The following is a 43,711-nucleotide window of genomic DNA, read 5'->3' on the forward strand; positions in this document are numbered from 1 at the left end:
CCACCCCGGTGACGGCCACCCGCCGCCGCGCGGTCCGCATCCGCCCGGCGGTTACCCGCCGGGCCCCGACAGCTATCCCGGGCCCAACGTCCGTCCCGCCGGTGCGCCGCCGCCTCCGCCGGGGCCGGGGCGTCCGCCGCGTCGGTCCGGGGCCGGGCATCGAGCGGTTGCGGTGCGCACTCCGCGCAGCCACTGGCTTGTGATGGCCGTTCTGCTGCTCACGCTGGCTTCGATGCTCACACTTGGCGGCATCCTTAATCACCAGGTCGGGGCCGAGGGCAGTGGTGGTCCGCATCAGCCGCTGGGCAACGTCGGCGTTCCGGCGTCGATCACCGATGGTGGTCCGGTCGTGGACACCCGGGCCGGGGCTCAGCGTTCGCTGGCGGTGCAGCCGGGCAAGGTCGCGCTGACGTTCGACGACGGTCCTGATCCGCAGTGGACTCCGCAGGTGCTGGCCGTGCTGGCCAAGCACCACGTCCCGGGCACGTTCTTCGTCATCGGCGCGCATGTGGCCGAGGACCCTGGTCTGGTGCGCGACGAGGTCGCCGACGGCGATGAGGTCGGCATCCACACCTTCACGCACGACGACCTCGGCACCGCACCGGCCTGGCGCCGTTCGCTGGAGTTCTCCCAGACCCAGTCGGCGATCGCTGGTGCGACCGGGATCTCCACGCCGTTGTTACGTCCGCCGTACTCCTCCGAGCCCGACGCGGTCGACCGGCTGGACTGGGCGGCGATCCAGGACGCGGGCAAGCACGGCTACCTCGTGGTCCTCACCGACCGGGACAGCCAGGACTGGCAGCGGGAGGGCGTGCAGAAGATCCTTGATGCGTCGATCCCGTCGGCCCCGGCGGTCCCGGCGAAAGGGAAGGCAACCTCGGCCGCGCCGCCCCCCGGCTTCGTCCTGATGATGCACGACGGCGGCGGCGACCGGTCGGAGACCGTCGCGGCCCTGGACCAGCTGATCCCGGCCCTGCAAGCCCGCGGCTACGCCTTCGACACCGTGACCGGAGCGGTCGGCGCCCCCTCACCGCTGGCCCCGGCCGACACCGTCGCCCGGTGGAAGGGCAAAGGCCTGATCCTCGCGGTCCAGGTGTCGGATTTCGTCGTGCGCTGGCTTGGCTGGGCGGTGCTCCTGTCCGGGGTCGTCGGCGCGGTGCGCGTCGTGCTCCTCCTTGGCGCGGCTCGGCGGCACCGTCGGCGCCGCGCCGTGCCGTGGGGGCCGCCGGTGACGCGGCCGGTGTCGGTGATCGTCCCGGCGTACAACGAGGAAGCCGGCATCCGGGCCACGGTCGAGTCGCTGTCGGCGAGTACGTACCCGATCGAGATCATCGTCGTCGACGACGGTTCCACCGACGGCACCTCCGCGGTCGTCGAGGAGCTGATCCGCCGCCGTCGCCCCGGCCTGCCGCCGCTGCGCCTGATCCGCCAGCCCAACGCCGGCAAGCCCGCCGCGCTCAACACCGGCACCGCCGCGGCGCGCGGCGATCTGCTGGTGATGATGGACGGCGACACCGTCTTCGAACCTGAAACGGTCGCGCACCTGGTGCAGCCGTTCGCCGATCTCTCGGTCGGGGCGGTCTCCGGCAACGCCAAGGTCGGCAACCGCAAGGGCATCCTGGGGCGCTGGCAGCACATCGAGTACGTGGTCGGGTTCAACCTGGAACGCCGGATGTACGACCTGGCCGGCTGCATGCCGACGGTGCCGGGTGCGGTCGGCGCGTTCCGGCGCGAGGCGCTGGCCCGGGTCGGCGGGGTCAGCGACGACACGCTGGCCGAGGACACCGACCTGACGATGGCGGTGATCCGGGACGGCTGGCGTGCGGTGTACGAGGAGCGCGCGATCGCCTGGACCGAGGCACCGTCCTCACTCCGGCAGTTCTGGCGGCAGCGCTACCGGTGGTGCTACGGCACGCTGCAGGCCATGTGGAAGCACCGTCGCAGCGTCCTGCGCCGGGGCGCCGAGGGCAAGCTGGGACGCCGTGGCCTGACCTACATGCTGCTGTTCCAGGTGCTGATGCCGTTGCTGGCGCCGGTCGTGGACGTGTTCGCCGTCTACGGGCTCGTCTTCAACGACGCCGCGCGCGTCGGCGCGGTCTGGCTGGCCTTCCTTGCGGTCCAGATGGTGATGGCGCTGTACGCCTTCACGTTGGACCATGAGCGCCCGACCGCGCTGTGGACCCTTCCGCTACAGCAGGTCGTCTACCGCCAGCTGATGTACCTCGTGGTGATCCACTCTCTGGTGACGGCGGTCGTCGGCACCCGGCTGCGGTGGCAGCGGGTGCAGCGCTACGGCAGCCTCGGTGGTACCTCCTCGGCGGGGGCTTCCGTCGCAGGTCAGCAAGGGGTGTAACGCCAGAGCGGGCCTCGACGCCTCTATTAACGGCGAGAAGGTGGCATCTCGTACAGCGTTCGGCTCCGGAACCCGTCGCCCATTCCCGGCGGGACCCGGAGCCGAATGCATTTTCTCCGGACTTGGCGCAAACCCGGTTGCGATCTGCCTCCGGGCTGCGGGACCTTGGTCGCCAATATGAATGAGAAGGACATGGTCCGCTTGTCGAAGCGGATGTCGAACTGGCTGCGCCACCACCCCGAAGCGATCGGCCTGACGATGGACGGCGCCGGCTGGGTGTCGATCGATCAGCTGCTGGCCAACGCCGCAGCCCGGGGCCAGCGTTTCGGCCGTGCGCAGCTCGACGAGGTCGTGGCGCAGAACAACAAGCAGCGGTTCGAGCTCGACGACACCGGGACGCTGATCCGGGCCCGGCAGGGTCATTCGGTACCGGTCGAACTCGGTTACGCCGCCGCCGAGCCGCCCGAGGTGCTGTTCCACGGCACCGCGCAGAGCACGCTCACCCTGATCTGGCGTGACGGGCTGCTGCCGATGAAGCGCCACGCCGTGCACCTGTCGCAGGACCTGGACACGGCGGTCAGGGTCGGATCCCGGCACGGCAAGCCGGCGGTGCTGGCCGTCGCCGCCGCGCGCATGCAGGCCGAGGGCTACCCGTTCTTCGTGACGGGCAACGGCGTGTGGCTGACCGACGCCGTGCCGGCGGAGTACCTGCGCGAGGTCCCGGCCACCGGCTGAATACCAGGTTGCCCGGTCGGGGCCGGTCCGCCACGATCGTGCAATGCTCCTGACGATTACCGCGACGGCGCCGCCCGGCGCCGACTGGCCGGCCACTGACCTGGGCTTCCTGCTCCACAAGAATCCGGGGCGGGTCCAGGCCTTCTCCGTGACCTACGGCACGGCCCACGTGTTCTATCCGGTCGCCGGCGAGCAGGAGTGCACCGCCGCGTTGCTGCTGGAGGTGGACCCGATCGCGCTGGTGCGCGGCCGAGGTCGTACCAGCCAGGACTTCGCGCTGTCGCAGTACGTCAACGACCGGCCGTACGCGGCGTCCTCGCTGCTGGCCTCGGCCCTGGGGCACGTCTTCCGCACCGCGCTGCGCGGCCGCTGCGACCAGCGCCCGGAGCTGGCTGCCATGGCAATCCCGCTGCGCATCGAGGTGCCGGCGCTCATTTGTCGCGAGCCGGAACTGGCCGTGTCACTGTTCGAACCGCTGGGCTGGGCCGTGGAGGCCGAGCCGGTGGCGCTGGACCCGGCGTTCCCGGAATGGGGCGCCTCGCGCTACACGAAGCTGACCCTCACCGGGACGCTGCGCCTGTCCGAGGCGCTGTCGCACCTGTTCGTGCTGCTGGCCGCCCTCGACGGCGCCAAGCATTACTGGGTCGCCAACGACGAGGTCGACAAGCTGGTACGCGTCGGCGAGGGCTGGCTCGGTACGCACCCGATGCGCGGCATGATCGCGCGCCGGTACCTGGCACGGCGCCAGCCGCTGGTGCGGGAGGCGCTGGCGCGGCTGGCGGAGGTGGACGACGTCGAGCCGGAGGTGCTGGACAACGCGGTGGGGTTCGAGGCGGTCGAGACCGAATCCGAACCGGTAGACGGACCCCACCCGCCCAGGGGGCTCACCATCACAGACAAGGAAGGCGCGCCCGGCGAACAAGCTCAAGGATCCGCCGCCGCGCCCGCCGAGGTCAACGAATCCGACCCGAAGGTGAGCCAGGCGAGGGAACGCAAGCTGTCCCTGGCGACCGCCCGCCGCGCGGCCGTCGTCGAGACCCTCCACGAGGCCGAGGCCTCCCGCGTCCTGGACCTTGGTTGCGGCGAGGGCGCGCTGCTGCGCGACCTGCTCAAGGACAAGGCGTTCACGGAGGTCGTCGGCATCGACGTCTCGGCCCGCGCGCTCCAGATGGCCGCGCGCAAGCTGCGCGTCGATCGCCTGCCCGAACGCGTCAAGGCGCGCCTGACCCTGCGCCAGGGCGCCCTGACCTACACCGACGCCGCGCTGGCCGGATACGACGCCGCGGTCCTGATGGAGGTCATCGAGCACGTCGACCCGCACCGTCTGCCCGCGCTGGAGCACGCCGTCTTCCGCGCGGCGCACCCCCGTGCCGTTGTGGTAACCACGCCCAACATCGAGTACAACGCCCGGTACGAGACGCTGGAGGCCGGCCGGTTCCGGCACAGCGACCACCGTTTCGAGTGGACGCGTGCGGAGTTCCGTGCCTGGGCCGAACGGGTGGCCGCGTCGTACGAGTACGACGTCCGGTTCAAGCCCGTCGGCGAGATCGACCCGGAGCTCGGGCCGTCCACCCAGCTCGCGCTGTTCACCCTGACCAAGAAGGAGGCCTCGGCCGATGTCTGACCTGGCCGTCCCCGAGCTGTCGCTGGTCGTGCTGATCGGCACCAGCGGCTCCGGCAAGTCCACCTTCGCCCGCAAGCACTTCCGCTCGACCGCGATCGTCTCCTCCGACGCCTGCCGCGGCATCGTCTCCGACGACGAGAACGACCAGTCCGCGACCCCTGAGGCCTTCGCGCTCCTGCACCACATCGCCGGCGTCCGTCTGCGCCGGGGCCTGCTGACCGTCGTGGACGCCACGAACGTGCAGAGCAAGGCGCGTGAGTCGCTGGTGAAGCTGGCGCGCGAGTACGACGTGCTGCCGGTCGCGATCGTGCTCGACATCCCCGAGCGTGTCTGTGTCGACCGCAACGCCGAGCGTGCCGACCGGGCCGACCTGCCCGCGCGCGTCATCGCAAGGCAGCGCCGCGAGCTGCGCAACGGGCTGCGGAACCTGTCGCGTGAGGGCTTCCGCAAGGTGCACGTCCTGAAGAGCGTCGAGGAGGTCGACGCGGCCGTCATCGCCTATGAGAAGGCGTACAACGACAAGCGTGAGCTCACCGGCCCGTTCGACGTCATCGGCGACGTCCACGGCTGTCGCGCCGAGCTTGAGACGCTGCTCGCCACGCTTGGCTACACCCTCGCCCGGGACGAGCACGGGCGTCCCGTCGACGCTGTGCATCCCGAAGGTCGTACGGTGGTGTTCGTCGGCGACCTGGTCGACCGGGGTCCCGACACACCCGGCGTGCTGCGGCTGGCGATGGGGATGGTCGAGGCCGGGCACGCGCTGTGTGTCACGGGCAACCACGAGAACAAGCTGGTCCGCGCTCTGAATGGACGCAACGTCAAGGTCGCCCACGGCCTGGCCGAGTCGCTGACGCAGCTGGAGGCCCAGGACGAGGACTTCCGCAAGCGGGTCCGTGCCTTCTGCGACGGGTTGATCAGCCACTACGTCCTGGACGGCGGCACGCTGGTGGTGGCCCACGCCGGCCTCAAGGAGGAGTACCAGGGACGCGCCTCGGGGCGGGTCCGCTCCTTCGCGATGTACGGGGAGACCACCGGGGAGACCGACGAGTTCGGGCTGCCGGTGCGCTACCCGTGGGCCAACGACTACCGGGGCCCGGCGATGGTGCTGTACGGGCACATTCCGGTGTTGGACCTGGAGTGGGTCAACAACACGCTGTGTCTGGACACCGGTGTGGTGTTCGGCGGGCGGCTCAGCGCTCTGCGCTACCCCGAGCGTGAACCGGTATCGGTGCCGGCCGAGCGAGTCTGGTACGAGCCGGTGCGTCCGTTGCAGGCCACGACGTTTGCCTCCGGCGCTGGTGTGGTGCGGCGTGACCCTGGCGTGCTGGACCTGGACGACGTGCTCGGTCGGCGCACCGTGGAGGCGCGCCACCTGGGCCGGGTCACCGTGCAGGAGGAGAACGCCGCCGCGGCGCTGGAGGTGATGAGCCGGTTCGCGGTGGACCCGCGCTGGCTGGTGTACCTGCCGCCGACGATGGCGCCGTGTGCGACGTCCACGCTGCCGGGGTTTTTGGAGCACCCGGCCGAGGCTTTCGCGGCGTACCGGGAGGAGGACGTCAGGGAGCTGCTGTGCGAGGAGAAGCACATGGGGTCCCGGGCGGTGGTCGTCATCGCGCGCGACGCCGACGCCGCACGGGCCCGCTTCGGGGTCGAGGACGGCAGCACGGGTGCCGTCTACACGCGTACCGGCAGGCCGTTCTTCGACCGGCCCGAGCAGATCGAGGCGGTGCTGGCGCGGGTGCGCTCGGCTGTTGACGCCGCAGGCGTGTGGTCGGAGCTGGAGACGGACTGGCTGCTGCTGGACTGCGAGCTGCTGCCGTGGTCGGCGAAGGCGATGGGGCTGCTGCGGGATCAGTACGCCGCGGTGGGTGCGGCGGCGCGGGTGTCGCTGACGGCTGCCACCTCGGTGCTGGGCGCCGCTGTGGCTCGGGGGCTGGATGTCGGGGAACTTGCCGCTCGCCAGGAGCGGCGGCTCACGGACGCGCTGGCCTTCACCACCGCGTACGGGCGCTACTGCTGGCCGGTGGACGGGCTGGAGGGGCTGCGGCTGGCGCCGTTCCAGGTGCTGGCATCGCAGGGGGCCAACCACGCTGTGACCAAGGGCAACGACTGGCACATCGCGTTGGCCGACCGCCTGGTCGAGGCCGACCCGGAGTTCTTCACACGCACCGAGCGGCGCATCGTCGACCTGGAGAACGAGGCCTCGGTCGCCGAGGCGACGGCCTGGTGGCAGACGATGACCGCGGCCGGCGGCGAGGGCATGGTGGTCAAGCCTCTGCACGGCTTCACGGCGGGCCGGCGCGGGCCGGTCCAGCCGGGCGTGAAGTGCCGCGGACCGGAGTACCTGCGCATCATCTACGGCCCGGAGTACCTCGAGCCGCCGAACCTGGACCGCCTGCGCCACCGGGGCCTGGGCCGCAAGCGCTCGCTCGCGAGCCGGGAGTACGCGCTGGGCCTGGAGTCGGTGGAGCGCTTCGTCGGGGGCGAGCCGCTGTGGCGGGTGCACGAGGCGGTGTTCGCGGTGCTGGCGTTGGAGTCGGAGCCGGTGGACCCTCGGTTGTAGTCGCTCGGCGAGGGCTTTCCGCGAACCTGCGGTTGTGAGGGACACCGGTCAGGAGAAGAGTGGGGTGCATGGCGCAGGCCAAACGCTTCCCCGGCGAGTCCACCGAATACCGCACCGCACGTGACGCCCTTCTGCAGGAAGAGGTCGAGCTGCGCCGCCAGGTGGAGCGCGTCGCCGAACAGCGGCGCGCCCTCCCGGTCGGCGGCGCGGTCGACGACTACGTCTTCCACGGCGTGGACGGCGAGGTCCGGCTGGCGGACCTGTTCGCCCCCGGTCAGCAGACCCTCATCCTCTACAACTTCATGTACGGGCCCGAGATGGACGCCGCCTGCCCGATGTGCACCAGCTTCCTTGACGGCCTCAACGGCAACGCCCGGCACATCACGCAGCAGGTCGGTCTCGCGGTCGTGGCGAAGTCGCCGCTGCCCCGCATCCTGGAGTACGCCGAGGGCCGCGGCTGGGACGGCCTGACGATGGTCTCCTCGGCGGACAACATGTTCAACCGGGACTACCACGGCGAGGACGAGCACGGCGACCAGGAGTCGATCATCCATGTCTTCGCCAAGGACGTCGACGGCGAGGTCCGCCACCGCTACAGCTCCGAACTCATCTTCGTCCCCGGGGACCCCGGGCAGGACACGCGGCACATCGACGCCGGATGGCCGCTGTGGAACATCCTCGACCTCACCCCGACCGGTCGCGGCTCGGCGTGGTACCCGCGGCGCGAATACTGAGGCTGACAAGGGGCAGTACTGGAGGCCAGAACTCGGGTGCGGGGTCGCGGCGGCGTGTGCAACCGTAAGACATGACTTGGCATGTGACTTCTGACATCGACGAGTTCGAGGGCGCGGCGAGGGAGTTCCTGCTGTCCGACCCCGTGCGGAACACCGTGCTGCTGACGGTGCTGGAGTCGTTGCGGGCGTCCGGCCCCACGGCTTACGGGGATACGCCAGCGTCTTTCGGCTGGTACCGCGATTCCGATTCCGATCCCGCTTCCGAGGTGCGAGGCGCATTCCTGCGGACGCCCCCGATGCCTGCCCTGGTGTCGGAAGCGCCAGAACGCGCTGTGCGGGCGCTGGTCGATGTGCTGGCCGAGGTTCCGGGCCTCAGCGGGCCCGACAGCAGCACGCGGGCCTTCGTACAGGCCTGGCGTGCTGCGGGGCGCCACGCGACGGTGGCGTCGAACCGCCGCCTGTTCCGCCTTGCCGAGCTGACCCCGCCGGAGCCTGCGCCTCGGGGGCGAGCGCGGCTCGTCACCGATGCCGATCGCGAGCTGCTGATCGAGTGGTTCTCCGCCTTCGGCACCGATGTCGGCGAGCCGACCGCGGACCCGGCGCGCGCCGTGGATCGGCGGCTCGCGAACGGCGAACTCCTGTTCTGGGAGGTCGACGGCGTCCCCGTCGCCATGGCCGGCACCACGACGCCGGTCGCGGGCGTGGCGCGCGTCGCCCCGGTCTACACGCCTGCCCTGCTGCGGGGACGCGGTTACGCGGGCGCCATCACGGCTGCCGTCAGTCGGCGCAGTCTGGGAGCCGGCTACCAGGTCGTGCTCTACACCGACATGGCCAATCCGACGAGCAACGCGCTGTATCAGCGCCTTGGATACCGGCCCATCGGTCAGTGGTCCGAGCTGAAGCTGGCTTAGCTGGTAATAATTCAGTACGCGCAATGGCTTTCTCGGCTCTACCGTCGTCGTCGAGTCCATATCCGGACCCTGACCACCACGAGACGAGAAGCCCATGTCCACCCTGCGTGTCACCGCCGAACCCCTGACCATCCACGTCCACCCGAACGCCGACGCGTTGGAGCTGGCGCAAGTCGGCCTCTACCGGGCCGTCGTCGCCAAGGGCGCGTACCAGAGCGGTGACCACGCGATATACATCCCCGAGCAGTCGGTGCTGCCCGCCGGGCTGATCGAGGAGCTGGGGCTGACCGGGCGCCTGGCCGGGTCGGGCAAGGACCGGGTGCGGGCCATCCGCCTGCGGGGCGAGCTGTCGCAGGGCATCGTGTGCCGGCCCAAGGCGCTCGACGGGGTTGACCTGGCCGCCGCGCACGAGGCCGGCGAGGACTTCGCCGAGGTCCTCGGTGTCGTGAAGTGGGTGCCGCCGGTGCCGATCAGTATGTCCGGGGACGTCGTCTCGGCCGCCGATCTGCTGCCGTGGACCGACATCGAGAACATCGCGCGCTACCCCGGTATCTTCGAGCCCGGCGAACTGGTGTCGGCCACCGAGAAGGTGCACGGTACCTGCTGCATGCTCACCTACCTGGCTGAGACCGGGGAGAACCTGGTGTCGTCCAAGGGCTTCGGGTCCAAGTACCTGGCTCTGGTCGAGAGCGGGACGAACCTGTACTGGCGTACCGTGCGGGCCCACGGCGTGCCGGAGGCCGCCGCCAAGATCGCCGAGGCCTACGGCGCGCGCCGGGTCGGCATCTACGGCGAGGTCTACGGCAAGGGCGTCCAGGACCTGGCCTACGGGGCCAACGCCGGGGACGTTCCGGGCTTCGCCGCGTTCGACGTCTGTCTCGACGTCGAGGGCGAACTGCGCTGGCTGGGGGCTCCGGAATGGTCTCAGGCGCTGCGGGACACCGGCTTGGACATCCCGCTGGTGCCGACGTTGTACGAGGGCCCCTACGATGAGGCGCTGTTGCTGGCCCTGGCCTCCGGCAAGGAGACCGTGAGCGGCACCGGTGCCCACATCCGGGAGGGCATCGTCGTGCGCTCGCAGCAGGAGCACGGCAACGCCGTGGTGGGGAGCCGCACGATCGGGAAGATCGTGTCGGCGGAGTACGTGACGCGAAGCGGGGGGACTGAGTATGAATGAGCAGGTGACGACGGGGGAGCGCCCCCTGCTGTCCGACGTGCTGGATCCGGAGGACCTCGCGCGCGAGATCGCCGCGGAGAAGGTCACCCGGCGCCGGCACCCGACTCTGCCGCTGTCGATCTATTCCTACAGCCGCGCCTGCCAGTACGAGCAGTACTGGACCCCCGTCACCACCCGCACCCGCGGCCTGGTCGTGGACGACACGACCGGTCGCGTGGCCGCCTGGTGTCTGCCGAAGTTCTTCAACCACGGTCAGCACGGGAACTACGACTACGCGCCGGCGCTGCCCGAGGAGCCGTTCGAGGTCTACGACAAGGTCGACGGATCCCTGGGCATCGTCTTCCACTACGACGGCGCCTGGCGTGCGGCGTCCAAGGGCTCGTTCATCTCCGACCAGGCTGCCTGGGCCCAGCGGTACCTCGACGGGGTGGACACCTTCGGCCTGGATCCGTCGGTCACCTACCTCGCGGAGATCATCTACCCCGAGAACCGCATCGTGGTGAACTACGGCGACCGCCGCGATCTGGTGCTGCTCGCCGCGTTCCGGGCCGACGGGACCGAGCTGCCGCTGCGCGAGGCCGCCCCGGCCTGGGACGGGATCGGCGCCGTCGTGCGTACCTACGACTGGAGCGACACCTTCGGGGTGCTGGCCGCGCTCGCGGAGAAGAACCAGCACCTGGACGGCGCCGATGCCACCGGCACCGACGCCGAGGGCTGGGTCATCCGTTTCACCTCCGGTGTTCGGACCAAGACCAAGCTCACCGGGTACGTGTCCCTGCACTACCGGCTGACCAGCGTCGGCCCGCGCCACCTGTGGCGGGCGCTGGCTGTGCAGCTGTACCCGGAGTGCACCGATGTGCAGATCGCCCAGGCTGTCGGGGTGCAGACCAACGAGGTCGTCGGCATGCGCCGGATCCCCGGTGGGCCGCTGGCGCCGCTGCTGGAGGACGTGCCGGACGAGTACGACGCGTGGGTGCGAGGGGTGTGCCAGGAGCTGAAGGCGCGCGCCGCCGAGCTCACCGCCGCCATCGAGACCGCGCACGGCTCGCTGGTGCATCTGGCCGCGGACCGGGGCGCGTACGCCCGGGCCGCGAAGGACTTCGACGGGTTCGTACGGGCCGGGATGTTCCTGCTGCTGGACGGCCGGCCGATCGCCATGCACGTGTGGCGCGCGGTGAAGCCGGAGGCGACCGAGGCGTTCCGGGACGACGACGAGAACTGACACGCAGGCGTGTGATGGCCGGCGCGATGACCGACGCAATGAATGAGGGCTGATGGACGACGACTACTACGACGACGCATTCCCCGACGCGGGCCCGGACCCCGTGGCCACCGGGCCCGGCGTGCAGGCCGCCAAGCCGGTGGTGCACATCATGCGCGGGCTGCCGGCGTCGGGCAAGTCGACCCTGGCCCGGCAGATGATGGCCGGGTCCGGGGGCCGGATGCGCCGCGTCAGCCTGGACGAGCTGCGCCGGATGATGGACGACAACGACGGCTCCAAGCGACTGGGCCGCCGGCACGAGGAGACGGTGCTGGCGGTCCAGGACGCGGTCGTGCTGGCCGCGGTGCAGAGCGGGTTCGACATCGTGGTCGACAACACGCACCTGGTGTCGCGCATCCCCAAGCGGCTGAAGAACCTGCTCGGCGGCCGGGCGACGTTCGAGGTGCACGACCTGACCGACGTGGACGTCGAGGAGTGCGTCAAGCGGGACGCGCAGCGTCCGAACCCGGTGGGCGAGGAGCACATCCGGGCGATGGCGCTGCGGCTGGCCTCGACGAAGTCCTCGGGCTGGAAGCTGACCGCGCAGGACCTGAACGCGGTGGTGCCGGTACGGACCTACGTCGCGGACCCGTCGCTGCCGGCCGCGGTGATGTGCGACATCGACGGCACGCTGGCCGACAACACGAACCGCGGGCCGTACGACTGGCAGAAGGTGGAGACCGACGAGCTGATCGTCGCGACCGCCGACGCGCTGGTCGCGTTCGCCGCGCGCGGGGACCGGATCGTCCTGATGTCCGGACGCGGCGAGGACGTGCGCGAGGGCACGGAGCGCTGGCTGGCGGCGCACGACGTGAAGTACGACGAGCTGTGGATGCGCAAGGCCGGCGACACGCGTGCCGACGACATCGTGAAGAGCGAGCTGTTCGACGCGCACGTGCGGGACCGGTTCGCGGTGCGGGTCGTGCTGGACGACCGCTCGCGGGTCGTGGCGCTGTGGCGGCGGATGGGCCTGGCATGCTGGCAGGTCGACTACGGGGACTTCTGAGGGGACTGCTGCGATGACGGACTGGTCGGACTGGTCGGACCGGTCGGCCTCGTCGGCCTGGTCGGCGTCGTCGTACCTCGACGCGGTCCGGGAGTCCTTCGACACCGTCGCGGTCGACTACGCGCGGCTGGTCGAGCCGATGCTGGAGTCGGCGTCGCAGGTTCGTGAGGAGTTGGCGGCCTTCGCCGACCGGGTCCGGGACGACGGTCTCGGACCGGTCGCCGATCTGGGATGCGGGCCCGGGCACATCACGGCCTTCCTGGCCGGGCGCGGGGTCGAGGTGTTCGGGGTGGACCTGTCGCCCCGGACCATCGCCCTGGCCCGGTCGGCGCATCCGGAGCTGCGGTTCGAGGTCGGCTCGATGACCGAGCTGGGGGAGCTGGGCGTCGCCGACGGCTCGCTCGGCGGGGCGCTCGCCTGGTACTCCACGCACCTGATGCCGCCGGAGCTGGTGGCGGCGTCGTTCTCAGAGGTAGCACGGGCGCTGGTGCCCGGCGGGCGGTTGCTGTGGGGGTCCTACGTCGGCATCGACGACCGGGTGCGGCCGGAGCAGGCGTACGGGCATCCGGTGACGTACGAGCTGTTCATGCTCACGATCGAGCACCTGACCGGGCTCATCGAGGCGGCGGGCCTGGCGGTTCGGGACCGCAGCCTGGAGCAGCTGCCGGGCAAGGAGCGCTGGCACGCGAAGGTGTGGGCTGAGAAGCGGGTCGCCGTGGGTTGAGAAGGTTGAGAAGGTTGAGAAGCCGGTCGCCGCAGCATGATCGCGGACGGAGGTACTTACGGAGGTAGTACGGAGAGGTACTACGGGGACGAGGTCTCAACCAAGGGCAAGTAGTGCCCGTACGTCGGTGGCGACCTGTGCCACGTCCACCGGCGTCGTGGCGTCGACCTCCAGCACCTGCCCGATCCCGATCGGTGCGGCGAAGTCCCGCTCCCAGCGCTCGGGGCTCAGCTCTTTGTCGGGGTGTACCGGGTGGCGCTCGCCGGCCGCGCCGCGTTCGCGGAACCGCTGTATGACCACCTCGCGGGGCGCCGTGAGGTAGACCTCGACCAGCTTCCCGCCTTCGCTCAGGGCCCGCAGTGAGTTGTTCTGTTGCTCGTGGCCGGTCCAGAAGTTGGCCTCCAGGACGCACTCCGGCGCGTCGGCGGCCAACAGCCACAGCATCTCCATCGCCGCCGCTCCGAGCCGCTGGGACCACTCCCGCTCGACGGGGCCGGTCTCGGCGGGCCCGGTCTGAACGAGCACGTCGTGGATCCGCTCCTTGATGCTGTCCTTGGCGAACAGCGGCATGCCCAGGGCACGGGCCAGCGGTCGGGCGATCGTCGTCTTACCCACACCGGGGGCGCCGGAAATCATGACGATCCGGCGGCGGAAGGGGTCTGAGGTCACAAGAAGGTTTTGCCCTCGCCGCGGTACGTCGGGACGGAGCGGATCACCTCGTCGCCGGATATGAGGTACAGGGTGTCGAACCGCTCGCACAGCTCGCCGGCCTTGGTGTGCCGGAACCACACCCGGTCGCCGACGCGCAGGCTCGCCGCGACCTTGCCCAGCAGCGGCGTCTGGACCTCGCCGGCGGCCTCGTTCGGGTCGTAGGACAGGCCCGGGGGCAGGTAGGGCTGCGGCAGCCGGTCCTTGCCGGCCACGCCGGAGGCCGGGTAGCCGCCGCCCAGGGCCGTCGCGGTCTCCGGGCCCGGGCGGCGCACCACCGGCAGGGCGAACAGCGCTGCGGGGCGGCCGCGGAAGGAGCGGTAGGAGTCGAACAACCACGGCTGGTACAGGCCCGAGCCGGCGGCGATCTCGGTCACGGCGTCCTCGGCGGTGGTGCGCTCGATGCTGCCGGTGCCGCCGCCGTTGACGAACTCCAACGGGGCCAGCTCCCGTACCGCCTCGACGATGGCGCCTCGGCGGGCCGCCAGCTCTCGGGCCGAGCGGCTCTGCATCGCGCGGATCGCGGCGCCGCGCAGGGGGCGGCCGGGGGGTGCGTCGCCGACGCCGGCGATCTGGGACTCGTAGGCCATCAGGCCGACCAGCTTGAACTCCTCGCGCCGCAGGACTTCCCGGGCCATCGCGGCGACCTGCGCCGGGGTGTGCAGCGGAGAGCGGCGAGCGCCGATGCGGACCCGGCCGCCGGCGGCGACGAAGGCGGCGTCGATGTCGATGCAGACCCGGATCGGGGCGGGCAGGCCGCCGGGCGCGCCGGCCACCGCCTTCTCGATCAGGTCCAGGTGGTCGGTGCTGTCGATCATCACCGTGACGGCGGCCAGCGCGGCCGGGTCGGCGGCCAGGTCGGCGTAGGCGGCGCGGTCGGTGCTGGGGTAGGCCACGACGATGTCGTCGAAGCCCTGTCCGGCCAGCCACAGGGCCTCCGGCAGCGTGAAGCCCAGGATGCCCTGGTAGCCCGGCAGGCTCAGCACTTCCTCCAGCAGCGCCCGGCAGCGCACCGACTTGCTGGCCACGCGGATCGCCTTGCCCGCGGCGCGGCGGGTCAGGTCCGCGGCGTTGGCGTGGAACGCGTCCAGGTCGACGGCGGCGAACGGCGGCTCGAAGCCGGCGGTCGCGGTGTCGAGGCGGCGGCGGTCCGCTTCGGGGCCGGGCGGGGTGGGGGGCATGGGATCAGCGTCGCACAGGTGAGCGGCGGCGAGCTAGGGGAGGGCCGGTGGCGGGACCGGAGGTAGTGCCGGAGCTAGGACGGGAGCTAGGACCGGAGGTAGTGCCGGAGCTACGACGGGAGCTAGGACCGGAGGTAGTGCCGGAGCCACGACGGGAGCTAGGACCGCGGGTAGTGCCGGAGCTACGACGGGAGCTAGGACCGGAGGTAGTGCCGGAGCCACGACGGGAGCTAGGACCGCGGGTAGTGCCGGAGCTACGACCGGAGCTAGGACCGGAGGTAGTACCGGAGCTACGACCGGAGCTGCGACCGGAGCCAGGACAGGAGCCAGGACTGGAGCTAGTAGCGAAAGGCCGGGCGGCGGTGCGCGATTCGGGTTACGCCGACGGCGGCCAGACGGCTAGGGTTCTGGGGTTCGAGTGTGGATCTGGGGGTCGGGGTGGACGCGGAGCGGCATGCCTGAGCGCTACTGGTTGGGCGCGGTGCTGAGCATCGTGGGCGGAGCGGCGGTTGCCGGTGGCGCGGTGCTGGCCACGTCCGGATCGGCCAAGGCGGTCAAGCCGCCGGTGGTCTCGCCGGCGCAGCAGGCGGACGAGGCCGAGCGGGCACTGTGGCGGACCAAGCCGGTGGATCAGGTGTTCCCGGCGACCGTCACGCTGGGCAGCCAGTACGTGCGCCTCGGGATCGCGCCTGCCGCGGCGTGTGACGTGTTGCCGCAGGACTTCCGTCTCGAACTGGCCACGGATGCCCCGGGCACGACGTGTGTCAAGGTGCTGCGCGCCACCTACACCGACATCACCCAGACCGTCTTCGCCACGGTCGGCGTGGTGGTCATCGGCGGCGACGCCGCCTCGCGGGACAAGGTGTGGCGGCAGTGGACGCCCGACGCGGCCTCCAAGCAGCCGGACACCATGCCGGAGGTGTTCCCCGTTCCGCACACAGTGGCCGCCGACTTCGCCGACAGCCAGCGCGTGGCGTGGAACTCGCAGGCTTCCAACGACGGCTCGTACCTGGTCTATGTGGTGTCGGCGTTCGGCGACGGCCGCTCCGGTGTCGCGGACGTGCAGTTTGGCATCGGCAAAGACCTGGCCGCCGACTCGCCGCCGGTGCAGGCGGCTTCCGGGCTGTCCCAGCTGTTCGCCGACGAGTTCACCAATACGGAGAAGGGCTAGTGAGGACCACTCCCGTGCGGGAAACGAACAGGACGTCCGCACGCGTGCGCCGGATATCCGCCTTGGCGCTCGCCGCGGCGCTTCCGGTACTGGTGGCGGCTCCGGCCGCGCGGGCCGACGAGGTGCGCTCGGCGCAGTGGCCGATCACGTTCCTGAACCTGCCCCAGGCGTGGAAGACCACGAAGGGGGCCGGTGTCACGGTCGCGGTGCTCGACACCGGCGTCGTCGGGTCGCGCGCGGACCTCACCGGGCAGGTGACCACCGGTCCGGACCTGGTCGGCGGCAGTGAGAAGCCGGGCGACCCGGACTGGGGCGTGCACGGGACCGGGATGGCCTCGGTGATCGCCGGGCACGGCCACGGCCCCGGCGCCAGCCAGGGCGTCATGGGCGTCGCCCCGGCCGCGAAGATCCTGTCGGTGCGGGTGATCCGGGACGACGAGAGCCCGGACAACGGCCTGCAGGAGGCCTCGCACACCCCCATCTCCGAGGGCATCCGCTATGCCGTCGACCACGGTGCGCAGGTCATCAGCATGTCGCTGGGCGGCACGGTGCCCGGTGCGGACAGCGACACCACGAACGAGGCCGACGCGGTGCGGTACGCGATCGCGCACGGGGTCTCGGTGGTGGTCTCGGCGGGCAACTCCGGCGACAAGCCGGACAAGGACGTGACCGAGTACCCGGCCGGGGAGCGCGGGGTGATCGGCGTGGCCGCCGTGGACCGCAACGGCAGGCGGGCCTACTTCTCCTCGACCGGCTGGGACGTGGCGGTGGCCGCGCCCGGCGTCGACATCCCGATGGCGCTGCCGGTCAACGACCAGGCCGGGGACACCTACGCCGACTTCGGGCCGGAGATCGGCAACGACATCCTGGTCGGGGCCGGGACGAGCCCGGCGTGCGCGTACGTGGCCGGAGTGGTGGCGCTGATCCGGTCGGCGAACCCGGCGTTGAGCCCGGAGCAGGTGGCGCAGATCCTGAAGAGCACGGCCTCGCACCGGCCGGCCGAGGGGCGCAACGACCAGATCGGCAACGGGATCGTGGACCCGGTGGCCGCGCTGAAGGCGGCCGCGGGCGTGGCCGGGACGCCGCCGACCCCGAAAGCGCCGGCCTACCAGGGCTCGAAGTACTTCGGGTACGGACCGGAGGCGGTGGCCGACCAGAGCATCGGCGGGCTGAGCCGGCAGCAGCGCGGGATGGTCGACGCCGCGGTGGCGTTCACCGGCTCGCTCGCGCTCGGCGGGTGGTTGGTGGTGCGGGGGCGGCGGCGGTCGCGGGCTGCGGCGGCGCTTTTGGGGCCGGTGGCCGATCCGATGCCGATGGGGCCGCTGCCGTTCGGGTTGATGCCCATGCCAACATCCATGCCGATGTCCGTGCCGGGGGCGCCGGGACTCGTTTCGCCGGGAGCGGCGCCGGGGCCGAATCCGTTCCCGGCCCGGCCCGCCGCCGGGGCCGGGGCCGGACCGGGCGTGCCGTCGCGATCGTGGACGGCCACTAAAGTCGAGCCCATGACCGACTTCGCAGGACGCACGCTGGCTCCCTCCGCCTTCCCGAACGACGACGGGGGCGCGGACCCGGCGCTGCTGTCCGTGCTGGAGGCGCACGGCCGGGGCGAAGCGGCTATCGAGCACGCGTACGGCTACCTGCTCAACGCCCGGGTGCTGGCGCCGATCGTGGCGGTGCTCGGCGAGGCCGAGGAGGTGCCGGACGAGCAGGGGCGGAACCTGCGCCGGGACAAGAACAGCGACATGGCGCTGGTGACGCTGCTCGCGCCGGACGGCACCCGCGCGCTGCCGGTGTTCACCTCGGTGGCGGCGCTGGTCCAGTGGAACCCCGAGGCCCGGCCGATGCCGGTGGCCTTCCCCCGGGCGTGCGCGGCGGCCAAGGCCGAGGGGGCGGAGGTCGTGCTGGTGGACCTCGCGCGGCCCTCGTTCCTGGAGGTCGAGCCGGCCGCGGTGCGGGCGTTCGCGGCGGTGCTGGAGAAGGCCGAAGCGGAAGAGGCCGGCGGCGGCACCGAAAGCGCCGAGGCCACCGAAGCCGTCGAGAGTACAGAAGCCGCCGAGAACGCAGTAGCCGCTGAGACCGGCGACGGCGCCGGAAAGGCCGACGCCGTCGAGGAAGCCAGCTGAGACGAAGAAGCTGGACGAAGCTGGAAGAAGCTAGAAGACCTAAGAGCGCGCGTACACCGCCCCGGTGAACTTCTCACCGGGGCCCTGTCCTGGCTCGTCGGGGTACGGCGAAGCCTCCCGGAACGCCAGCTGCAGCGTCCGCAGCCCGTCCCGCAGCGGCGCGGCGTGCTGCGAGCCGATCTCCGGCGCGGCCGCCGTGATCAGCCCGGCCAGCGCGGTGATCAGCTTGCGCGCCTCGTCCAGGTCCAGGTCGGCCTCGCCGTTCTCCGCCAGCCCCAGCTTCACCGCCGCCGCGCTCATCAGGTGCACCGTCACCGTCCCGATCACCTCGACCGCCGGCACGTCGGCCAGGTCGCGCTGCTCCGCCGGCGATGCGGGAATGTCCTGCGGCTCGGGGCTGTTGTCGGTCACTGCGGCTCCTTGCGGTGGATCACTTGTGTATCGGTAAAGCTTCCCATGGTGGGGGCGGTGGCCCTGTGGTCACGGCCTTCCCCCGGAAGCTGCTAGTATCGGTGTCACGACCGATCGGGCATGCTCGCGCGTGCCTCGATCCGCAAGCGGAGATTCCATCTCCCACCTGGTTCGCCTCCGGGCGGACGGGTTCCGGTCAAACAGCCTCACGCCAGGGGTGTGCGGGCGGCGTTCAGCGTCGTCCTCGAACGTTCCCGGCGTCGGTCAGTTCCGGTGTGGTGGAGCCTCGCATGCATGTCGTGCGGGGCTTTTGCGTTTTTCTTCGCAGGGGCCGCGTACCGAACAGACCCGGGCATTGAGCCCAAAACGTAGGAGGCCCCATCAGCACTGAGCCCCGTATCAACGACCGGATCCGCGTTCCCGAAGTGCGGCTGGTCGGCCCCAACGGTGAGCAGGTCGGCATCGTGTCGATCCAGGACGCGCTCCGGCTGGCTCAGGAGCAGGACCTCGACCTGGTCGAGGTCGCGGCGACCGCGCGCCCGCCGGTCGTCAAGGTCATGGACTACGGCAAGTACAAGTACGAGTCCGCCCTGAAGGCCCGTGAGGCGCGCAAGAACCAGGCGCACACGGTCATCAAGGAGATGAAGCTCCGCCCGAAGATCGACCCGCACGACTACGAGACCAAGAAGGGTCACGTGGTGCGGTTCCTGAAGGCCGGGGACAAGGTCAAGATCACCATCATGTTCCGCGGCCGGGAGCAGTCCCGGCCCGAACTCGGTCGGCGCCTGCTGAGCAAGCTCGCCGAGGACGTGGCCGAGCTCGGCTTCGTGGAGTTCGCGCCGAAGCAGGACGGCCGCAACATGATCATGGTCCTGGGCCCGCACAAGAAGAAGACCGAGGCGATGGCCGAGGCCCGCCTGGCCAAGGAGCAGCGCAAGGCCGGCACGTACGGCGAGGCTGAGCACGAGGAGTCGGCCGAGGGCCAGACCACCGAGCTCGCCGAGTCGATCGAGTCGGTCGAGCAGACCGAGGCCGTCGAGCAGACCGAATCGGTCGAGCAGACCGAGGCCGTGGTCGGTGCCGCCAGCGGCGCGGACCAGGCCGGAGAAGAGCAGTCCTGACCACGGTCAGGCCGGACCGGCCCCGAGACCTGAGCCCCCCGCGCTAGCCGCGGGGCGGCCGCCCCGGGGCGAGAGCGAGAGCGGATCCGTGTGGGTTGCACCCCACGGATCCGCCCTATGTGAAGGAGAAACGGCGTCATGCCGAAGCAGAAGACCCACAGCGGTTCCAAGAAGCGTTTCAAGGTGACCGGCTCGGGCAAGATCATGCGCGGCCAGGCCGGCATGCGCCACAACTTCGAGCGCAAGTCCTCGGAGTACACCCGGCAGCACACCGGCGAGGTCGAGGTCGCCAAGCCCGACGTCAAGCGCATCAAGCGGCTGCTCGGCCGCTGAGGCCCGCGGCGCATCGCCCCCCGACCTAGTTACTGAGCAGGAGATAGAACAATGGCACGCGTCAAGCGGGCAGTGAACGCCCAGAAGAAGCGCCGGGTCGTCCTCGAGCAGGCCAGCGGTTACCGCGGCCAGCGCTCGCGTCTGTACCGCAAGGCGAAGGAGCAGGTCACCCACTCCCTCGTCTACGCCTACCGGGACCGCAAGGACCGCAAGGGCGACTTCCGCCGGCTGTGGATCCAGCGCATCAACGCCGCGGTCCGCGCCGAGGGGATGACCTACAACCGCTTCATCCAGGGCCTGCACCTGGCGAACGTCGAGGTCGACCGCAAGATGCTGGCCGAGCTGGCCGTCAACGACGCCGAGGCCTTCCGCGCCCTCGTCGAGGTCGCCAAGAAGGCGCTGCCCTCGGACGTGAACGCGCCGAAGACCGCCGCGTAGGTCTGGCGAGTTCCAGCCCCACTTCGCCAGAACAGGCACGGTGAGCGAGCATGAGCGAGGCGAGTCCTGAGCTGTCCAACCCGCGCGCACCCCGCGCGGTGGCGGCCCGGCGGCTCGCCTCGCGGTCGTTCCGGGCCAAGCAGGAGCTGTTCCTGGCCGAGGGGCCGCAGGCGGTGCGCGAGGCCGCCGAGCTCGACGGGGTGCTCGTCGAGCTGTTCGCCACCGGCGAGGCCGCGGACCGGTACGGCGAGATCCTCGCCGCCGCCCGCAAACAGGGGTCGAAGATCACCATCGGGACCCCGGACCTGGTGGAGTCCCTCAGCGAGACGGTGACGCCGCAGGGCCTGATCGGCGTGTGCCGGTTCCTCGACGTCCCGCTGGAGTCGTTCCTGGCCGAGCGCACCCCCAAGCTGGTGGCGCTGCTGGCGCATGTGCGCGACCCGGGCAACGCCGGCACCGTGATCCGCTGTGCCGACGCCGCCGGCGCGGACCTGGTGATCGTGACCTCCGAGTCGGTCGACGTCTACAACCCCAAGGCGGTGCGGGCCTCGGCCGGCAGCCTGTTCCACGTCCCGGTGGCCGTGGGGGTCAGTGCGCAGCAGGCTGTCGACGCTCTGCGCGCGTCCGGTTTGAGGATCCTGGCCGCCGACGGCACGGGAGCCGCCGACCTGGACGACGAGCTCGACGCCGGCCGGCTGGCACAGCCCACCTGCTGGATGTTCGGCAACGAGGCCTGGGGTCTGCCCGAGGCGCTGCTGGGGCTGGCCGACGAGGCGGTCCGGGTCCCGATCCACGGCCGCGCCGAGAGCCTCAACCTGGCGACGGCGGCAGCAGTGTGCTTATATTCCTCTGCCCGGGCGCAACGCTGAGCGCGTCCTGCGCGAGTCCGCTGCGAGTCCGGAGGCGGTCAGGGTGGCGAATGGTTCGCCACCGTGGCCGGTGATCCGTCGGAGCGGAACGATGGGTCTGGCGGATCAACGGAAGGTGACGCCGAAGGCGCACAGCGCGACGAGTGGGCAGGCAGGAGGACTCCTCAGGTGACCGTTTCGGTCGGGGCACGCGGGACACGGGCCGGCATGCAGCTTTTCGCCGGGGCCCTGGACGGCCTGCTGGTGCCCGACGACCTGCCCGACGGGTTCGTCGCCGCCGACGACCAGGGTGTGGTCCGGGTCTTCAACCGGGCCGCCGAGAAGCTCACCGGGATCCGGGCCGACCAGGCCCTGGGACGTGCCTTCGACGAGGTGTTACCGCTTCGCACGATCGACGGCCGCGACTGGTGGCGCCTGACCGATCCTTATGGCGGCTTGAGCATAAGGACCGGCCACCCGGAGGCCCAGCTGTTCCTGCCGGAGGACTTCGGGCCGGACGCCGAGCCGGACGCCGCCGACCCCGAAGCCGGCACCGAGCTGCTGGTCACCGCGCGCTACCAGCGCCGCGACGGCCGCTCGACCCCGGTGACCGGCCTGGTGGTCTCGCTGCGCGGCACCCAGGCCCGGCGCCGGCGCGAGCGCCGGCAGTCCGATCTGATCGCGACCGTCGCGCACGAGCTGCGTTCCCCGCTGACCAGCGTGAAGGGCTTCACCGCGACCCTGCTGGCGCGCTGGGACCGGTTCACCGACGACCAGAAGCGGATGATGCTGCAGACCGTCGACGCCGACGCCGACCGCGTGGTGCGGCTGATCGCCGAGCTGCTGGACGTCGCGCGGCTGGATTCGGGCCGGATGGAGCTGCACCGGATCCCGGTCGACCTGCGCGCGCTGATCACCGATCAGGTGCGCGCCTGCGTGGCGCAGGGCGTGCCGGAGGAGACGTTCCGGATCCGGATCCCGCGCGGGCTCCCGGCCGTGGCCGCCGACCCGGACAAATTGCGTCAAGTACTGGCTAATCTTTTGGAAAACGCCGTGCGGCACGGTGGCGGGACTGTCACTATTGAGGCGCGGGCCGAAGACGACCGGCCCCGTCCTGACAGTCTCCACAGTGAAGGTGTGTCGAGCGTGGCGGTTGCGGTGAGCGATCAGGGTCCCGGGATCCCGGAGGACCAGCTCACACGCGTCTTCACCCGGTTCTGGCGGGGTGGCCGCAGGGGCGGGACCGGCCTTGGCCTGTCCATCGTGAAGGGCCTGGTCGAGGCCCACGGCGGCGTGGTGTCCGCCGGGAACGGTGCCGAGGGCGGCGCGCGGTTCCGATTTACCTTGCCCGTCGCGTAGGGCTGCTCTGGCAAGCAGGTCCCGCCGCGCGGGCTTCCTGGCGTTCCCGCATGGGCGCAATCTCTGTTCGTCCCGTGACCCCTCTAGACTCGGCGGGTAACCTCGCCGAGCTCGCGGGGCCACCAATCCATGGAGAAAACAACAGACATGTCGGCACCGAACAAGTCGTACGACCCGGTGGAAGTCGAGGCGGTGAAGCCCGACGAGGTCGCCCGCCACCGGGCCGACGCGCTGGCCGCGATCGCCGCCGCGGGCTCGCTGGACGAACTGCACCAGGTGAAGATCGCCGTGGCCGGCGACCGCGCCCCGCTGGCGCTGGCCAACCGGGAGATCGGCGCGCTGCCGCCGGCCGCCCGCGCCGAGGTCGGCAAGCGCATCGGCGAGGCCCGCGGGGCGGTGAAGAACGCGCTGGCCGCCCGGCAGCAGGAGCTGGAGACCGAGCGCGACGCGCGCGTCCTGGTCGAGGAGGCCGTGGACGTCACCCTGCCCTGGGACCGCACTCCGCGCGGCGCCCGCCACCCGCTGACCACGATCCAGGAGCGGATCGCGGACATCTTCGTGGCCATGGGCTACCAGGTGGTGGACGGCCCCGAGGTCGAGGCCGAGTGGTACAACTTCGACGCGTTGAACTTCCCGCCGGATCACCCGGTGCGCGACTTGCAGGACACGTTCTTCGTCGCCGGCAAGGAAGAGGGCGCGACCAGCGGGCTGGTGCTGCGCACCCACACCTCGCCGGTCCAGGCCCGCACCCTGCTGGCGCAGGGCGCGCCGGTCTACGCCGTCTCGCCGGGCCGCACCTACCGCACCGACGAGCTCGACGCCACGCACACCCCCGTGTTCAGCCAGATCGAGGGTCTGGCTGTCGACGAGGGCCTGACGATGGGCGACCTGAAGGGCACGCTGGACCACTGGGCCAACGCCATGTTCGGCGACGGTGTCCTGACCCGGCTGCGTCCGCACTTCTTCCCGTTCACCGAGCCCTCGGCCGAGGTCGACCTGCAGTGCTTCGTCTGCAAGGGCGCCTCGGTGGGCGACCCGGACAACCCGTGCCGCACCTGCGGCTCGGAGGGCTGGATCGAGTGGGGTGGCTGCGGCATGGTCAACCCGCGCGTGCTGATCGCCTGCGGGGTGGACCCCGAGCGCTACAGCGGGTTCGCCTTCGGGATGGGTCTTGAGCGGAGCCTGATGTTCCTGAACAACGTCCAGGACATGCGGGACATGATCGAGGGAGACGTGCGCTTCACGCTCCCGTTCGGGATGGAGATCTGATGCACGTCCCCTACTCCTGGCTGCAGGACTACGTCGTACTGCCGGACGGGACCACCGCGTTCGCGGTCGCGGACAAGCTGACCCAGACCGGCGGCGGCAAGCTGGAGACCATCGAGCGGGTCGGCGAGGGCCTGACCGGGCCGCTGGTCGTGGGCCGGGTCGCGGCGATCGAGGAGCTGACCGGGTTCAAGAAGCCGATCCGGCACTGCCAGGTCGTGGTCACCGCCGCGGCCGAGGGCCCGGGGTCGGCCGCGGATCCGCAGCTGATCGTCTGCGGCGCCCGCAACTTCGCGGTCGGCGACCACGTGGTGGTGGCGCTGCCGGGTGCGGTGCTGCCCGGCGACTTCCGCATCGCCGCGCGCAAGACCTACAGCCGGGACTCCAACGGCATGATCTGCTCGGCGCGCGAGCTGGGCATGGGCGAGGATCACGACGGCATCATCGTGCTGCCGGCCGACTCCCCCCTCGGCGCCGACGCGATCGCCTACCTGGGGCTGGACGACGAGGTCATCGAGTTCGAGGTCACCCCGGACCGCGGCTACACGCTGTCCCTGCGCGGGATCGCGCGGGAGGCCGCGACCGGGTTCGAGGTCCCGTTCCAAGACCCGGCGGCGCTCCAGGTGCCGGAGGCCGGCGCGAACGGGCACCCGGTCGTGGTCGAGGACCCGGTCGGCTGCGACGTGTTCGTGGCGCGGACCGTGACCGGCATCGACCCGCAGGCGCCCTCGCCGCTGTGGATGCAGCGCCGGCTGCAGATGTCGGGGATGCGGCCGATCTCGCTGATCGTCGACATCGCCAACTACGTGATGCTGGAGCTGGGCCAGCCGATCCACACCTACGACCGGGCCCGGCTGTCCGGGCCGATCGTGGTGCGGCGCGCGGCCGCCGGCGAGGTGCTGGAGACCCTGGACGGGGTCAAGCGGCAGCTGGAGGCCACCGACCTGCTGATCGTCGACGACTCCGGGCCGATCGGCCTGGCCGGCGTCATGGGCGGGGCCTCCACCGAGATCCACGACGGCTCCACCGAGGTCGTCGTCGAGGCCGCGCACTTCGAGGCCACCTCGATCGCCAAGAGCGCGCGGCGGCACAAGCTGTTCTCCGAGGCCTCCAAGCGCTTCGAGCGCGGCACGGACCCGGGCACGGCCGCCGCCGCGGCGCAGCGTGTGGTGGACCTGCTGGTCGAGCTGGCCGGGGGTACGGCGCTGGAAGGCGGCGTCACCGTGGTCGGACAGGTGGTCCGGCCGGCGCCGATCACGATCGCGTGGACGTACCCGGGCCGGGTGGCCGGGGTCGACTACACCCGTGAGGAGGTCGAGCGCCGGCTGACGCAGGTCGGCTGCGACCTGGCCCCGGCCGGGGACGCCGACCTGGTGGTCACCCCGCCGAGCTGGCGCCCGGACCTGCGGGACCCGAGCGACCTGGCCGAGGAGGTGATCCGGCTGGAGGGCTTCGACCGGCTGCCCTCCACGCTGCCCAAGGCCGCCGCCGGCACCGGCTACACGCACGAGCAGCGGATCCGCCGCCGGGTCGGCACGGCGCTGGCCTCGGCCGGCTACTCCGAGGTGATCGCCTACCCGTTCATCGGGCAGGCCGACCTGGACGCGCTCGGGCTTCCGGACAGCGACCCGCGGCGCAACACCGTCCCGCTGGCCAACCCGATCTCCGAGGAGCAGCCGTCGATGCGCACGACGCTGCTGCCGGGGCTGCTGGCGTCGCTGCGGCGCAACGTCGGCCGGGGCTCGGCGGACCTGGCGCTGTTCGAGCAGGGCCTGGTGTTCCGGCCGCGCAAGGACGCCGCCGCGATGGCGCCGCGCCTGACGGTCGAGCGCCGTCCGACCGATGAGGAACTGGCGCTGCTGGACGCCGCGCTTCCGGTGCAGCCGCGCCGCGTCGCGGTGGTGCTCTCCGGCCTTCGCGAGCCCGCGGGCTGGTGGGGCGCCGGGCGTCCGGCCGGCTGGCAGGACGCGGTCCAGGCCGCGCGGATCATCGCCGACGCGTGCCGGGTCGAGCTGGAGGTCACCCAGGACCAGCACGAGCCCTGGCACCCGGGCCGCTGCGCCCGGCTGGCGGTCAACGGCCGCCTGGTCGGACACGCCGGCGAGCTGCACCCGCGGGTCGTGGCCGACCTCGGCCTGCCGCCGCGCACCGCCGCGATGGAGCTGGAGCTGGACCGGATGATCCCGGCCGAGGAGGTCCTGACGCAGGCCCCGAGCATCTCCGCGATGCCGGTCGCCACCCAGGACGTCGCGCTGGTCGTGGACGCCGCGGTCGCCGAGCACGAGGTCGAGGCGGCGCTGCGCGAGGGTGCCGGTGCGCTGCTGGAGTCGGTGCGGCTGTTCGACGTCTACACCGGCGAGCGGATCGGGCAGGGGCGCAAGTCGCTGGCCTTCGCGCTGCGCTTCCGCGCGCCGGACCGGACGCTGACCGCCGAGGAGGCCAGCGCGGCCCGGGACAGCGCGGTGGCGCTGGCCGGGACGCGGACCGGGGCGGTGCTGCGGTCGTAGGGGGCTGAGAGGGTTTGGCGAAGCCGGGTTTCCCACGGGAGTGGGGGACCCGGCTTCGTGCGTGCTCGGGGGCGTTCGGGGCTCGGCAGTGCTCGAAATTCGGCAGTGCCTGACGCCCCGGCAGCGCGCGAGACTCAGCGGCGCTTTGAGCTCAGCGGCGTCTTGAGCTCAGCGGCGCTCGAAGCTCAGCAGCGTCGCGGGCTCGGCCGGCGCCGGCGCGTCGGGATCGGCCGCGACGGCCCGCTCCAGGCGCTCGAAGCCGGTCGCGGTCTCCTCGGGGGTGAAGTGGCCGAAGATCGTGTGGGTGCGCAGCCGCAGCCGGTCGAGCATCTCGCGGTAGGTGCCCGGGGAGGGCTCGCTGAAGGGGCCGAAGGTGCGCACGCGCCAGCCGGCGGAGGTGAAGGTCTCGATGACCTCGTGCAGCGGCGGGAACAGCACCGCGTCCTTCTCGAAGCCGTTCGGGAAGTGCTCGAGCCACCAGATCCAGGGCATCTGGTCGCCGTAGCCGGAGCGGATGATCAGCCGGCCGCCGGGCCGGACGGCGCGGGCCAACTCGCGCGCGGCCTTCGGTTTGTCCTGGACGTGGTGCCAGGACAGCAGCATTACGGCGTAGTCGGCGCTGGCGTTGGGCACCGGGATGTCCTCGGCGGAGCCGGCGAGGTAGCGGACATCAGGGTGCTGGGACTGCGACAGCGCCACCTCGCGCATGCGCACCGACGGCTCGATCCCGGTCACCGGCCCGAAGGCGGCCGCCAGGGAGGGTGCGAACCTGCCCGTCCCGGAACCGACGTCCAGTCCGGCCAGCGGACGCCCCTTGGGCAGCAGGGCGCTGAAAGCCCCGATCCACGCACCCATCTGCTCCTCGGTGAGCGCACGGCCGCGGGCGTAGTCCTGGTACTGCTCCGTGTCGTAGTTCGTCCGTCGCATCGCACAGGCTCCTTTGTATCGTCTCGATGTATCGGCCCGATACATCGAGACGATAGGACGCGGCCGATGCCGAGCGCAAGATCTCCCGGAGATTCCGTCAGATCACTGACACCAGATGTCAGGGGAGGGGGGCCAAGGTGGAGCCATGACCACGACCGAGAACCTGATCGACGACGGCCGCCACGACTTCGACTTCCTGGCCGGAACCTGGAAGGTCGAGCACCGCAAACTCGCCGCCATGGCCGACCCGGAGTGCGACGAGTGGGTGGAGTTCGAGGGGGTGCAGTGGATGCGCCAGACCCTCGGCGTGCTGGGCAACGTCGACAACCTCACCATCGAGAAGATGCCCGACGGAAGCAGCTTCGAAGGGATGTCGCTGCGCCTGTTCAACCCCGAGACCGGCGAGTGGAGCATCTGGTGGGCCTCCACCAGGGCCCCCGGCCGGCTCGACCCGCCGGTCGTCGGACGGTGGGAGGGCACGCACGGCGTCTTCCGCTGCCAGGACACCATCGACGGCAAGCCGATCGAGGTGCGCTACGACTGGGATGTGTTCGACGCCGACAGCGCGCAGTGGGAGCAGTCGTTCTCGTTCGACGGCGGCCAGAGCTGGGTGCGCAACTGGCGGATGTCGTTCTCGAGGCTCTCGCGTGCCGTGGGGGCGGGGGCTTAGCTGTTTGGGCGTTTGGCGGCTTAGACGGACGCGATGTGCTCGTCTTCGCCGACCGGTTCCTCGAACCGCGCGAAGAAGTCTTGGAGCATCTCAGGGGTAACCATCAGGGCGTTGGCGTCGTCGCGGCTGTTGCGCTCGGTCAGGCGGCGTAGTAGCTCGGCGGGGTCCACCTTCAGGTAGATCAGGCGCCAGCGGCCGCCGGCGTCGTGGACCAGCTGCTTGTACGCCTCTCGCTCCGCGCGCAGCCACAGGCCGTAGTCCAGCACGACCGAGCGTCCCGCCCGGACCGCCTCGGCCAGGCGGGCCCGGACGTCTCGGAGTACCGGCGCCTCGCGCTGCCGGTACTCGTGCTCGGGGTAGTCGACGCCGTGGCGGCCGTGGCGCGCGAAGACCTCCTCGTCGACCGACAGCCGCAGGACGCCTTCGGCTTCCAAGCGGCGTGCGTAGGTGGTCTTGCCGGACCCGGGGAGCCCGGCCAGGAGGTACACGACGGGGCCGTCCGCCGCGTCGGTGGTCATCGCGCCGGGCTGCTCGGGCTGCCCGACCTGCTCAGCCTGCCCGACCTGCTCAGGGGGTGATCCAGTGCTGGTTCAGCCCCGACTCCCCGGGCGCCTCCGGCTCCGTGTGGGCCTCGCGTTCCAGGCGGTAGCCCAGGCGGCGGGGGATCGCGGCGCTGCGGACGTTCGCGGCGTCGCAGTGGATCTCCACGCGCTCCACGCCGGGCAGGGAAAGGGCGATGTCGGTGACCCGGGCGGTGGCGCGGGTCATCACGCCGCGGCCGGTGGCGTCGGTGCGCAGCCAGTAGCCGATCTCCAGGCCGCCGGGGCCGATCCGGTCCATCAGACCGATGGTGCCGATCAGGTGGTCGCCGGCGTCCACGATCAGCCAGTTGAACGTGGTCTGCGCGCTCCAGCCGGTCTCGGAGCGCTCGATGAACCCCTGCTGGGAGGCGAGCTCCACCGGCTCGGTGCACCACGGCATCCACGGGTGCAGCTCGGCGAAGCTGGCCTTCACGGCCGCGTGCAGGGCCTGGGCGTCCTCGGAGGTGGGACGGCGCAGGTGGAACCCGTCCAGGTCGACGGTGTCCGGGGGCACGACGCCCGGCGCGAGGGCCTTGGCGGGTTCAGCGGGTGGGGTCATACGTCGTGATCTTTGCGCTGGGATCAGCCCTCCGCAAGGGTTTTCCACTGCCCGTTGCGCGACAGCAGGTCATAGTGCCGTGACTGCGTGTCCCATCGGGTCGACACAGCGCGGTCGGCGTCGGGGACGATTCACCGGGTTCTTGCGCCGCGCAGTCGCCGCGCAAGCCAAACGCAAGCACGCCCACGGAGAATTGATGACAACCAGGGAACACCAACGGGACCTGGTAGGGGAGGGTTCCACCGGATCCGCATCGGGGGTCGGGGGGACCAGGGGGGCCTGAGCACGCGGTCTGCCCGTCGTGGGGCGGCGGGCAGACCGCGGTTTGCGGTCGTGTTCCGGGTCGGCCGGTCGGAGGGGGCTGGCCGAATCGGGGTGGCGGCGCGGCTCAGGCTATGGAGTCCTATGGCGTCCTATGGCGTTGCAGTGTCCGGCGTGTGGGGCGTATCAGCGGTGTTCGTTGCGTCCGCCGCGTCGGTCGTATCCGGCTCGGCGATCTCGGCGATCGACTGCGCGAGATCTGCGGCGTAGCCGTGGCGTCCGAGCGCCAGGAAGATCTCGCGCGCCTCGGACCACGCGCAGCGCGCACGGTCTTTCTGTTCCAGGAGCGCGAGTGCTTCGCCCAGCGCCCACAGCGCGTAGCCCTCGCCGTCGCGGTTGCCGATCGAGCGGTGGAGCTCCAGTGCCTTGTCGATGCAGGGGACGCCTTCCTCGGCGCGCCCGTTCTTCGCGTGCAGCTTGCCGAGGTTGCCCCAGGCGATGGCCAGGCGCGGGGTGTCGCCGACGGCCTCGGCCGCGGCCAGCAGCCGCGGGTACAGCGCCAGCGCCGCCTCCGGATTCCCCGAGTCCCGCAGCGCCTCGGTCAGCGCGAGCATCACCGACACCTGCAGGCTCGACAGCAGTGGGGCCGCCGGCAGCGCGTCGAGCTCGGCCAGCGAGTCGGTCAGCCGCTCGGCGGCCTCGGCGGGCCGGCCGCTCTGCGCCAGGGTGATCGCCGCGTTGATCCGCGCCTGCGCCACGCGTTCGGCGAGCCCGGCCGACTCGTAGTGCGGAACGGCCTCGGCGAACGTCGCGATCGCCTCGTCGAAGCGCCCGAGCGCGCCGTAGACGATGGCCAGGCTGTTCAACTGCACGCCGGCCACCTCCGGCTCGCCGAGCTCGACCGCCGCCTCGACGCCGGCCCGCAGAGGTTCCTCGAGCTCTTCGACGCGGCCCCGGATGCGGAAGCCGTGCAGCAGGACCAGCGGGAGCGCGGCGGCCGTCGCGTGGTCGCCGTGCGCCGCGGCCGCGGCGGCGGCTTCGAGCAGACCGGCCGACTCGCGGTCGAACCAGTCGCCGGCCTCCGGCAGGTCGGCGAACGGCGCGGGGGAGGCATCGGGGATCCAGGCCTCCCACGCGAGCTTCGGCCGGTTCGGGTCGAACAGCCGGTCTGCCGCGGCAGCCCCGGCCACACACCACGACGTCCAGCGCCGCACGGCCTCATCGCGTGCCTGCTCAGTGTCGGTGGCTGCCGCGTGCTCCCGTGCGAGCTCCTGGATGAGGGGATGGAACGCGAACCGGTCCGACGCAGTCGCCTCCAGCAGCGAGACCTGCACCAGGTGTTCCACGGCCGAGTCGGCGTCGAACTCGTCCAGGCCCAGCGCCGCGGCGGCGGCCGGCAGACTGAAGCGTTCGCCGCCGATCAGGCTCAGCAGGCGGAAGGCCCGGGCCAGGTCGACGTCGCGGCCGGCGGCGCCGTAGTTGAGCGCGAGGTAGCTCTCCTCCAGGGGCCGGCGCAGTGCTGAGTGCTCGGTCTGAGCTGCGGCGATGTCGTCCTTGTCGTTGTAGCTCCCGTTGTAGCTCCGGTTGTAGTTCTCGTTGTGGTTCGGGTTGGGGTTCGGGTCCGAGTCCGGGTCCGAATTCGGCGCGGACTGCAGCGCGTCGATCCCCTCCAGCCGCTGCCCGACCGCCTCAAGCCGCGCCACCAGCGATGCGATGCTCCGTCCCCGCCGCTGCGCCAGCCGCGCACCGCAGATCCGCAGCGCGATCGGCAGCCCGCCGCACGCCTCGACCAGGCGCGCCACCGCCTCCGGCTCGGACTGGGCCCGCTCGGCGCCGATGATGCGCCCGAGCATCGCCGCGGCCTGGTCGGCGGGCAGCCGTCCCAGCTCCACCGGCACCTGCCCGGCCAGCCCCGGCAGCCGCCGCCGGCTGGTGACCACCACGGCGGCCGGCGCGCTGGCCGGCAGCAGACGCCGGATCTGCGCCGGGTCGGTGGCGTCGTCCAGCACCAGCAGGACCCGGCGATCGGCCAGGGTGCTCCGGAGCAACGCGGTGCGCCGGTCCGGGTCGCCGGGGATGTCGGTGACGCCCACCGCCCGTAGTACCTCGGCGACCAACTCGGCCGGACGCCGGGGCGCGCGCAGTCCGCCGAGCCGCAGGAACACCTGGCCGTCCGGGAACTCCGACCGAAGGCGCTGCCCGAGGTGGACCGCGAAGGAGGTCTTGCCGATGCCGCCGGGCCCGGTGACCACTACGACCGCAGGCGCGTCACCGGGTTCGGGCTTCGTGAGTACCTCGGTGAGGGCGGTCAGTTGCTCCTCGCGTCCGGTGAAGTCCGGAAGGTCGGCCGGCAGCAGACGCGGCGCGTCGGGCCGGTCGTCGTCCTCGCGCAGGATCTCCAGGAACGCGGCCTTCAGCTGCTCCCCGGGTTCGATCCCGGCTTCCTCGACCAGCACCCGTCGCACGCGCTGGTACTCGGTCAGCGCCTCGGCCCGCCGTCCGTCCGCTGCCAGTGCGCCGAGCAGCAGCGCCGCCGGCCGCTCCCGGAACGGGTTCTCCGCGACCAGAACCCGTAGTTGCGGGATGACCGCCGCCGCTCGCCCGAGTCCGACCTCGGCCTCGAACAACTCCTCGCGGGTCAGCAGTTCCTGCTCGTCCCAGTACCGGACGGCGTCGTCACGCCACGGCCCGCTCGGCACGTCCGCCAACGGCGCGCCCCGCCACAACGCCAGCGCCTCGGTGTAGTTCTCGGTCGCGCTTTGCAGGTCCCCGCGCGTCACCGCCACCCGCGCGCGCTCGCGCAAAGCGCGAAAGACGTCGATGTCCAGTTCCCCGTCGTGCAGCTCGACGGTGTACCCGGAGCTGTGCGTGCGCACCCGGTCGCCGAGCGGCCCCAGCGCGGCGCGCAGCCGGCTCAAGTAGCTGTGCAGCGTGCCGGCGGCCCCGGCGGGCGGCTCCAGGTTCCAGACCTGTTCGGCCAGCTCGGTGGCGGCGATGGCGCGCGGGGCCGTGAGCAGCAGTGCGGCCAGCACCGCACGCTGCCGCGCGGCCGCGACGGGGCGCGGTCCGGAAGGGTCCTCGATCAGCAGCGGACCCAGGATGCCGAACCGTGTGCCTGACATGGGAACGGACAGTATTGGACCGGACATAGCCCGGGCAATTCCGGGGCGGCGGGGTTCGGCGGCGGTGGTTCGGCTTCGAGGCGCTGGACCACGCGCGTCCCCCGATCGGCGCACTCCCGGCGCACGCCGGAGGCAGCCCGCCAAAGCTGGAGGCGCGCTGTCCGTGCGTTATCCGTGCGCTGTCCGGGAGACGAGACGCGCTTTGCATACAGTTTCCGTATTCCGTATTCTCATGCACATGACCTACACGGCGGCGGTGGCCGGGGCGACCGGCTACGCGGGTGGCGAGCTGCTCAGGCTTCTCCTGGCCCACCCGGATTTCCAGATCGGCGCGCTCACCGCGGGCTCCAGTGCCGGATCGCGCCTGGGCGAGCACCAGCCGCACCTCGCGCCGCTGGCCGACCGCGTCGTCGCCGACACCACCGCCGAGGTGCTGGCCGGCCACGACGTCGTCTTCCTCGCGCTGCCGCACGGCCAGTCCGCGGCCATCGCCGAGGCCCTGGGCCCGGACACCCTGATCGTCGACTGCGGCGCCGACTACCGCCTGGCCGACGAGCAGGCCTGGACCCGGTACTACGGCTCGGCGCACGCCGGGACCTGGCCCTACGGTCTGCCCGAGCTGCCCGGGGCGCGCGCCGCGCTCACCGGCGCCAAGCGGGTCGCCGTCCCGGGGTGCTTCCCGACGGTCTCCTCGCTGGCCCTGGCCCCGGCCCTCGGCGCCGGGCTGGTCGAGCCGGACGTGGTCGTGGTCGCGGCCACCGGGACCTCCGGCGCCGGCAAGTCCTTGAAGCCGAACCTGCTCGGCTCGGAGATCATGGGCAACGTCGCGGCGTACAACATCGCCGGCGTGCACCGGCACACCCCCGAGATCGCGCAGAACCTCGGCGCGGTCGCCAGCGAGAAGGTCACCGTGTCCTTCACCCCGGTGCTGGTTCCGATGCCCCGCGGCATCCTGGCCACCTGCACCGCGAAGGTGAAGCCCGGCGTCAGCGCCGAGCAGCTGCGCGAGGCCTACCTCAAGGCCTACGACGACGAGCCGTTCGTGACCGTCCTGCCGCCCGGCCGGCTGCCCACCACCGCCGCGGTCCTGGGATCGAACAACGTGCAGATCCAGGTGGCGCTCGACGAGGACTCCGGCCGGGCCGTGATCATCGGCGCGATCGACAACCTGACCAAGGGCACGGCCGGTGGCGCCGTGCAGTGCGCGAACCTCGCGCTCGGGCTGCCGGAGGGCGCCGGTCTGAGCACCGTGGGGATCGCGCCGTGAACCCGAACACCACAACTGCAGACAACGTGGGAGCTGAGCAATGAGTGTCACCTCCGCCAAAGGCTTCCGGGCCGCGGGGATCGCAGCCGGGATCAAGGCCTCGGGCAACCCGGACCTCGCCCTGGTCGTCAACGACGGCCCGCTGAGCGCCGCCGCCGGCGTCTTCACCTCCAACCGCGTCAAGGCCGCCCCGGTGGTGTGGTCCGAGCAGGTGCTCAAGGGCGGTGCGGTCAAGGCCGTGGTCCTGAACTCCGGCGGCGCGAACGCCTGCACCGGTTCGGCCGGGTTCCAGGACACGCACAAGACCGCCGAGGAGAGCGCCGCGCTGCTTCAGGCCTCGGCCGCGGAGGTCGCCGTGTGCTCCACCGGCCTGATCGGCGTCCGGCTGCCGATGGACGCGCTGCTGTCCGGTCTGAAGACCGCCACCGGGGCACTCGCCGCCGATGGAGGTCCGGCGGCGGCGACCGCGATCATGACCACAGACACCGTCGCCAAGACCGCCGAGGCCCGGGGCAGCGGCTACGTCGTCGGCGGGATGGCCAAGGGTGCCGGGATGCTGGCTCCGGGCCTGGCCACGATGCTCGTCGTACTCACCACCGACGCCGTGGCCGATGCCGCGACGCTGGACGGCGTGCTGCGCGCCGCCACGAACGTCACCTTCGACCGGGTGGACTCCGACGGCTGCATGTCCACCAACGACACCGTCCTGTTGCTGGCCTCCGGTGCCTCCGGGACCACCCCGGACCCGGACGAGTTCCAGGCCGCCGTCACCACCGTGTGCGCGGACCTGGCGCGCCAGCTCGTCGGCGACGCCGAGGGCGCCACCAAGGACATCGCCGTGGAGGTAGTACGGGCCGCCACCGAGGAGGAGGCGGTTCAGGTGGCCAAGGCGGTCACCCGCAGCAACCTGTTCAAGTGCGCGATGTACGGCAACGACCCGAACTGGGGCCGGGTGCTGTCCGCCGTAGGTACCACCGATGCGACCTTCGAGGCCGACCAGCTGTCGGTGGCCATCAACGGCGTCTGGGTCTGCCGCGACGGCGGCGTGGGGGAGGACCGCGACCTCGTCGACCTCACCGGCCGCGAGGTCAAGGTCACCGTGGACCTGGCCGCCGGTACTACCTCGGCGACCGTCTGGACCAACGACCTGACGCCCGGGTACGTCCACGAGAACTCGGCGTACTCCTCGTGAGCACGGTTCAGAGCGCCGGGGCGACCCACGCCCGCAAGCACGAGGCCCTGGCCAAGGCCGGCATCCTCACCGAGGCCCTGCCGTGGCTGTCGGCCCTGCACGGCAAGACCCTCGTGGTGAAGTTCGGCGGCAACGCCATGATCGACGAGGAGCTTCAGGCCGCCTTCGCCAAGGACATCGTCTTCCTGCGCTATGCCGGGCTGCGCCCCGTTGTAGTACATGGCGGAGGTCCGCAGATCAACGCCCAGCTGAACCGCCTCGGGATCGAGCACCGCTTCGCCGGGGGCCTGCGGGTCACCACCGACGAGACCATGGACGTGGTCCGCATGGTCCTCACCGGCCAGGTGCAGCGCGACATCGTCGGCCTGATCAACACCCACGGCCCGTTCGCCGTCGGGATGTCCGGCGAGGACGCCGACACGCTCAAGGCCGTCAAGCGGCACGCGGTCGTCGACGGCGAAGCCGTGGACATCGGCCGGGTCGGCGACATCGAGGCCGTCAACCCCGGCGCGATCAACGCCCTGCTGGACGACGGTCGCATCCCCGTCGTGTCCTCCATCGCGCGCGCCGCCGACGGCACCGGCGTCTACAACGTCAACGCCGACACCGCCGCCGCGGCGCTGGCCGTCGGGCTCGGCGCGGAGAAGCTGGTGGTCCTCACCGACGTCGAGGGCCTGTTCGCGGACTGGCCGACCTCGGACGAGGTGATCAGCCGGCTGTCCGCCGACGAGCTCGCCGAGTTGCTGCCGACGCTGTCCAGCGGGATGGTGCCGAAGATGGAGGCCTGCCTGCGGGCCGTGCGCGGGGGAGTGCCGCGCGCCCACGTGCTGGACGGCCGGGTGCCGCACGCGCTGTTGCTGGAGGTCTTCACCGACGAGGGGATCGGAACGATGGTGGTGCCGGCATGAACGCCGTAGCGAGGACGGAGCAGGGACACCCAGAGCAGGGACATCCGGAGCACGGCCACGCCGAGCAGCTCGGCGATGACGCTCTGCCGGTCGTCGAGCCCGGATACGGCCAGGCCTGGACCGAGCGCTACGGCTCGGCGCTGATGAACACCTTCGGCACCCCGCAGAAGGTGCTCGTACGGGGCGAGGGCGTCTACGTCTGGGACGCCGACGGCCGCCGCTACCTGGACCTGCTGGCCGGCATCGCGGTCAACGCCCTGGGCCACGCGCACCCGCTGATCGTGCAGGCCGTCACCACCCAGCTGACCACCCTGGGCCACATCTCCAACTTCTTCGCCTCCGCGCCGCAGATCGTGCTGGCCGAACGGCTGGTGGAACTGCTCGGCCAGGCCAACGACACCGACGCCCGGGTGTTCTTCTGCAACTCCGGCGCCGAGGCCAACGAGGCCGCGTTCAAGGCCGCCCGGCGTACCGGCCGCACCAAGATGGTCTCCACCGAGGGCTCCTTCCACGGCCGGACCATGGGCGCGCTGGCCCTGACCGGCAAGGCGGCGATCCGCGAGCCGTTCGAGCCGCTGCCGGGCGAGGTGGCCTTCGTGCCCTACGGCGACGTCGCGGCACTGGAAGCGGCGATCGACGACCAGACCGCGGCCTTCATCGTCGAGCCGATCCAGGGCGAGAAGGGCGTCGTCCCGGCCGGCGCCGGCTACCTGCGGGCCGCCCGCGAGATCACGTCCCGGCACGGCGCGCTGCTGATCATCGACGAGGTGCAGACCGGCATCGGCCGCACCGGCAAGTGGTTCGGGCACAGCGGCACCGGCGTGGTACCGGACCTGGTCACCCTCGCCAAGGGGCTCGGCGGCGGCATGCCGATCGGCGCCTGCGTGGGCCTGGGCGCCGCGGCGACCCTGCTCGGCCCCGGCCAGCACGGCTCCACCTACGCCGGCAACCCGGTCGCCTGCGCCGCGGGCCTGGCCGTGCTGCACGCGATCGAGCGGGACGACATCATGGCCAACGTCCGCGCCGTCGGCGCGCACCTCACCGCCGGTGTCAATGCCTTGAACCATCCGGCCGTCGCCGGGGTCCGGGGCGAGGGCCTGCTGCTGGCGATCATGCTGAACGGCCCGTACTCCGCGGAGGTCGCCAAGGCCGCGCTGGAGGCCGGGTTCATCATCAACGCCCCGGCCCCGGACGCCATCCGCCTGGCCCCGCCGCTGATCCTCACCACCGCCCAGGCCGACGAGTTCCTGAGCGCGCTGCCCGCCCTGCTCGACGCCGCCGCCACCAACGCCGCCACCGGCGCCGCCACCCCGAAGGACGCCTGAACCATGGTCCGCCACTTCCTCCGCGACGACGACCTGAGCCCCGCCGAGCAGGCGCGGGTCCTGGAGCTGGCGCGCGTCTTCAAGAAGGCGCCGCTGGAGCACCAGGTGCTGGCCGGGCCGCGGGCGGTCGCCGTCATCTTCGACAAGCCCTCCACCCGCACCCGGGTCTCCTTCAGCGTCGGCATCGCCCAGCTCGGCGGCTACCCGCTGGTCATCGACTCCGGGAACAGCCAGCTGGGCCGCGGCGAGGAGATCGCCGACACCGCCCGGGTGCTGGAGCGGCAGGTCGAGGCGATCGTGTGGCGGACCTTCAGCCAGGCGCGCATCCAGGAGCTCGCCGCGGCCTCCTCGGTACCGGTCGTCAACGCCCTGACCGACGACTTCCACCCCTGCCAGATCCTGGCCGACCTGCAGACGGTGCTGGAGCACAAGGGGCACCTGGCCGGGCTCACCATGACCTACGTCGGCGACGCCGCCAACAACATGGCGAACTCCTACCTGCTCGGCGGCGCCACGGCCGGCATGCACGTGCGCGTCAGCGGCCCGGCCGAATACCTGCCGCGCCCGGACATCGTCGCCGACGCCGAGGCCATCGCCGCGGCCACCGGCGGCTCGGTCCTGGTCACCACCGACCTGGCCCTGGCCTGCGCCGGAGCCGACGTCCTGGTCACCGACACCTGGGTCTCGATGGGGCAGGAGGAGGAGAAGGCGGCGCGCGCCGAGATCTTCAAGCCCTACGCTCTCGATGAGGCCGCACTGGCGCTCGGTGCCCCGGACGCGATAGTCCTTCACTGCCTTCCGGCGTATCGGGGCTATGAGATAGCGGCTTCGGTGATCGACGGCCCGCAGAGCGTGGTGTGGGACGAGGCTGAGAACAGGCTCCACGCCCAGAAGGCCCTGCTAGCTTTCCTGTTGGAGTCCTCCGCATGAGCGAAGCCACCGTCCCGCAGACCCGCACCGCCCGCCACCAGCGGATCGCCTTGCTGCTGGAGCGGCACTCCGTCCGCTCCCAAGCTGAGCTGGGCCGGCTGCTCGGCGAGGACGGCCTGTCGGTCACCCAGGCGACGCTGTCGCGGGACCTGGACGAACTCGGCGCGGTCCGGGTGCGCGACGGTGCCGGCAACCTGGTCTACGCGATCCCGGCCGAGGGCGGCGACCGCACCCCGGTGGCCGCGCAGCCCGAGCCGGTGTTCGAGCACCGGCTGCACCGGCTGCTGGGCGAGCTGCTGGTCAGCGCCGAGGCCTCGGCGAACCTGGTGGTGGTGCGTACGCCGCCGGGCGCGGCGCAGTTCCTGGCCAGCGCCTTCGACAAGGCCCCGATCCCGGAGATCCTGGGCAGCATCGCCGGCGACGACACGGTGCTGCTGATCAGCCGGGCCGCCGACGGCGGCGCGGCGCTGGCCGCGAAGCTGCTGTCCGCGGCCGAGAACTGACTTTCCTGACAGGCTTCACAGACCCCACTTTCGAAACGGCGAGGAACATGAGCAACCCGGCACCCAAGTCGCAGCTTTGGGGCTCCCGCTTCTCCGGCGGACCGTCCGAGGCACTGGCCGCACTGTCGGCCTCGGTGCACTTCGACTGGCGCCTGGCGCAGTACGACCTGGCCGGCTCGCGCGCCCACGCCCGCGTCCTGAACCGCGCCGGGCTGCTGAGCGCGGACGATCTGGCCGCGATGCTGGCCGGCCTGGACGCGCTGGAGGCCGACGTGGTCTCCGGGGCGTTCGTGCCCACGGTCGCCGACGAGGACTGCCACACCGCGCTGGAGCGCGGCCTGATCGAGAAGCTCGGCGCCGAGCTCGGCGGCCGGCTGCGGGCCGGCCGGTCGCGCAACGACCAGATCGCCACGCTGGGCCGGATGTTTTTGCGCGACCACGCGCGGCAGATCGCCTCCCTGGTGGCCGATCTGGAGCAAGCGCTGATCTCCCAGGCCTCGGCGCACCGGGAGGTGGCCATGCCCGGCCGCACCCACCTGCAGCACGCGCAGCCGGTGCTGTTCGCGCACCACGTCCTGGCCCACGCCCAGGCGCTGTCCCGGGACGCCCAGCGGCTGCGGGACTGGGACAAGCGGGCAGACGTCTCGGCCTACGGCTCCGGCGCGCTGGCCGGCTCCACGCTCGGGCTGGACCCCGAGGCCGTCGCCGCCGACCTCGGCTTCTCGGCCAGCGCCGCGAACTCCATCGACGGCACCGCCTCGCGCGACGTGTTCGCCGAGTTCGCGTTCATCACCGCGATGATCGGGATCGACGTCTCCCGGATCGCCGAGGAGATCATCTTGTGGACCACGAAGGAGTTCTCCTTCGTGACCCTGGACGACGCCTTCGCCACCGGCTCCTCGATCATGCCGCAGAAGAAGAACCCGGACATCGCCGAGCTCGCGCGCGGCAAGTCCGGCCGGCTGATCGGGAACCTGACCGGCCTGCTGGCCACCCTCAAGGCCCTGCCGCTGGCCTACAACCGGGACCTGCAGGAGGACAAGGAGCCGGTGTTCGACTCGGTCGACACCCTGGAGGTGCTGCTGCCGGCCTTCACCGGGATGATCGCCACCATGCGGGTGCACGGCGACCGGATGGCGGCACTGGCCCCCGAGGGCTTCTCGCTGGCCACGGACGTCGCCGAGTGGCTGGTCCGGCAGGGCGTGCCGTTCCGGGTCGCGCACGAGGTGGCCGGCAGCTCGGTGCGGTACTGCGAGCAGCGCGACATCACCCTGGAGGACCTGACGGACGAGCAGCTCGCGGAGATCTCGCCGCTGCTGACCCCGAACGTGAAGAGCGTGCTGAGCGTCGAGGGCTCGCTGGCCTCGCGCGACGGCCGCGGCGGCACGGCACCCAAGCGCGTCGCCGAGCAGCTGGAGGCGCTGGTGGCGGACGTCGCGGCGCAGCGGGAGTGGGCCGGGGCACTGAGCGCGCGCTGACGACTTCACGCCGAATGCGTCGCTGAGAGTAGTCTTCCAGCGACGCATTCGGCCATGCTGTGAGGCGTTTCTTTCGCGGAGGGGGAGTGTGCTTTGCGGACAAAGGGGCGCGGGGGTGATCACGGCGACTGGGACGACGTCCCGCGCGAGCCGTGGTCGGAGGTGGCACCGCGGCTGTGGATGGGCGGCCATGAGTACATCGCCGGGGACGGGGTCTGGACGACGGCTGTCGTGGCCGACCAGTTCGACGTCGTGTACAGCCTGCACTTCAGGGAGGGGTACGGGCCGGGTTCCGGGATCGAGCACCATGTGCTGGAGGTGCCGGACGACGTGCTGACCGCGCGGCAGATCCGCGCCGTCGACGTGTTCGCGGCCTCGGCGGCCCTGGACTACGCCGCCGGGCGGCGGGTGCTGGTGCGGTGCCGGGCCGGGATGAACCGGTCGGGGTTGGTCGTCGCGGAGGTGCTTATACGCAGCGGCTATACGGCGTCCGACGCTATAGCGCTGATCCGGAAGCACCGTGCGCCGGGAGCGCTTAACAACGTGACGTTTGTGGCGTACCTGGAGACGGGCTTAGGGCTCTCGGCGGAGTTGTCCGCGCTGGGGACCGGTAGCTGACGCGCAGTAGCTGACGGGTCCGGTTTCCGCTGAAGGCCGTGGGTGGTGCGTGATTGACTCGTTGCATGCCTGTCCTGCCGCGCTCGTTCTTCTCCCGCCCCTCTCAGGACCTCGCTCCGGACCTTCTGGGGTGTCTGCTGGTTCGGGACAGTGCGGAAGGCCGTCGTGTCCTGCGCATTACTGAAGTCGAGGCGTACGCAGGTCCCCTGGATCCGGCTTCCCACGGCTATAGAGGGAGGACTCCGCGGACCGAAGTGATGTTCGGGCCTCCGGGGTTCCTGTACGTGTACTTCACGTATGGCATGCACTACTGCATCAACTTCGTCTGTAGTCCCGACGGGGAGTGCTCAGCGGTTCTCATCCGTGCCGGGGAGATCGTGGAAGGGGCCGATCTGGCGCGCGCTGCGCGGATCGGCTCCTCCGACCGGGATCTCGCACGCGGTCCGGCGCGACTCACCAAGGCGTTGGGGCTGGGACGGGAGGACAACGGACTCGACCTGTGCGACGGCGGTCCGTTGACGGTACTGGCGCGGGAGTCCTCCGACTTCACTGTGGCCACCGGGCCGCGGGTGGGCGTGTCCTCCGCTGCGGAAATCCCTTGGCGGTTCTGGATTCAGGGGGACAAGACGGTCAGTGCGTATAAGGCGCACAAGCCGAAGGTCCGTGCCGCCACGTCGTCCTGAGTCCGGAACGCGTTCGCACGTACGGTGTCCGATACGGCAGGCTGGTGTCCGACACCGACCACCCACTAGCGATGACCGTGAGGGATAACCGTGACCGACATCGTCGAGGACCTGAAGTGGCACGGGCTGCTGGCCCTGTCCACCGATGAGGACGCGTTGTGTAAAGCGTTCGCCGACGGGCCGGTCACCTTCTATGTGGGTTTCGACCCGACCGCGCCCAGCCTGCACTTCGGCAACCTGGTCCAGATGATCGCCGCCCGGCGCCTCCAGGAGGCCGGCCACATCCCGCTGATCCTGGTCGGCGGCTCGACCGGACTGATCGGCGACCCCAAGCCGAACGCCGAGCGCACGCTGAACAGCAAGGAGACGGTCGCGGAGTGGGTCGAGAAGATCCGCGAGCAGGTCTCCCGGTTCATCTCCTTCGAGGGCGCCAACGCGGCCCGGGTGGTGAACAACCTGGACTGGACCGCCCCGATGACCGCGATCGACTTCCTGCGGGACATCGGTAAGCACTTCCGGGTCGGGAAGATGCTGTCCAAGGACGCGGTGAGCGCACGGCTGAACTCCGAGGCCGGAATCAGCTACACGGAGTTCAGCTACCAGATCCTCCAGGGCCTGGACTACCTGAACCTGTACCGGCAGTACGGCTGCACCCTGCAGACCGGTGGCAGCGACCAGTGGGGCAACATCACCGCCGGCGTCGACCTGATCCACAAGGCCGAGGGCGCCTCGGTGCACGCACTGGCCACACCGCTGCTGCTGAAGGCGGACGGGACCAAGTTCGGCAAGACCGAGTCCGGCACCGTGTGGCTGTCCTCGGAGCTGATGACGCCGTACGCGTTCTACCAGTTCTTCTTGAACTCCGAAGACGCCATGGTGATCAGCTACCTGAAGGTGTTCAGCTTCCGGTCCCGCGAGGAGATCGAGGAGCTGGAGCGGCTGACCGCGGACAAGCCCCAAATGCGCGCGGCGCAGAAGGCGCTCGCCGAGGAGGTCACCACGCTGGTGCACGGAGCCGAGGCCACCGCGCAGGTGATCGCGGCGTCCAAGGCACTGTTCGGCCAGGGCGACCTGGCCGAGCTCGACGAGCCCACGCTGCGCGCGGCGCTGGCCGAACTGCCCGGCACGAAGATCTCCGAGCTGGTGCCAGTAGCGCAGCTGCTGGCCGACACCGGCCTGGTCGCCAGCCGCGGCGCCGGCCGGCGGACCATCAACGAGGGCGGCGCGTACGTGAACAACCGCAAGATCGTGGCCGAGGACGAGACGCCCACGAAGGAGGACCTGCTGCACGGCCGCTGGCTGGTCCTGCGGCGCGGGAAGCGGACCCTGGGCTCGGTCGAGGTCGGGGACTGACCACGCCCCTGACCTGGGCTTGAGCCACCGCCGCGGCTGCCGTACACGTTGAATTTGACGTGAACGGCAGCCGCGCGTAAAGTTACTAGACGTTGCCCACCAGGCAGGATCAACGCACTCGCGGGATCACTCCGGGCAACCATTCGAAGCTCCACAACCTTCACGGCAAGTGCGACGCTCTGGTCCGGCTTTCGGATCAGCGAAGCGCCGCAGGTGCCGTGTCGCCGTCTTCGGATGCATCAGGACCCTGAGGGCGCCGATTTGGTCGCCGGCCACAGAGTCCGATACAGTCTGGGAACCGCCGAGGAACGGAACATTAAATCCCGCCCGAGGCAATCGCAAAGAAGTCTGGTCAATGAAAACCGGCTGAAATTGCGGAAAACGCAGAGGATCTGCTAAGATCTAAAGCGAAGCAAAACAAGAAAAAACAGCAAGACCTGACAACGCCGGGTCGCAGCCGATCGGAACGAGAGTTCTGAGACGAGTGGTTCGGGCGTCTGTTTCTTGAGAACTCAACAGTGTGTGACGAATTGTGATGCCATGCGACCTCGGCACTGCGCCCGGTTTTCGAACCGGACGATGGGCCGAGTGTCTTGAACACATGGTTGGTAGACGACTCCCGACCCCCGTCGGGATGTTCGGTCTACTTGCCAGGTGACTCTTCTGACACCGTCGCCGACCTTATTCCGGTTGGCTGGTGATAATCATCAATGGAGAGTTTGATCCTGGCTCAGGACGAACGCTGGCGGCGTGCTTAACACATGCAAGTCGAACGGTGAA

37 protein-coding genes and 1 rRNA gene are annotated in these 43,711 nt (G+C 71.1%); 31 read left to right on the forward strand and 7 right to left on the reverse strand.

The genetic code is table 11. From position 1 onward, the window contains the following. Positions 1–232: 232 nt before the first annotated feature. From ABIA35_RS34855 to ABIA35_RS34900, 10 genes are all read left to right on the forward strand, one after another. A complete protein-coding gene (locus ABIA35_RS34855; RefSeq protein WP_370360800.1) occupies positions 233–2,353 on the forward strand; it encodes a bifunctional polysaccharide deacetylase/glycosyltransferase family 2 protein in 2,121 nt (706 codons plus the stop codon). 177 nt (positions 2,354–2,530) lie between these two features. Continuing rightward, a complete protein-coding gene (locus ABIA35_RS34860; protein ID WP_370343900.1) occupies positions 2,531–3,088 on the forward strand; it encodes an RNA 2'-phosphotransferase in 558 nt (185 codons plus the stop codon). Between the two features lie 43 nt (positions 3,089–3,131). Then, a complete protein-coding gene (locus ABIA35_RS34865; protein ID WP_370360801.1) occupies positions 3,132–4,712 on the forward strand; it encodes a 3' terminal RNA ribose 2'-O-methyltransferase Hen1 in 1,581 nt (526 codons plus the stop codon). Beyond that, positions 4,705–7,275 (forward strand): polynucleotide kinase-phosphatase, encoded by a 2,571-nt coding sequence (locus ABIA35_RS34870; protein ID WP_370360802.1) that lies wholly within the window; start codon positions 4,705–4,707, stop codon positions 7,273–7,275. The genes ABIA35_RS34865 and ABIA35_RS34870 overlap by 8 nt, the downstream gene beginning before the upstream one ends. Positions 7,276–7,343: 68 nt before the next feature. After that, positions 7,344–8,009: a DUF899 family protein gene (locus ABIA35_RS34875; RefSeq protein ID WP_370360803.1), complete on the forward strand. Its 666-nt coding sequence runs from the start codon at positions 7,344–7,346 to the stop codon at positions 8,007–8,009. Positions 8,010–8,092: 83 nt separating this feature from the next. Further along, entirely contained in the window at positions 8,093–8,920 is an 828-nt protein-coding gene (locus tag ABIA35_RS34880) for a GNAT family N-acetyltransferase (RefSeq protein WP_370360804.1), read from the forward strand. 94 nt (positions 8,921–9,014) lie between these two features. Continuing rightward, positions 9,015–10,097, forward strand: a complete 1,083-nt coding sequence (locus ABIA35_RS34885) for an RNA ligase (ATP) (protein WP_370360805.1) — start codon at positions 9,015–9,017, stop codon at positions 10,095–10,097. Continuing rightward, the gene (locus ABIA35_RS34890; protein WP_370360806.1) at positions 10,090–11,319 is read left to right on the forward strand and encodes an RNA ligase; all 1,230 of its coding nucleotides are present in this window, start codon (positions 10,090–10,092) and stop codon (positions 11,317–11,319) included. Before ABIA35_RS34885 ends, ABIA35_RS34890 begins: the two co-directional genes overlap by 8 nt. A gap of 52 nt (positions 11,320–11,371) precedes the next feature. Further along, positions 11,372–12,364 carry an AAA family ATPase gene (locus tag ABIA35_RS34895; protein ID WP_370360807.1) on the forward strand — a complete coding sequence of 331 codons (993 nt, stop codon included), beginning with the start codon at positions 11,372–11,374 and terminating at the stop codon, positions 12,362–12,364. Positions 12,365–12,377: 13 nt separating this feature from the next. Beyond that, complete coding sequence (locus ABIA35_RS34900; protein WP_370360808.1) at positions 12,378–13,088, forward strand: class I SAM-dependent methyltransferase; 711 nt, start codon at positions 12,378–12,380, stop codon at positions 13,086–13,088. 96 nt (positions 13,089–13,184) lie between these two features. On the opposite strand, the gene ABIA35_RS34905 is transcribed toward ABIA35_RS34900, so the two are convergent. Continuing rightward, positions 13,185–13,757, reverse strand: coding sequence for an AAA family ATPase (locus ABIA35_RS34905; protein WP_370360809.1), 573 nt, complete (start codon positions 13,755–13,757; stop codon positions 13,185–13,187). Continuing rightward, on the reverse strand, positions 13,754–14,977 hold the full coding sequence (locus tag ABIA35_RS34910) for an amino acid deaminase/aldolase (protein WP_370360810.1): 1,224 nt from the start codon (positions 14,975–14,977) through the stop codon (positions 13,754–13,756). Before ABIA35_RS34910 ends, ABIA35_RS34905 begins: the two co-directional genes overlap by 4 nt. 454 nt (positions 14,978–15,431) lie before the next feature. Between ABIA35_RS34910 and ABIA35_RS34915 the strand changes: the two genes are divergently transcribed. Continuing rightward, positions 15,432–16,148, forward strand: coding sequence for a hypothetical protein (locus ABIA35_RS34915; protein ID WP_370360811.1), 717 nt, complete (start codon positions 15,432–15,434; stop codon positions 16,146–16,148). Between the two features lie 44 nt (positions 16,149–16,192). Then, positions 16,193–18,271, forward strand: a complete 2,079-nt coding sequence (locus tag ABIA35_RS34920; protein ID WP_370360812.1) for a S8 family serine peptidase — start codon at positions 16,193–16,195, stop codon at positions 18,269–18,271. Between the two features lie 39 nt (positions 18,272–18,310). Here the strand turns inward: ABIA35_RS34920 and ABIA35_RS34925 are convergent, their stop codons facing one another. Next, positions 18,311–18,682 carry a DUF1844 domain-containing protein gene (locus ABIA35_RS34925; RefSeq protein ID WP_370343885.1) on the reverse strand — a complete coding sequence of 124 codons (372 nt, stop codon included), beginning with the start codon at positions 18,680–18,682 and terminating at the stop codon, positions 18,311–18,313. 380 nt (positions 18,683–19,062) lie between these two features. Between ABIA35_RS34925 and infC the strand changes: the two genes are divergently transcribed. The 7 genes from infC to pheT all read left to right on the forward strand — a co-directional run bounded on the left by infC (position 19,063) and on the right by pheT (position 26,554). After that, positions 19,063–19,803 (forward strand): translation initiation factor IF-3, encoded by a 741-nt coding sequence (gene infC / locus ABIA35_RS34930; protein ID WP_370360826.1) that lies wholly within the window; start codon positions 19,063–19,065, stop codon positions 19,801–19,803. 138 nt (positions 19,804–19,941) lie between these two features. Further along, positions 19,942–20,136, forward strand: a complete 195-nt coding sequence (gene rpmI / locus ABIA35_RS34935) for a 50S ribosomal protein L35 (RefSeq protein ID WP_370343884.1) — start codon at positions 19,942–19,944, stop codon at positions 20,134–20,136. A 51-nt stretch (positions 20,137–20,187) separates the two neighbouring features. Beyond that, a complete protein-coding gene (gene rplT / locus ABIA35_RS34940; RefSeq protein WP_370343883.1) occupies positions 20,188–20,574 on the forward strand; it encodes a 50S ribosomal protein L20 in 387 nt (128 codons plus the stop codon). A 50-nt stretch (positions 20,575–20,624) separates the two neighbouring features. Beyond that, entirely contained in the window at positions 20,625–21,443 is an 819-nt protein-coding gene (locus ABIA35_RS34945) for a TrmH family RNA methyltransferase (protein ID WP_370343882.1), read from the forward strand. 207 nt (positions 21,444–21,650) lie between these two features. After that, on the forward strand, positions 21,651–22,781 hold the full coding sequence (locus tag ABIA35_RS34950) for an ATP-binding protein (protein WP_370344028.1): 1,131 nt from the start codon (positions 21,651–21,653) through the stop codon (positions 22,779–22,781). A gap of 147 nt (positions 22,782–22,928) precedes the next feature. Next, positions 22,929–24,050: a phenylalanine--tRNA ligase subunit alpha gene (pheS, locus tag ABIA35_RS34955; RefSeq protein WP_370343881.1), complete on the forward strand. Its 1,122-nt coding sequence runs from the start codon at positions 22,929–22,931 to the stop codon at positions 24,048–24,050. Further along, positions 24,050–26,554: a phenylalanine--tRNA ligase subunit beta gene (gene pheT / locus ABIA35_RS34960; protein ID WP_370360813.1), complete on the forward strand. Its 2,505-nt coding sequence runs from the start codon at positions 24,050–24,052 to the stop codon at positions 26,552–26,554. Before pheS ends, pheT begins: the two co-directional genes overlap by 1 nt. 168 nt (positions 26,555–26,722) lie before the next feature. Here pheT and ABIA35_RS34965 read toward each other — a convergent pair whose 3' ends face one another. Further along, entirely contained in the window at positions 26,723–27,481 is a 759-nt protein-coding gene (locus ABIA35_RS34965) for a class I SAM-dependent methyltransferase (RefSeq protein ID WP_370360814.1), read from the reverse strand. Between the two features lie 145 nt (positions 27,482–27,626). On the opposite strand from ABIA35_RS34965, the gene ABIA35_RS34970 reads away from it, so the two are divergent. Next, the gene (locus ABIA35_RS34970; protein WP_370360815.1) at positions 27,627–28,151 is read left to right on the forward strand and encodes a hypothetical protein; all 525 of its coding nucleotides are present in this window, start codon (positions 27,627–27,629) and stop codon (positions 28,149–28,151) included. 20 nt (positions 28,152–28,171) lie between these two features. On the opposite strand, the gene ABIA35_RS34975 is transcribed toward ABIA35_RS34970, so the two are convergent. The 3 genes from ABIA35_RS34975 to ABIA35_RS34985 form a co-directional block, all read right to left on the reverse strand. Further along, positions 28,172–28,669, reverse strand: coding sequence for an AAA family ATPase (locus ABIA35_RS34975; RefSeq protein ID WP_370343876.1), 498 nt, complete (start codon positions 28,667–28,669; stop codon positions 28,172–28,174). A 49-nt stretch (positions 28,670–28,718) separates the two neighbouring features. Then, positions 28,719–29,291, reverse strand: a complete 573-nt coding sequence (locus ABIA35_RS34980; protein ID WP_370360816.1) for a GNAT family N-acetyltransferase — start codon at positions 29,289–29,291, stop codon at positions 28,719–28,721. Between the two features lie 413 nt (positions 29,292–29,704). Continuing rightward, positions 29,705–32,674 carry a BTAD domain-containing putative transcriptional regulator gene (locus ABIA35_RS34985; RefSeq protein WP_370360817.1) on the reverse strand — a complete coding sequence of 990 codons (2,970 nt, stop codon included), beginning with the start codon at positions 32,672–32,674 and terminating at the stop codon, positions 29,705–29,707. 238 nt (positions 32,675–32,912) lie between these two features. On the opposite strand from ABIA35_RS34985, the gene argC reads away from it, so the two are divergent. The 11 genes from argC to ABIA35_RS35040 all read left to right on the forward strand — a co-directional run. Beyond that, the gene (argC, locus tag ABIA35_RS34990) at positions 32,913–33,941 is read left to right on the forward strand and encodes an N-acetyl-gamma-glutamyl-phosphate reductase (protein ID WP_370360818.1); all 1,029 of its coding nucleotides are present in this window, start codon (positions 32,913–32,915) and stop codon (positions 33,939–33,941) included. 40 nt (positions 33,942–33,981) lie between these two features. Next, a complete protein-coding gene (gene argJ / locus ABIA35_RS34995; protein WP_370360819.1) occupies positions 33,982–35,133 on the forward strand; it encodes a bifunctional glutamate N-acetyltransferase/amino-acid acetyltransferase ArgJ in 1,152 nt (383 codons plus the stop codon). After that, positions 35,130–36,041 carry an acetylglutamate kinase gene (argB, locus tag ABIA35_RS35000; RefSeq protein ID WP_370343871.1) on the forward strand — a complete coding sequence of 304 codons (912 nt, stop codon included), beginning with the start codon at positions 35,130–35,132 and terminating at the stop codon, positions 36,039–36,041. Before argJ ends, argB begins: the two co-directional genes overlap by 4 nt. Beyond that, positions 36,038–37,366: an acetylornithine transaminase gene (locus tag ABIA35_RS35005; RefSeq protein ID WP_370360820.1), complete on the forward strand. Its 1,329-nt coding sequence runs from the start codon at positions 36,038–36,040 to the stop codon at positions 37,364–37,366. Before argB ends, ABIA35_RS35005 begins: the two co-directional genes overlap by 4 nt. 3 nt (positions 37,367–37,369) lie before the next feature. Next, entirely contained in the window at positions 37,370–38,296 is a 927-nt protein-coding gene (gene argF / locus ABIA35_RS35010; RefSeq protein ID WP_370343869.1) for an ornithine carbamoyltransferase, read from the forward strand. Then, positions 38,293–38,799 (forward strand): arginine repressor, encoded by a 507-nt coding sequence (locus ABIA35_RS35015; RefSeq protein ID WP_370360821.1) that lies wholly within the window; start codon positions 38,293–38,295, stop codon positions 38,797–38,799. Before argF ends, ABIA35_RS35015 begins: the two co-directional genes overlap by 4 nt. Before the next feature lie 47 nt (positions 38,800–38,846). Continuing rightward, a complete protein-coding gene (gene argH, locus ABIA35_RS35020) occupies positions 38,847–40,277 on the forward strand; it encodes an argininosuccinate lyase (RefSeq protein WP_370343866.1) in 1,431 nt (476 codons plus the stop codon). 93 nt (positions 40,278–40,370) lie between these two features. Further along, the gene (locus tag ABIA35_RS35025) at positions 40,371–40,895 is read left to right on the forward strand and encodes a protein phosphatase (protein ID WP_370343865.1); all 525 of its coding nucleotides are present in this window, start codon (positions 40,371–40,373) and stop codon (positions 40,893–40,895) included. A 65-nt stretch (positions 40,896–40,960) separates the two neighbouring features. Next, entirely contained in the window at positions 40,961–41,578 is a 618-nt protein-coding gene (locus ABIA35_RS35030) for a DNA-3-methyladenine glycosylase (RefSeq protein WP_370360822.1), read from the forward strand. Positions 41,579–41,668: 90 nt separating this feature from the next. After that, complete coding sequence (gene tyrS, locus ABIA35_RS35035) at positions 41,669–42,931, forward strand: tyrosine--tRNA ligase (protein WP_370360823.1); 1,263 nt, start codon at positions 41,669–41,671, stop codon at positions 42,929–42,931. A gap of 707 nt (positions 42,932–43,638) precedes the next feature. Then, positions 43,639–43,711 (forward strand): 16S ribosomal RNA (locus ABIA35_RS35040); the annotation flags it as partial.

The sequence above is a fragment of the Catenulispora sp. MAP12-49 genome, from assembly GCF_041262705.1.
Classification (GTDB): domain Bacteria; phylum Actinomycetota; class Actinomycetes; order Streptomycetales; family Catenulisporaceae; genus Catenulispora.

Coding starts and splice junctions, on each gene's coding strand:
- ABIA35_RS34855 (WP_370360800.1), top strand. CDS start 233: ATGCTCACACTTGGCGGCATCCTTAATCACCAGGTCGGGGCCGAGGGC.
- ABIA35_RS34860 (WP_370343900.1), top strand. CDS start 2,531: ATGAATGAGAAGGACATGGTCCGCTTGTCGAAGCGGATGTCGAACTGG.
- ABIA35_RS34865 (WP_370360801.1), top strand. CDS start 3,132: ATGCTCCTGACGATTACCGCGACGGCGCCGCCCGGCGCCGACTGGCCG.
- ABIA35_RS34870 (WP_370360802.1), top strand. CDS start 4,705: ATGTCTGACCTGGCCGTCCCCGAGCTGTCGCTGGTCGTGCTGATCGGC.
- ABIA35_RS34875 (WP_370360803.1), top strand. CDS start 7,344: ATGGCGCAGGCCAAACGCTTCCCCGGCGAGTCCACCGAATACCGCACC.
- ABIA35_RS34885 (WP_370360805.1), top strand. CDS start 9,015: ATGTCCACCCTGCGTGTCACCGCCGAACCCCTGACCATCCACGTCCAC.
- ABIA35_RS34890 (WP_370360806.1), top strand. CDS start 10,090: ATGAATGAGCAGGTGACGACGGGGGAGCGCCCCCTGCTGTCCGACGTG.
- ABIA35_RS34895 (WP_370360807.1), top strand. CDS start 11,372: ATGGACGACGACTACTACGACGACGCATTCCCCGACGCGGGCCCGGAC.
- ABIA35_RS34900 (WP_370360808.1), top strand. CDS start 12,378: ATGACGGACTGGTCGGACTGGTCGGACCGGTCGGCCTCGTCGGCCTGG.
- ABIA35_RS34910 (WP_370360810.1), bottom strand. CDS start 14,977: ATGCCCCCCACCCCGCCCGGCCCCGAAGCGGACCGCCGCCGCCTCGAC.
- ABIA35_RS34915 (WP_370360811.1), top strand. CDS start 15,432: ATGCCTGAGCGCTACTGGTTGGGCGCGGTGCTGAGCATCGTGGGCGGA.
- rpmI (WP_370343884.1), top strand. CDS start 19,942: ATGCCGAAGCAGAAGACCCACAGCGGTTCCAAGAAGCGTTTCAAGGTG.
- rplT (WP_370343883.1), top strand. CDS start 20,188: ATGGCACGCGTCAAGCGGGCAGTGAACGCCCAGAAGAAGCGCCGGGTC.
- ABIA35_RS34945 (WP_370343882.1), top strand. CDS start 20,625: ATGAGCGAGGCGAGTCCTGAGCTGTCCAACCCGCGCGCACCCCGCGCG.
- ABIA35_RS34950 (WP_370344028.1), top strand. CDS start 21,651: ATGCAGCTTTTCGCCGGGGCCCTGGACGGCCTGCTGGTGCCCGACGAC.
- pheS (WP_370343881.1), top strand. CDS start 22,929: ATGTCGGCACCGAACAAGTCGTACGACCCGGTGGAAGTCGAGGCGGTG.
- pheT (WP_370360813.1), top strand. CDS start 24,050: ATGCACGTCCCCTACTCCTGGCTGCAGGACTACGTCGTACTGCCGGAC.
- ABIA35_RS34965 (WP_370360814.1), bottom strand. CDS start 27,481: ATGCGACGGACGAACTACGACACGGAGCAGTACCAGGACTACGCCCGC.
- ABIA35_RS34970 (WP_370360815.1), top strand. CDS start 27,627: ATGACCACGACCGAGAACCTGATCGACGACGGCCGCCACGACTTCGAC.
- ABIA35_RS34975 (WP_370343876.1), bottom strand. CDS start 28,669: ATGACCACCGACGCGGCGGACGGCCCCGTCGTGTACCTCCTGGCCGGG.
- ABIA35_RS34980 (WP_370360816.1), bottom strand. CDS start 29,291: ATGACCCCACCCGCTGAACCCGCCAAGGCCCTCGCGCCGGGCGTCGTG.
- ABIA35_RS34985 (WP_370360817.1), bottom strand. CDS start 32,674: ATGTCAGGCACACGGTTCGGCATCCTGGGTCCGCTGCTGATCGAGGAC.
- argC (WP_370360818.1), top strand. CDS start 32,913: ATGACCTACACGGCGGCGGTGGCCGGGGCGACCGGCTACGCGGGTGGC.
- argJ (WP_370360819.1), top strand. CDS start 33,982: ATGAGTGTCACCTCCGCCAAAGGCTTCCGGGCCGCGGGGATCGCAGCC.
- ABIA35_RS35005 (WP_370360820.1), top strand. CDS start 36,038: ATGAACGCCGTAGCGAGGACGGAGCAGGGACACCCAGAGCAGGGACAT.
- argF (WP_370343869.1), top strand. CDS start 37,370: ATGGTCCGCCACTTCCTCCGCGACGACGACCTGAGCCCCGCCGAGCAG.
- ABIA35_RS35015 (WP_370360821.1), top strand. CDS start 38,293: ATGAGCGAAGCCACCGTCCCGCAGACCCGCACCGCCCGCCACCAGCGG.
- argH (WP_370343866.1), top strand. CDS start 38,847: ATGAGCAACCCGGCACCCAAGTCGCAGCTTTGGGGCTCCCGCTTCTCC.
- ABIA35_RS35030 (WP_370360822.1), top strand. CDS start 40,961: ATGCCTGTCCTGCCGCGCTCGTTCTTCTCCCGCCCCTCTCAGGACCTC.